We start from the raw sequence: 55071 nt of genomic DNA on the forward strand, positions 1-55071 counted from the left end.
ACTCCGCCGAGGCTGTCTAGGGCGCCGAACACGAGCGCAGGATTCATCGCGGTCATAGAACCTCACTTGTCTGCCCAACGCTAGAGTTCAGCTGCGTGGCCGACGCCCGCCGGCGTGATGGAGATTGCTCACCTCGATGCAGACGGCCGGGGCTGAACCATTATGCGTGACGGGCCACGTCAGCTGCAACGATTCGTTGGGCGGCGGCTCATTGCACCGCGTTGATGAGTTCAGGCAGCATCGCCGCGGCGACGCGCGCAGCGGCGCCCCCCACGCCGAGCAGCACCGCGAGCGTCACGACGCCGACGCGCCACCGGGCGTGCGTCGCCCAGCGGCGCGCGCCGGCCCGGGCCGCCCAGCCGGCGGCCAGCGGCGGCGCGCTGAGCGCCGCCAGGTACCCCGCGCCCGTCTGCCACCACGGTATCACGCCGCCGTACACGGCGGCGTGCGCTGCGGCGACCAGCCCGGCGCCGACACCCACCGTGAGCACGCCGTGCGCCACCCACACGCGCCGCGGTGCGCGCCGGTACGCCAGTGGGATCGCGGCGAGCCCCAGCAACAGGGCTCCCGCGGCGAGGCTCCACGCGAGCCAGACCAGAGTCTCCATGACAGATAGACGCGCGACGGCACCTCGGCGCCACGGCTGCCGCACCGGCGCGTGTGAGCCGCCCAACGCCAGAGTTAAGCTGCGTGGCCGACGCCGGCCGGCTTGATAGAGGTTGCTCCGCGCGATGGTACTGGTGGGCGCTCCAACATCATGCGTGACGGGCCACGTCAGCTTCAACGACTCGTTAGGTGTCCGCTCGAGCGTGGTCGGCGAACGCGCGCTCAGCCAAAGCGAGCGCGTCACGATAAAGTGCGCGGTGCGATGGCGCACGCTCGAGGCCCTCGGCAGCGAACACCGCGGCCGTGAAGCTCTCGGCGTCCGGCGGCGGGTCGTTCAGCAGCTTCCGCCGCGCCTCGGGCGGGAGACACAAGCCGAGCCGCTCACAGAGCGCCGCGAGAAGGAAGCCAGTTGCTCGAAGACTCAGCATTACGTCGATGCTCGTGGGACACCTAACGCTGGAGTTCAGCTGCGGAGGCGCGGGGCTGGAGCTGTGAATGCGCGCGGAGTGACGCGCGCCTCCGCCAGCTGCAACGATTCGTTAGACACCGGGCGGCGCAGAGGTTGGTGCCGCCGCTCGGGCGACCAGCTCCGTCACCAGCGTGTGCAGCACCCCGGCGCTGATGACGGCCGGCGCGATGAACAAGACGACCTGCGCCCATGGTGCCGCCGGCGCCGGCGAGGTGACCGCCAGCGCCCCGAGGGCGACGCCGGCGAGAGCCAGCCACTGGAAGCTTCCCCGCCGGACGGGAGGGAGCGCCAGCCACGCCAGCGCGAGCGGCAAGGCGAACAGCGCAAGCGCTCCGAGGGCGACGAGCGTCGGAAGCGCCAAAGCGAGTGCCTCCCCGAGGCCAGCGGCGAGCGTCAGCACGATACCACCGCCTGTGCCGGGGGGAACCGGCGATGCCGGGGTTGGACCCTGCACGGCACCCTGCCAGAAAGCCTCGACGCCGAACCACGCGAGCGGCACGAGCGCCGCCGTCAACGCCGCCCAGATGCCGGCGAGCACTACTACCGCCGAAGTGGAGGCCCGCTCGCGCGAAGAGCCGAGGGAAGGAAGCATGGCGACGATACTCGTCGGTGTCTAACGCCAGAGTTCAGCTGCGTGGGCGCACGGCTGGAGCTATCCCGTTCGCGGATCAAGGCGCGCCCACGTCAGCTGCAACGATTCGTTAGACGTCACGGGTCGCGATATCGGCGTGCGTGAAGGCGGCAGGCGTGGGCAGCAGGTTCGCCACCGCTCGCGCATCCTTCAGCCCGAAGAATCCCACGTCACGGTAGACCGTCCGGCCCTTGCTGCCCTTTGATACTACGCGCTCGAAGATCAGCTCCCCCCGCCCGAGCCAATCCTCGCGCCGGATCACGTCCGTGAGCCGCTCGCCGGAGAACCCCTGCACCGTCGTCCGACCGAGGGGCCGCTCGACGAGCAGCGCCCGGCGGTCCGTGACCGCGTACACGGTATGGCGCGCGACCCACCACGCCCACAGCGGGGAGAGCACCATCGCCGCGCCGAAGAACACGAACATGCCGCCCCACAGGTAGCCGAACCAGCCGAAGCTATCCGTGCCGTGCTTCTGAGCGTTGAAGCCGCGGGTCGCGCCCCACGTCCAGAAGAGCGCGAAGCCAAGGAACGGGATGCCGAACAGGAACGTGCCCGCTGACGCGAGCGCTCGGCTGCTCGGTGCGGGCTGGCCGTACCACACGACCCGCTCGCCGCGAGCGAGCTCGTACTGGAGCACCTGCTGAAGCGCCAGGGGAATGGACTCGGCCATGCAAGAATGCCTGGGTGACGTCTAACGCTAGAGTTCAGCTGCGGAGCCGCAGGGCTGGAGCTATGCCGCCGCGAGGGAAACTGCGCGGCTCCGTCAGCTGCAACGATTCGTTAGGCGGCGGGCGGGTCCGCCTCTAGCCGGGACTCCCACGGGAACCGAACGAAGGCCCCATACGCCGCCCCGTAGCCTACCAGGGCGCCGAGTAGCCCCGTCACCGTCGGCCCCCACGCCCGATCCAGTCCCGCCTTGAGCGCGCCGCCGAGCCCACCCACGAGCCAAAGCGCTCCGGCCGCGCCCAGGAGGAATCGGAGCAGGGAGAAGATCACTGTGTTGAGCTTCTTCATGGTCGATGTTGAGAGTTGGAGCCGCCTAACGCCAGAGTTCAGCTGCGGAGCCGCGAGGCTGGAGCTATGCTGCCGGCGTGGAGAGCATGCGCGGCTCCGTCAGCTGCAACGATTCGTTAGCCAGCCGTTCGACGGACGTAGGCTGCCGGATCGGGGAAGCGCAACAGCGTCCAGCGGAGCCGCTCGCCGAACGTACCCCAGTCATCAACCACGCCGCCGTCGGCCACCGCGCCTAAGACACGACCGATCCCCCACTCCTCCTCCACTTCGTCGTACCCAAGCACCACGGGTCCGTCGCGCGCCACGACCCACACCGGCGCGCCAACCTGTCGGCCATCGAACTCCCAGCGGTGCTCCATCCGCACCGGCGGCACCTGGCATCGCCGGTACGTGGGCAGTACCTCGGCGTCGAGGCTTGCGACCTCGTCGGCCAAGAGCGCCTGGAACTCCGCAGACGTCAAATCCGGGACTTGGTCGGAGAGCGCGGGCTCGCTTGGGGACACTTTCCGCTCCTACGAAATGTGTGGCTGGCTAACGCCAGAGTTAAGCTGCGAAGGCGCGAGCGTGAATTCCGCCGCCGCGAGGGGCGCTGCGCGCCTTCGTCAGCTTCAACGATTCGTTAGACGTCGGCTCGCAGGGCGCTAGCGTATCGGCTCGCCGGTCCGCGCGCGCCGCTCGACGGCACGGACGAGGTGCCGCTCACCCGACGCCGCGGCGGCCGCGAGGACGGACGCCGGGCACTCCGGCAGCTCCACGATGCGGTGCCGCATCGCGGCGCCCATCCCGTGCGCGTCGGGGTCACGCGCCCCGAGTTCGTAGAGCGCCGCGGCCAGCTCGGCGCTGAGCGGCCGCCGCTCGGCGAGGAACTCAACGAAGGCCTGCCACCGGTAGTGCTCCGGGCTCCGGTCCTCACCCGACGCCCACTCGGCCCGCAGGGCCGCCAGGCGCTCGGGCGTGACCAGACCGAGCGCGAACCAGGCGTCGCCGAACTGGAACGGCGTCTCCTCAGGTGTCATCGGATGCTCGTCGACGTCTAACGCTGGAGCTCAGCTGCGAAGCCGCAGGGTTGGAGCTATGCCGCCGGCGCGGAACGTGGCGCGGCTTCGTCAGCTGCAGCGATTCGTTATGTGGCTGGCTCGGAGACTTCAGCAGGGGGATCGTCGAGCGTGAGCTCCGACAGCGCGTTTAGCGCGGCGATCCATGCCTGCCGCTCAGCTGGGCCGTCGGGCGAGCCCAGGTCCAGCGAGACCTGCTCCGCCCCGTCGCCTTGCCGCACGAACTCGACGGCCCGCACGACAGCGGTGAACCCGCCCGCCGCCCGCGCAACCATCCCCGGCCGCACCTCGCCGTCGAGCACCTTCCCGCCGACCGCGACACGCCGGCCAGAGAAGAGCGCCCAGACATCGTCAACTCGGAATCGTGCCATTCGATGGTGTGTGTAGCCACATAACGCCCGAGCTAAGCTGCGGGCCGACTTCATAATTGCGCGCGAAGCGCGCTTCCGCAGCCGACCCGTCAGCTTCAGCGATTCGTTAGGTAGCCGCTCAAAGCGGTCGGTTCGGTCGCTCAAGTCGCCAGTTCGCGACGTGCACGGACTGCAGTCGCGCTAGGTGCTCGTCGAGCTCGGCCGGCCGGAGCACGCTCCAGACCAACCCGCACTCCGAGCAGCCGCGCGCACCTCCTGCGAGGTCGACACCGACCCGCAGACTCGGCAGCCGGGCGGCATTCGCCCGAAAGCGGACGCCGTCGCTCTCGCCCGTGAACTCGCCGTGCACGAGACGACGCGACTCGCAGCGGGGGCAGGCGCTCAGCGCCTCGCGATGGACAGTTCCCATTTCTGTGTGTGCGCGATGAGCCGTGTGGCTACCTAACGCCAGAGTTAAGCTGCGGAGCGGCAGGGTTGGAGCCAGGCTGCCTGGTTGGAGCGGTGCGCCGCTTCGTCAGCTTCAACGATTCGTTAGACAGCTGCGCGCGCCTGTTTGCCTCTGGGACGGGCACGATGGACAAGCGATGCCGCGGCCGGGGCGCAGAGCGCCAGCGTCGCACCCAGCGCGAGAAGGGAAAGGATCAGCACCATCCCGAGGAAGGGGGCGGCGCGGAATAGCGCGCCCCAATCAGGCCACAGGAGTCGCCACGTCGGATACGGGATCAGCCAGTAGAACTTGCCAAGTCGGTGGAGCTGCAGCCAGAGCAGGCCGACGTCCAGGGCTACCGTCACGACCCAGAGGGCGGCGAGTTGCTTCCACAGCGGCGCGGGCTGGAATGACATGATCTGTGAATAGCTGTCTAACGCCAGAGTTAAGCTGCGAAGGCGCAGACGTGATCGGTGCTGCCGGGAGGAGGCATGCGCGCCTTCGTCAGCTTCAACGCTTCGTTAGCTCGCAGGGACGTACGGAGGCCGCCGACTCACGTACACCGCGAGTTCGTCGCGGGCGACCGCCTCCGCTGCCTCAGTGTCCGAGATCCACGGGCGCTCGCCTGCGCGGACCGAGTGGAAGTGGATGATCGGATCGTCGAGCTTCGTCACATACACCCGGAACACGCGGTTGGGAAAGTCCTGGCCGAGCTTCGCCAGCCACATCTGCCCGATCCGCTTCGCCAGCTCCCAGGCAGCCGCGAACTCCGGGTGGGCCGCGTCCGGCCGGTCACTGTCCCACTCTGGGTCGTGGATCAGCGGTATCGCGTGGCGGAACTCGTCGAAGAGGTGCGTGTGGCCGAAGAACCGCTCGAACGCGGCGAGGTTCTCGAACTTCTCGGGCGGCGACGTGACCCGCGTGCCCGCCAGTAGCACCGCACCGTCGCGCTCCTCGAACGCGGGCCAGAACACGTCGGCGAGGCGGCGAGCGGTCGAGATCCGGATCACTGGGTTGGCGACGGAGTGTGTTGCGAGCTAACGCTGGAGTTCAGCTGCGAGGGCGCGAGCGTGAATTATGCGGCCGCGAGGAGCGCTGCGCGCCCTCGCCAGCTGCAACGATTCGTTAGCCGGCCCTCGAGGGTGCGTCGGGCTCCCGAAGCACAGCACCCCGGCGCACCTCCTCCAGCAATTGGCGTTGGGCGGTGGCGTTCGCGTCGAACGCCACCCTCTGCGCCTCGGTGGCGAGCAGCGCCCGGAGCTTGACGTTGCGCTCGACCATCGAACGGAGATCGCGCTCCCAACCATCTTCTCCCGGGGCCGGCGGCTCGCTCCGCGCGAGCACATCGGCGCGGATGACTGCCTCCGCGCCCTCCCGCTCGGCGTCGCTCAACGCCACGCCGCGGAAGAGCGCAGCGAGCGCGAAGTCGACCTGCTGGTCCGGCGTCGCCCGAATCTCGAGTATCGGGGACATGGCGTTTCCTCCCAGAGTCTCTGTGAGCTTGCGCGTCCGGCTAACGCGGATTAGACAGGTCTGCGTCCGCCCCGCACCCGCCCCCTCTCGCGCAATGCCTGCCGACTGACAGAATGACATGGCGGTACCAGAACCGCCAGCGACGCAATCGGTTGGACGATCCGCCGCGGGCCACGCTCCACGACAACGCTGCGAGGAAACGCTGCGGAGCAACACCACGGTCCCGTCGCCGGCCGGCCGCCCACGGGACCCACGGGGCCGAGACGCGTGCGGGACCGCGGTGAACACGGGTGGACCCTCACGATCGATCGATCGCTCAGTGCATGTCCAGCGGACTGCGCACGCCCGACGCGCTCCGGTTCAGCACGTGCGTGTAGATCATCGTCGTACTCACGTCGCGGTGGCCGAGCAGCTCCTGGATCGTGCGGATGTCGTACCCACCCTCCAGGAGATGCGTCGCGAACGAGTGCCGGAAGGTGTGGCAGGTCGCACGCTTCGTGAGTCCCGCCTGCAGCACCGCGACGCGGACCGCGCGCTGGACCGCGGACTCGTGGAGATGGTGGCGACGTCGAACGCCGGATGCCGCGTCGAGGTACGTGCGGGTCGCGGGAAAGATCCACTGCCAGGGCCACGCCGTCCCCAGCAATGGTGACTTCCGCAGCAGAGCGTTCGGCAGCACGACATACCCGCCACCAGCCGATCGGTCCGCGTCGTGCTGCGACCGAACGGCGTCGAGATGGTCGACCAGCGGTGCACACGCCGCGTCGGGCAGCATCGTGACGCGATCCTTGTCCCCCTTGCCGGCGCGCACGACGATCGAGCGCGACGCGACGTCGACGTCCTTGACCCGCAGGGTGAGCGCCTCGAGCAGTCGCAGCCCACTGCCGTAGAGGAGCATCGCCACGAGGCGCGAGGCGCCGTGCATGCACGAGAGGACGCGGTCGACCTCCTCGCGCGTGAGGACGACGGGGAGCCGCTTGGGACGCTTCGCGGGCGCGAGGCCCGGTACGACACCGAGCGGGTCGCCGAGGACGTCGCGATAGAGGAATTGCAGCGCCGCGAGCGCCTGGTTCTGCGTGGACGCAGTGACCTGCGCGTCGGTCGCGAGCGACGTCAGGAAGCGGCCGACGTCGTGTGACGTGAGCTCGCTGGGATGGCGCAGCCCCGACCAGCGGACGTAGCGGCGCACCCACGCCACGTACGCGTCCTCGGTGCGCCGGCTGTAGTGCCGCACGCGCAGCGACGATCGGACGTTGTCGAGGAGGCGGGATCGCATGGGACCGGGCGCGCGCCGGCGCGCTCACCACGTCACCGCCACCTCCCATCCGTCCAGCTCACCACCGTACTCCGCGGCGACCTCGCCGAGCTCCGTGCACGCGGCGTGGATCGCGCGCTCCGACGGGATCGCGTGCGTCGTCACGAGACAGAGCCACGAGGTCCCCATCGCCGCGCGCTCGATGCGCACCGCGAGCTTCGGCGCGTCGATCCGCAGCGCCGCCACCTGCGCGCTCGCGCTCTCCGCTGCACGCAGCGTGGGGAAGTGCAGGTAGTAGCTCACCTCCGTCGGCTGCGCGGCATCGACGCCGACCTCGCGCAGGGCGCGGAACACGTCGCGCTTGGGTCGCGCCGATCGCATCGCGCGCCGGCGCACGAGCAGCAGGACGAGCAGCAGATCGAGGGCGAGAAAGGCGCCGAGGATCGCGAGCACGGAGCGAGACATGGGACGCGGGGCACGGGGCGGCGAGAGGGTCCGGCACCCGCATGATGCCGCGCGGCCCTCGACCCACCGCACCGCGGCGACGCGCGGCGGTCTCGCACGACGCACGACGGCCCGCCGCGATGAGAGGGCGGGCCGTCGAGGTGCCTAACGAACCGGCGATCGGGCCGTCACGGCTCCGGTAGGCGCTTCCCCCACGTCGGCGGCGGCGGCTCCTTCGAGGCGCGCGCCACCGGGTGCTCGGCCAGCTGCTTCAGCGCCTCCTGCACGGCGCGCTCGAGCTGCGGGTCGTGCCCCGCGATGACCTCCTTCGGCCAGTTCTCGACGTCGACGTCGGGCGTCACGCCCTCGTTCTCCACCGCCCACTTCCCGTCGCGCGAGAAGAAGCCGAAGCGCGGGGCGATCATCGAGCCGCCGTCGACGAACGGCGGCGTGTCGGTCGTCGCGACGAGGCCGCCCCACGTGCGCTTGCCCACCAGCGTGCCGAGCTTCCGGCTCTTGAACATGTACGGCATCAGGTCGCCGCCGGAGCCGGCCATCTCGTTGACGACCATCACCTTCGGGCCCCAGATCCCCTCCGCGGGACTGGTGTACGGGTACCGGTCGCCGACGGGATTGTTGAAGTACCCGTCGAACGTGCGGCCTAACAGATCCACGATGTAGTCGGCCGCCGAGCCGCCGCCGTTGTACCGCTCGTCGATGATGGCGCCCTGCCGGTCCTGCTGCGCGAAGTAGTAGCGGTTGAAGCTCGTGTACCCGGGCTGCCCGGTGTTCGGCAGGTACACGTAGGCGAGCTTGCCCCCGGACAGCGAGTCGACGAGCCGGCGGTTCCCCTCCACCCACGCGCGCGTGCGCAGCCCCTGCTCGTTCGCGATCGGGAGCACGGTCACCTGCCGCGCGCCGACGAGCGTCGGCTGCGCGTTCACGGTGAGCACGGTCTGACGGTTCGCGGTGCCGTCGAGCAGGCGGTAGATGTTGTCGGGCGCGCGCAGCTCCACGCCGTTGATCGCGAGCACGTAGTCGCCGCGCTTCACGTTCACGCCGGGCATCGCCAGCGGCGCGCGCAGCTCGGGGTTCCACGACTCGGCGTCGTAGATCTTCGCGATGCGGTAGCGGCCGTTCTCCACGGTGAAGTCGGCGCCCAGCAGCCCGACGGCGGGCGGCGCGCCGGGACCGGTCTGCGGCGGGCCACCCATGTCGCCGCCGCGCACGTACGAGTGCCCGATCGCGATCTCGGCCCCCATCATGTCCATGAGGTAGTTGAGATCCGCGCGATTCACGACGTACGGCAGGAACGGCGCGTACATCTGCTTGTCCTTCGCCCAGTCCGTGCCGTGCATGTTCGGCACGTACAGGTTGTTGCGCTCGTTGCGCCACCCCTCGTCGAAGATCTGCTTGAACTCCGCCCTCGGGTCGACGTACGCGCGCAGCGACGCGGTGAGGCGGCCGGTGTTCGCCGCCGGCGGCGCCTTGTCGGCGTCGACGAGATAGAGACCGCCCTGCCCGCCCGGCGCGCGGTACAGCAGCTTCTTGCCGTCCGCGCTCACGACGTACTGCGCGACGCCCTGCACGAACGGCTGCGCGCGTCGCGTCGAGAGCTGGAAGCGGTGCACGGTGCCTAACGACCCGCCGCCGCCCTGGCCGCCGCCGGGCCGCTCGCTGGTCCCCGTCTCCGGCAGCGGCTCCAGGAAGAACACCGTCCCCGGCGCGCCGGCGTGGAGCTGCTCGTAGTCGCGCGCGGCGACGTTGTCCACGGCGACGATGCGCTGCTGGATGCCGTCGAAGTCGATGCGCACGGGGAGCGTGGAGCGTGGAGCGGAGAGCGTGGAGCGTGCGGTATCGGACCGCTCCGCGCTCCCCGCTCCACGCTCCGCGCTCGGCGTGCGCCGCGTCGAATCGGTGTTAGGCGCTTCTCGGCCGGGCTCACGAGGAGCTCTGCCCGCACGCGCCGCCTCCTCGTCGCTCTCCGGCAGCAGCGGCGACGAGTCGGCCTTCGACAGCACCATCAGGTAGAGCGACTTCGTCTCCGGTCGGTCGTACGCCGACATGTCGAGCAGGCCGGAATGCAGCGCGAGGTTCGTCGACGCGAGGAACCACAGGTACTTGCCGCCCGCGTCCCACGCCGGCGACGTGGCGTCGGCGAGGCCGTCGGTGATCTGCCGCTTCTCGCCCGTGTCGACGTCGTACAGATAGAGCGCGCGGTAGAGCGACTTCAGGTGCTTCGGGTACGCGATCCACTTCGAGTCGGGGCTCCACACCGGCACGAGCGTGCGCGCGGCGTGGAAGTACGGATCGTTGTCGGCGATCTTCGCGGCGCCCGTCGCCACGTCGACGACCCACAGCCGCAGATGCGTGTCCTGGAACGCGATCTTGCGTCCGTCGGGCGACCACGCCGGCGCGTACGGTCGGCTCGGCTCCGGCAGCACGATCTCGCGCGGCGGCGTGAGCCCGTCCTGCGCCTCGATGTAGAGACGATACTCGCCGCTCCTGTCGCTGAAGTACGACACGAACCGACCGTCGGGCGACCACTGCGGCAGGATCTCCGCCGACGCGCTCGCGTTCGTCAGGTTGCGCGGGTCGCCCTTCTCCGCCGGAATGGTGAAGATCTCGCCGCGTGCCTCGACCGCGGCGCGGCGCCCCGTCGGCGAGAGCGCGAGCGACGTGATGCGCGGCGTGACGTCCTTCCACTGCGGCATCATCCACGGGAAGTCGCCGGTGGCCGAGATGGGGACGACGTGCTCGCGGCCCGTCTTCGGATCGAGCTCGTGGATCTGGCCCGCCTGCTCGAACACCACCGCCGCGTTAGGCGCCCCGCCGGCGTCGAGCGCCTTCACGTCGAAGTCGCGGAAGTGCGTGAGTTCCGCGAGTGTCTTCGCGCGCGTGTCGTACGACCACACGTTCGCCACGCCGTCGCGGTCGGAGATGAAGTACACGACGTCGCCGATCCACGCGGGGTCCATCTCCTTCGAGTCCACCCACGGCGTCGTGGTGACGTCGTGCGTGGCGAGGTCCATGATCCAGATCGGCCGGTTCTGTCCACCGCGATAGTTGCGGCGCTCCTCGTCCCACGAGTTGTTCATGCGATACGCGACGCGCTTGCCGTCGGGGGCGATCTTCCCCTGGTAGGCGCGTGGCATCGCCATCGGCTCCTCGACGCCGCCCGCCGCGGGCACGGTCCAGAAGCGCGGCGCGGCGGTCGGCGCGGCGGTCGCGCGCGGCGACGCGAACACGATGCTCCGCCCGTCCGGCGTCCATCCCTGCACCATGTCGGCCGACGGGTGCCACGTCAGCCGCTTCGGCTCCCCGCCGGCGGCGGGCACGACGTAGACGTCGGTGTTGCCGCCGTAGTCGCCGCTGAACGCGACCCAGCGGCCGTCGGGGGAGAGCTTGGGGCTCGACTCGCCGCCGCCGCTCGTCAGCCGTCGCGCGGCACCGCCGGCACGGTCGACGATCCACACGTCGCCGCCATAGGCGAACGCGATCTGCGTCGCGCTCACCGACGGGGTCCGGAGCATCTTGGTCTGCGCGCCGGCGTTAGGCGCGGCGGCGAGGAGCGCGGCGCTCGACGCGAGCGCGGCGGCACGGGAGGCTGTGAGGCGCATCATGGGGCCGTGTGGGCTCGGGGCGCGCCGGACGTCGGCGCGCGCGTGGAGTCTACGCGGGGGGCGGCGGGGGCGCTGACGAGGAGCGGCGAGACGGCGGGACGCTGAAGCGCGGGACGATCGACGGCGGGACGCCTTACGGCGGGACGGCTTACGGCGGGACGGCTTACGGCGGGACGGCTTACGGCGGGACGGCTTACGGCGGGACGATCAACCCCGGGACCGGGCGCCGGATCGTAGTTACCCGGGAGGGCTCCCCCCCCTTCGCCCATAGTTCCACGACCGCCGCCGCGCCGCCGTACCAATCCGACGCCGACCGGCTCCCTCCGAACGCGCCGCGATCCCGCCGTTCGACGTCCCGCCGTTCGACGTCCCGCCGTAAGCCGTCCCGCCGTAGATCGTCCCGCCGTAGATCGTCCCGCCGTAGATCGTCCCGCCGTGAACCGTCCCGCCGTTCCTTCGCATGGCCGGATCCGTCCATCTATTGCCCCACCCCGCCCCTCCGCGAGAGCCCGATCCGTCCTATCCTCCGAGCACACCCGCACCCGGCCCCCGCCATGCTCACCACCGACGCCGTCCCGCTCGCCCAGTCGGCGCTCCTCGTCGTCGACGCCCAGGAGTCGTTCCGCGCCGCCCCGCGCTGGGCGCGCCGCAGCAACCTCGCGTTCGAGGCGAACGTCGCCGCGCTCGTCGACGCGTACCGCGCCGCCGGACGGCCGGTCGTCTACTTCCTCCACACCGACGGCGACCCGGGGTTCGAGCCGGACAGCCCGCTGCTGCGGCTCATGGACTTCCTCGCGCCGCGCGCCGACGAGCCGGTGCTCCTGAAGGACACGCGCAACTGCTTCACGAGCACCAACCTCGCCGCCCGCCTCCTCGCGTTGGGCGTTAGGCGGCTCGCGGTCGCCGGGATCCAGACGGAGCAGTGCTGCGAGACGACGGCGCGCGTCGCCGCGGACCTCGGCTACGCGGTCGACTTCGTGCTCGACGCGACGCTCACGTTCCCGATCCCCGACCCCGATGTGCCGGGCGCGGAGCTCGACGTCGGCGCGGTGACGGAGCGCACGCGCTACGCGCTCGCTCGCCGCTTCGCCCGCGTCGTCTCCACGACGACGCTCGTGCGCGAGCTCGCGCGCGAGCTCGCGGCGGCATGAGCGGACGGCCGCGGCGCGTCGTCTTCGCGCTCTTCCCTGGCTGCGAGATCCTCGACGTCGCGGGACCGCTGCAGGCGTTCCACGAGGCGGCGGCGTGCGGCGTGCCGTACGAGATCGGCTACGCCGCGGCGACGCCGGCGCTCGTCACGGCGCAGGGGCTCACGCTCGCCGCGCTGCCACCGTTCCCCGAGGTCGGGCCCGACGACCGCGTGTTCGTGCCCGGCTTCGCGTTAGGCACGGGGCGCCCGCCGGCGTCGCTCGCACGGTGGGTGCGCGACGCGTCGCGCGCCGGCGCGCAGGTGTGCTAGGTGTGCACGGGCACGTTCGTGCTCGGCGAGGCAGGGCTGCTCGACGGACGCCGCTGCACGACGCACTGGAAGCGCGTGCGCGAGCTGCAGGAGCGGTTCCCGCGCGCGATCGTGGTCGGCGAGCGGCTGTTCGTCGAGGACGGGCCGATCGCGAGCTCCGCGGGGATCGCCGCCGGCATCGACCTCGCGCTCGCGCTGCTCGAGCGCGACGGCGGCCCCGTGCTCGCGTCGCAGGTCGCGCGCGAGATGGTCGTCTACCTGCGCCGCGACGGCGCGCACGCGCAGGACAGCGTCTACCTCGACTACCAGACGCACCTGAGCCCCCGCGTGCACGTCGTGCAGCAGCACCTCGTCGCGCACCCCGACGCGCGCGACTCGCTCGCCGACCTCGCGCGCCTCGCCGGCATGAGCGAGCGCCATCTCACGCGCACGTTCCGCCGCGCGACGGGGCTCTCCGTGCACGCGTTCCGCGAGCGGCTCCGCGTCGAGCGCGCGCGCGACCTGATGCGCAACCCCACGCTCACCCTCGCTGCGATCGCGACGGCGTGCGGGTACGAGGACGCGCGGCAGCTCCGGCGCGTGTGGCGAGCGCACCATGGACGGTCGCCGCGCGGTATGCGCGGCTAGCGCGGCTCCTGGACTCCACGGACGAGTTTCTGTAGGACTGAAGAAGGACTGAAGGAGGACGGAAGAAGGACCAACAACTCTGTTGGTGTTCTCCTCCTTCAGTCCTCCTTCAGTCCTTCTTCAGTCCTCCAAGAACACGTCCGTGGAGTCCGGAACGACGCGCCTAACGCTGTCCGCCGCCGCGCCGCCCGCCCCCACCGGGCCCGCGCATCCACGGCGCGGGGATCGAGTCGAACGCCGCGCGGTGCGCGGGGTCGAGCGCGGCACGCACGTCGGCGTGCATCGAGTCCAGGATGGTGCGGAGCTGCTGCCCCGGGCCGCGCCAGAACGCCTCGACCTGCGGCTGGCGGCGCTTCACGGCGCTGTCGACGCGGGCCCGCTCGGCCGCCGAGACGCCGATGCGCGACAGCGGATCGCCGCCGCCGCCCGGGCCCCCGCCGCGGCGGCCGCACAGCCACGCGGGCGGATGGCTGTCGCCACGCCGCGGACGGCACACGCGCGGGCGCCCGCCCCACCCCGCACCCACTCCCGCCACGAAGACGAGCAGCAGCGCGGCCGCCGCCGCGAGCCGGGCGCGCGTGCGCGCGCCGGCGCGGTCGTCGGCCGGCAGCCGGTCGCCCGGCTCGGTCATTCCGGATCTCCGTCGAGCATGGAGCGCACGAGGTCGTCCGCGTCGGGCGCGCGCTGCTCGGCGATCCACGCGCCGTCCGCGCCGAGCAGCGCCTGCTGCACCGTCTCCTCGCTCAGCGACCCCGCGGTCGCGACGACGTCGCCCGTCGCGGCCATCGGCGCCTCGATCTGGCGCGCCGACAGGAGCGCGATGACGATCGCCGCCGCCGCGGCGACGAACGCCGGCACGGCGAAGCGGGCGACCGCCGCGACCACCCCGTCGACGACGCTGACGGCGGCGCTCCGGGTCAGCCGCCCGGCGCGGCGCGCGAGCTCCGGCGCGGCCGCGCTCTCGATGCGCGCGACGAGCGACGCCCACCGGTCCGGCGTGCCGCGGTCCGGCCAGAGAGGGGTGAGATCCACCGCGGTGGTCTCGTCGGGGTCATGCGTCGTCATCGTCTCTCCTCCACTCGGCGCTCAGCCGGCGCCGTAGGTCGCGACGGGCCCAGAACAGGTGTGCCCGGACCGTCCCTTCCGCCAATCCCAGATGCTCGCCGATCTCGCGGTGGCTCCATCCCTCGAGATCGTGCAGCAGCACCACCTCGCGCCGCACGTCGGTGAGCGTGGCGAGCGCCGCGGCGAGGTGCGCCCGCGCGTCCGCCCGCTCCGCCGCGCGCAGGGGGCCCTGCGCCGGCGAGGCCGCCACCGTCTCGCCCACCACGTCGAGCGAGTCGGCGCGGCGCACGCGCGAGCGGCGCCGGAGGTCGATCGCCCGGTTGCGCACGATGGTGAGCAGCCACGGCCGGAACTTCTCCTCCGGCCGGCAGTCCTCGAGGCGGCGCAGCGCCGAGACGAACGCGTCCTGCACGGCGTCGTCCGCCTCTTCCGCGTCGCCGAGGACGACGAGGGCGGCGGCGTGCGCGGCCCGGACGTGCTTCCGCACGAGCGCGCCGAACGCCCCCTCGTCGCCGGCGCGCGCGCGACGCACGAGCGCCGCGTCCTCCGCCGCCGCCTCGTCGTTCGTCGCCCCGGTGCGGGGACTCCGCCGGGGGGAGGCATCGCCCCCCCCGGCCGGATCATCCCGATCGTGCACCGACGCGACGACGCATCGCGCGGTCAGCGGCTCACCGCGTGGCCGGGGGACGGCCACCGCCGCGGTTGCGCATCGCCGCCATCAGCTCGTCGTACTTCGCCGACTGCTCGGGCGTGAGCACCGCCTTGATCGCGGTCGTACGCTCCTGCATCAGCTGCTGCCGCTTCGCGCGATCCTCGTCGCTCGGCGGGGTGCCCGGCGTGAACGCCGGCATCTTCGCCTGGAACGACGTGTTGATCGAATCGACCTTCGTGCGCTGCGCCGCGGTCAGGTTGAGGCTGTCCATCAGGGCAGCCATCATGCGCTGGCCCCCCATGCCCCGGCCCCCACCACCTCCCCCCCCTGCGGGCGGCTGATCCTTCGTCACCGGCTGCTGGGCCTGCGCGGCCGTCGCCAGCACGGCGACGAGGGACGTGGCGGTGGCGACCTGCGCGACGGCGCGGAAGGCGCGCCGGACGGACGGGTTGAACATCGGTGTGGCTCCTACGGTGTGATGGGTCTCGTGCGGATCCCACCCCTCGCGCACCGGACGGAACGGGAGGGGGCCGAGCAAGACACGCGCGGCGCGCCAAGATCGTTTAGGGGCCAATCCATGTCGAGGCGACCCCCCACCGGGGCGTGCCGCGCGTCACCGCGCGTCCCCCGCATCACGCGCGCCCCGACGGGCGATCGACGTCCGATTAAACGGTCGGCCCGGCGGCTGCGTCTCCGTCGCAGCGTCCTTTTCGTCGTCGGCCTCACCGCGTGGACTGAATTCCGTGTCTCGTCATCGTCTGCTCCGCGCCGCGCGCACCGCGCGCGCGCTTCTCTACATCGGCAGCCTCGCCGCGGCGAGCGCCGAGTTCGCGATCCCCGCCGTCGCGTCCGCGCAGGTGGGAGCCACCACCGACATCCTCAGCGGCACCGTCAAGAACGCGCAGGGGCAGCCGCTCGCCGGCGCCACGGTGACCGCGATCTCCGTCGAGACGCAGCTGACGCGCACGAAGACGACCGACGCGAAGGGACACTACGTCATCGTGTTCCCCGACGGCGGCGGACGCTATCAGCTCACCGTGCGCGCGATCGGCGTGCAGCCGCGCACGCTCCTCGTGCAGCGCTCCGTCGACGAGGACCAGCTCATCACGAACGTGACGATGGGCGGCTCGTCGGTGCAGCAGCTCAGCGCCGTCACCGTGCGCGACAACGCGCGCGACCGCGGCCTCGGCAACGCGAACGACCGCCCGACGCCGGGGTCGCAGGAGCGCACGTTCAACCCCGACCAGCTCTCGAAGCTCCCGCTGGCCGACGCGAGCGACCTCGCCGCGATCGCCGCGCTCACGCCGGGCGTCGTCGGCATCACGGGCAGCGACTCCACGTCGAACGCGTTCAGCGTCGCCGGCCAGCGGCTCACGGACAACAACGTCACGCTCGACGGCCTCTCGTTCGGCTCGGGCTCCGTGCCGCAGGACGCGGTGCGCAACACGCGCGTCATCACGAACACGTACGACGCCGCGCGCGGCCAGTTCAGCGGCGGGCAGATCGCGAGCACGACGCGCCGCGGCACGAACCTCGTCCAGGGCTCCTTCACCGACCAGTTCCGCGATCCGTCGCTCGCGTTCCAGTCGGCCGAGGCGGGCGCGTTCGGCCGCGCGTATCATCAGAACACGCTGTCCGGCGGATTGGGCGGGCCGATCATCAAGAACAAGCTGTTCGTCTTCGGCTCGTTCCAGGTGCGCGGCCGCACCGACCCGCTCCAGTCGCTGCTCTCGGCGAACGCCGCGACGCTGCAGCGCCTCGGCGTCAGCCCCGACTCGGTCGGGCAGTTCCTCGGCGCGCTCTCGCGCTACGGCATCGCGCCGACGACGTCGAGCATCCCCGGCGACCGGAGCAACGACCAGAACCAGCTCTTCCTCCGCTTCGACGGGCGCCTCACCGAGTCGCACACGCTGATGCTGCGCTTCGACGGCCAGTGGAACGACGCCGCCGCGCAGCGCATCGCGTCGTTGGGCCTGCCGTCGTCGGGCGGGAGCCAGACGCGGAACGGGTTCGGCGTGATGGCGTCGCTCACGTCGCAGCTCACGCTGTTCAACGGCGCCGTGATCAACGAGATCCGCGCCTACCGCTCGACGGCGGACCAGCAGAGCGACCCGTACCTCTCGCTCCCCGCGGGGCGCGTGCAGATCCTGTCGGCGCTCTCCGACAACGCGCTCAGCACGTCGACGCTGCAGTTCGGCGGCAACGCGGGGCTGCCGCAGGCGAGCGACAACGTGACGTTCGAGAGCTCCGACGAGCTGTCGTTCATCCCGGCGGGGAGCGGGCACCGCTTCAAGCTCGGCGCGCTGCTGAACCACGTGCAGAACGACCAGGACTTCACGGCCAATCGGTTAGGCACGTTCACGTACAACTCGCTCGCCGACTTCCTCGCGAACCGGCCGTCGCAGTACACGCGCACGCTCACGCCGCAGCAGCGCAACGGGCAGTCGACGAACGCCGCGCTGTACGCGGGCGACACGTGGCGCTGGAAGCCGACCGTGCAGCTCACGTACGGCGTGCGGCTCGAGGGCTCGGAGTACGGCGGCGCGCCGGCGCTGAACCCGCAGGTGGAGCAGTTCTTCGGCTATCGCACCGACCGCTTCCCGACCGAGGTGCACCTGTCGCCGCGCATCGGCTTCTCGTGGTCGCCGCGGTGGAACACGACGAGCGGCACGCCCGAGCAGCAGGGACGTGTTGCCGGGAACAACGGCGGCGGGAGCGGTGGGCGCGGGAACGGCGGCGGTGGTGGCGGTCGGTTCGGCGGCGGCTTCGGCGGCGCGGGCGGCGGGCCGGCGACGACGTTCCGCGGCGGCGTGGGCGAGTTCCGCGCGCTCGCGCCGACGCAGGTGTTCTCGAGCGCGCAGAGCGCCACGGGGCTGTCGAACACCGAGTCGCAGCTCGTGTGCATCGGCGCCGCGGTGCCGACGCCCGACTTCTCGGCCTACGCGTTAGGCACCGCGGCGCTCCCCACGCAGTGCGCGGGCGGGCTCGCGTCGAGCCCCATCAACACGGCGCGCCCGAACGTCACCGTGATCGACCCGGGCTTCCAGGCGCCGCGGTCGTGGCGCGGCTCGCTCGGCGTCACGCAGCGGGTCAAGGAGCGGCTGTCGCTGTCGCTCGACCTGAACTACGCGCGCGGCGTGGCGCAGTACGGCTTCCGCGACGCGAACCTCGACGCGACGCCGGAGTTCACGCTGCGCGCCGAGGGCGGGCGGCCGGTGTTCGTCCCCGCGGCCACGATCGTGCCGACGACCGGCGCGGTGTCGCTGTTCGCGTCGCGCGTGCACCCCGAGTTCGGGCGCGTGCTCGTCGCCACGTCGAACCTCGCGAGCGACACGAAGCAGGCGACGCTCGGGCTGAACGCGTTCACGCGGCGCGGCATCCAGGCGAACCTGTCGTACACGTTCATGCGGTCGCGCGACCAGACGTCGTTCCCGGGCGGCTTCGGCGGCTTCGGCGTCGCGAACACGACGGCGGGCGACCCGAACGTGTCGGCGTGGGGACGCAGCGATCTCGAACGGCGACACCAGATCCAGGCGATCGTGTCGTGGCCCGCGGTGTCGTGGCTCGAGGTGAGCGCGGTCGGCCGGCTCAGCTCCGGCTCGCCGTACACGCCGGTCGTCGGCGGCGACATCAACGGCGACGGCTCGCGCAACGACCAGGCGTTCGTGTTCGACCCCGCGAGCGCGCCCGACACCGCCGTCGCGAACGGCATGCGCCGCCTGCTCGCCGCGGCGCCGAGCGCCGTGAGCGACTGCCTCACGCGGTCGTTAGGCAAGGTGGCCGGCCGCGCGTCGTGCACCGGTCCGTGGCAGCCGTCGCTCGACCTGTCGGCGAACTTCCGTCCGACGTTCCTCAACCTCGACCGGCGCCTCACGCTCACCGTGTCGACGCAGAACCTGCTCGGTGGCCTCGACCAGCTCGTGCACGGCGTCGACAACCTGCACGGGTGGGGCTCGCAGGTGCGCCCCGACGCGACGCTGCTCACGGTGCGCGGCTTCGACCCGCAGGCGCAGGCGTTCCGGTACACGGTGAACGAGCGGTTCGGCCAGACGCGCGGCTCGGCGAACGCGTTCCGCGTGCCGTTCCAGCTCTCGCTGCAGGCGCGGCTCGCGGTCGGCCCGGACCCGGTGCGCGACCGGCTGCGCGGCGTGTTCGGCGGCGCGACGGCGGCGAACGGCCGCTCCGCGCTCGACCGCCTCGCGTCGGCGATGCCGAGCGTCGTCGACTCCGTGCTCGCGCGCAAGGACTCGCTCGCGCTCACCGACTCACAGGTCGTGAAGCTGCGCGCGCTCGGCGACAGCGTGAAGCAGGTGAACGGCCCGCTCGCCGACTCGCTCAGCGCGATGCTGCAGAAGGCCGGCAGCAACCCCGATCCGCGCACGCTGATGGGCACCGCGGGCCCGCTGCTGCAGCGGCTGCGTCAGAGCTCGACCCAGGCGACGCGCGCGGTGCAGGCGATCCTCACGCCCGAGCAGTGGGCGCTGCTCCCCGAGTCGGTGCGCAACGCGAACCGCGGCCGCGGAGGATTCGGCGGCCCGGGTGGTCCGGGTGGGGAGGGGCGGCGTCCGATCCCGTAGTCGTTAGGCGGCTCGGACCGGGGGAGGCGCCCGTCGGCGAACGATTCGTCGGCGGGCGCTTCGTCCGCCGGGCCTTCACTCGCGCCATCGAGGAGAACACCGTACGATGCAAGCGGAGCCGCTGATCCACTGGCCCGAGCCGATCGTCGAGTACGTCGGCTTCGTGGCGCAGTTCCTCGCCCTCGGAGCCGTGGGGTTCCGCTATGCCGCGCTGCGCGACCGACTGTCCGCCGCGGGCGTCCACGCCGACGCGGCGCGCCGCGCGGCGCGGATCGGTCTGATCGGGCTCGCCGTCCACACCGTGCTGTTCGTCATCGGCCTGCCGGAGGCCGCCGCGCGCGCGCACACGACCGCGTCGGCACTGCTCGCGACGAACCCGCCGACCGCCGCGCAGGCCGTGCTGCTCGCGATCGGGCTGATCGGGCTCGCGCTCGCCTCTGCGGGACGCCCCGCGGGCTGGCCGGCGGCGCTCGTCGGCGTGGTGCTCAACACGCTCACGGGCGTGCTGACCGGCGCCTGGACGCGGCTCGTGAACCCCGTGCACCGCGTGGTCGCCGGGCTGTGGATCGGGACGCTGTTCGTGCTCCTCGTCGCCGGCATCGCGAGCGCGTTCCGCGACGAGGATTCGCGCGCGCGGCGCGGCGCGATCGTCGCCGACATGGTGAACGGCTTCTCGCCGCTCGCGCTCGTGTGCGGGATGCTCGTCGTGGCGTCGGGGCTCACCACGGCGTGGCGGCACCTCAACCCGCTGTCGTCGCTGTGGACGACGCCGTACGGCTACGCGCTCATCGTGAAGCTGCTCCTCGCCGCCGTGGTGTTCGCGCTCGGCGCGTGGAACTGGCGGCGCGTGCGCCCTACGTTAGGCGGCGACGACGCGGCGACGACGATCCGGCGTTCGGCGCGGGCCGAGCTCACCGCCGCCGCGCTCGTCCTCGCGGCGACGGCGATCGTCGTGAGCCTTCCCTCGCCGCGGCCGCCGCGGCCGCCCGGGTCGGTGCCGCCGGCCGGTCCGCCGTGACAGTGCGGCCCGGGCCACGCAGCTCTCTGGCGTTAGCTTACCAGACAATGCACGATTGCGCCGTTGTACATCCGCCTCGCCCGTCCGTAACGTGACGGTGCGAAGCGCCTGCTGGTTGCCCAGCTCTCCATTCGACTAGCAGCTGCCCGAGTGGGTCAAGGGAGCAACTGAGATGTCGCGCGAAACCATTGATCGCTCGACCAACGCCGCCGGCCACTTCGATAAGAACCCGGAAATCATCCGACAGCTGTTCGCGCCCGTCTCGGAGGCGCTCATCGACGATGCGGAAATCGCTCCGGGACACTCCGTATTGGATGTCGCAACCGGAGCGGGAGAGCCGGCGCTTCGCATCGCGGGATTCGTGGGACCCAAGGGAGAGGTTGTCGGCATCGATCCCGTTGTGGGCTCGATCGAGGCGTCACGTCGCGCGGCGGAGCGGCTCTCGTTAGACAACGCCCGTTTCGAGACGGCCAGAGCCGACAACCTGCCTTTTCCCGACAATCGCTTCGACGCCGTCGTCAGCCGGTTCGGAGTCATGTTCTTTCCCTCTCCGATTGCCGGAGTACGCGAGATGTTGCGCGTGCTCAAGCCGGGAAAGAAGATGGCGTTCGCCGTTTGGCACTTTCGGGACGACAACCCCTTTCATAACGTCCTCGCCCGAATCGTCGACCCCATTCTACCGCCGCCTGAATTGCCGCCGGATGCGCCGGACCCGTTCCGGTTTGCCGCACCGGGAAAGCTACAAGCCATCGTTGCAGACGCGGGCGCTGCAGATCCTATGGAGCGTCTGTTCCGCTTCTCCATCGACGTACCGCTCTCTCCTGAGGATTTCTGGGATCTCCGCATGGAGATGTCCGATAAGCTCCGGGAACGTCTCGCCACGCTGCAACCGGGTAGTTTCCAGGACGTGAAGCGCCGGTCGATAGCCGCCTTTCAGGGGTATTCGAGTGCGAATGGGCTGAGTTTTCCGGCCGAGGTACGTTTAGTATCGGCACGAAAATAACGCGCCGAGTCTCCACAATTCCGACCCCTTCGGCATCGCATTCATCGTCGCCGCGCTCCCGGTCACGGCAGGTGGGCAGCCTGGGAGACAGGCGGCGAACCACGCGCTCCGCGTGGCGAACGACATCATGTCGCCGACGGCATCGGAACCGCGAGACGCTAGGGATCCTCGACTCCGCGGAGGCGGCCGGCACCGCGGGCGCGATGACGCACCTCGCGCCCTCCGCCGCGATGAGCTACGTCGTGGAGCGAGCACCGCGCGACGCGCGGGCGCTCGCGCGAGCCGACGAGACTACGTTCCGTTAGGCGGCGCCGGCACCGGACACGCCGGCACCTCCAGCGCGCCGACGGAGAGGAGCAGCTCCACCAGCTCGGCGACGTTCGCCACCGTCACGTCGTTCCCGACCGCGCCCGCCCGGCGCAGGGCGGCGTGCAGCGCGGGCACGTCGCGCGCACCGTCGCACAGCTCGAGAAGCTTGGGCGCCGCGGGAGGCAGGTCGACCGCCGCGGCCACCGGGTAATCGGTGACGACCGTCGCACCCACCGCGAGCCAGTGGCGGCGCTCGTCGGCGCGCCGGCTCGTGCGGAGCTGGGTGCCCGGCACGACACGCGGCCGCTGTCCCGTTAGGCGGGCCTCGGCCGTGCCCCCGGCCGCGACGTGCCGCGCCCACCGGTACGCGAAGTCCACCGCCGCCGCGTCGACCCGCGCGCCCGCGCGGCGCCTAACGGTGACCGGCCGCCGCCCGACCGCGTCGCGCCGCAGCTCGAACGAGCAGTGCACGAACCGCTCGATGCGGAGCGCGTGGAAGTGCTCGAGCCACGCCTCCACGCCGGCGTAGCCCTCCTTCCGGCGCGTGACGCTGCGGAACGCGTGCAGCGCGTCCCAGTCGCGCCGCTGGAGCAGCACCAGATCGAACTCCGGAGCCGCGTCGCCGAGCCACCCCCGGATGCGCTGCTCCACCGGGGCGTCGGTGCGGTCGGTGAGCGCGCAGGTCATCGCGCAGCGTCCGCCGGGACGCAGGTGCTCCGGCAGCCCCTGCACGATGCGCCGCGACACGTGCTCGCCGTCCTCCCCCGCGTCGCGGTAGTCGTAGACGTGGGTCAGCGCCGGTACGTACGGCGGGTGGGCGTACACGCGATCGAACGTCTCGCCGGCGAGCCCGTCCCACGCGTCGCTGCGCACCGCGCGCACGTGGGTGAAGCCGTTCAGCGCCGCGTTCCACCGCTCGAAGTGCACGCTCCGCTCGGTGATGTCGGTGGCCCACGCCTCCGCCGCGCCACGCCGCGCGGCGATCAGCGCGGCGACGCCCGTGCCGGCGCACAGCTCGAGCACCCGCGCGCCGGCCGCGAACTCCAGCGTGCCGAGGAACTGGCCCGTGAGCTCGGTGAACGCGGGGAACACGACGTCGCGCGCCATGGAAACCGTGGACCCGACCTCGACGCCCGCGCGGCGCGGCGGCGTGTCCTGCGCGATCCACACGCCGTGCGTCGGCGCGAGCAGCACCGTCGCCACGAGACGCGACGGGTCGTCGCCATCGGGAACGAGCACGCCGAGGTCACGCAGCGCCGCGATGCCCGCCGCCCCGCACAGCGCCTCGGCGCGCGCCGCCGGCAGCGGCTCGCCGTCGATCAGGAGACGGACGAGCGCCGCATTCGCGTCCTCCACCGGTCCGGCGAGCGTCGTCCGGCCTTCCGCCAGCCGCGGGAAGTCGATCAACGTCTCCCTGCCGAGCCGGCGCGCCACGACGCGCTCCTCGAACTGGCCGCGCTCGAGACAGTCGCGTGCCGCGGCGAACGCGTCCGCCGGCCCGAGCCGAATGGGATAGACGTCGACGGGCGTCACGGGCGTCTCCAGGAGCTGAGGACATCGCTCGGACGGGCGAAGGTAATGCGGCGCGCGGCGGGCCGCACTCGTCGATCGCGCCGGCGGTGCGACCCTTGAACCTTGGCGACGCGCAGGCGAACGTGGCATCCATGATCACTCTGCGCGTTCATTCGTCGTCGCGCGACACGGCCGTCGCCGCCGCGCTCGCGGCGCTTCTCCTCGCCGGCTGCGCGCTCCTCCAGCCGCCTCCCGTGCCTTCGGTGCCGCGCCTGGGCCAGCGCGCTTTCGGCGATGCGGCGTGCGGGGCCGAGATCGGCCGGGCGCACTCGGCGCTCGCGGCGGTGGGAGCTGCCGGCGGCGATCCTGCGGCCACCGCGGCGGCGCACGCGGCCCACGCCGCGGCCATGCACGAGTACCACACGTGCCTCGCGCGCCGCGGCCAGCCGTGATCGCGCCCGGCGTGGCGGCCTAACGAATCCGGCGCTCCGACGCTCGCCGCCGTGGCTACTCGTCGCGCAGGGTGATGATGGGGTCGACGCGGCGGGCTCGCAGCGCCGGGACCGTGCCCGCGAGCAGCGAGGCCAGCGCCAGGAGGCACGCCACGCTGCCGAGCACGAGAGGATCGTGAGCGCTCGTCTCGAAGAGCAGCGGCTCCGCGAGCGTGCCGCCGGCGAGCGCCAGCCCCGCGCCGAGCGCGACGCCGCAGCCCACCGCGCCCAGCACGCCCCGCAGGATCGGCCCCACGATCTGGCCGGCGCGCGCGCCTAACGCGATGCGCACCCCGAGCTCGTGCCGCCGCTGCTCCACGAGGTAGGCGACCACCGAGAACGTGCCGGCCGCCGCCACGAGCAGAGCGAGCGCGGCGAACACGGAGAACATGATCGCACCGATCCGCCAGCTCCGCGTCTGCGGATCGACGCGCACCTGCAGCGGCTCGGCGTCGATGAACAGGACGGTCGGGTCGATCGCGCGCAGACGCGCGCGCAGCGCCGGGACGACGGCCGCCGGCTCGCCGCGTGGGCGCACGAGCAGGTCCGGGCCACGCAGCGCGGACTGCTGGCCGAGTGGGACGTAGTAGTGCATGAGCGGATCCTCGCGGATCTTGCTCCGCCTGACGTCCTGCACCACGCCGACCACGCGCGTGCACGTGCGCGCGTCGCCGATCAGCAGACACTGGCCGAGCGCGTCGGCGCCGGGCCACAGCACGCGCGCCATCGTCGCGCTCACGACCGCCACCGGCTCGCTGCCGGCGCGATCGGCCATCGAGAACACGCGGCCGCGCAGGAGTCGCGTGCCCACCGTCGCGAAGTAGTCCGGCGAGACCGCGCTCACATCGGGGTCGCCGAAGCCGCCGCTGAGGCGCGGCAGCGAGTCGCGGCCGGGCACCCGCAGCGAGATCGCGTAGGCGTTGTTGAACGGCACGCCGACGGCGGCCGCCGCGTGCTCCACCTCCGGCATCGCCGCCACCTCGTCGACGACCTGCCGCGCGAACTCCTCGCGCCGCTGTTCCTCGCGCGCCTGCTCCGCATCGCTCGCGGCAACGGGCACGCGCGGCCATCGCACGTCGACGATGAGGACGCGATCGGGCTGGACGCCGAGATCGAGGCGCCGCACGCGATCGAGACTGCGCACGAACAGCCCCGCGCCGACGAGCAGGACCATCGCCAGCGCGCCCTGCGCGATCATCAGCGTGGTCCGCACACCCGAGCGGCGCCCGCCGCCGTCCCGCGCGCCCGCCTTGAGCGCCGCGACGACGTCGGCGCGTCCGGCGCGGAGCGCGGGAAGCAGACCGATGGCGACCCCCGTGGCGACCGCGGCGCCGAGCGAGAACAGCAGCACCCGCGCGTTCACCGGCCCCGCGGTCCAGTCGACGTCGGGGAGGAGCACCCGACGGACGATCGTCGCCGAGAGGAACGCGACGAGGAGGCCGGCCACGCCGCCGAGCCCCGCCAGCAGGAGACTGTTCGCGAGGAGCAGGCGAACCAATCGCGCGCGGCCGACGCCGATGGCCAGACGCACCGCGACCTCGCGCCGCTGCCTAACGCCGCGCGCGAGCAGCAGGTTCACGACGTTGGCGCACGCCACGAGCAGGACGATGGCCGATACGCCGGCGAGCCACCGCGCGACGCTCGCCTCCGTCGCCTCGGTGCCGTCGGGACCGTAGTGCAGCGGCCCGACGCCGATGCTCGCCTCGGCGAACGCGCGCTCGCCGCCGTCGTAGCTGCGGCGGTACGCGTCGGTCGCGTCGCGCGCCGCGTCGTCGCGCATGACGCCGGGTCGGAGTCGCGCGACGATCGCGGGCCCCGCGGAATGCCCGCGTCCCCAGTGTCGCGCGCTGGGTCCGGTCTTCACCGGCAGCACTCGCCAGACGTCGACGCGGTCCAGCGCGGCGCCGGTGAAGCCGCGCGGCGCGACGCCGACGACGACGTAGGGCGTACCGCCGAGGGTGACCGTCCGGCCGACGATCGTGCGCTCGCCCGCGAAGTCGCGCTGCCAGATGCCGTAGCCGAGCACCGCGACGGGCGGCGGCACGTCCGCCTCCTGCTCGTCGCGCGTGAAGAATCGGCCGAGCGCGGGCTGCGCGCCGAGCACCGACATCAGGTTCGCCGTCGCCATCGCGGACGTCACGAGCCGCGCGTCGACGGCGTCGCCGAGCAGCGCGGATCGGCTCGCGGGGGTCTGCATGGCGATCCCCGCGAACGCGCGCGACTCGGCGAGGAGGTTCGCGTAGACGCGCGCGTCGAACGCGGCCATGGTGCCGAGCTCCCCGTTCGGTCGCCGCATCGTCCAGTACAGCCGCACCACGCGCTGCGGATCGCGCACGTGCGCCGGCCCGCGCAGGAGCAGCGTGTCGACGACGCCGAACATCGCCGCGTTCGCCCCGATGCCGAGAGCGAGCGTGAGCACGGCGAACGACGAGAACAGCGGCTCACGCACGAGCCCACGCGCGGCGTAGCGCAGGTCGCCGACGAGCCCCGCGATCCACTCGACGATGCCCAACGTCCGCTCGCGTCGTGCGGCGGAGCGGCGCACCCGATCGCGCGCGTCCTCGACCGATCCGCCCATGCGGCGAACGGCTTCCGCGCGCGCATCCTCGGGCGTCATGCCGCGCGCGACGAACTGCGCGATGCGTTCCTCGAGCACCGAGGCCAGCTCGTCGTCGGCGTCGCGGCGGATCGCGGCGGGTCGGCGGGCGATGAGGCCGACGGCCTGTCGAACGTCCTTGCGCCAGCGTGGCAGCATGACGCGGTGCCTCAGATGGAGGTGGCGGTGAGGATCGCCTGCAGCGTGTCGACGTACGCCGCGAGCTTCGCGGTCTCCGCGTCGAGGTGCGCGCGGCCCTTCGCCGTCATGCGGTAGTAGCGCGCGCGGCGATTGTTCGGCGTGTAGCCCCACGCCGAGGTGACGAGGCCGCGCTCCTCCATGCGGTGGAACGCCTGCAGGAGCGCGCTGTCGTCGATGTTGAGGCGGCCGCCCGAGCGCTGCTCGAGCCAGCCGATGATCTCGAACGAGTGCATCGGCCCCCAGGAGAGTGTCTTCAGCACGAGGACGTCGAGCGTCCCGCGGACGAGCGGCATGGGCTCCGGCATGGTTCCCCCGAGGTTCTACCCCGAGAACCTATGGTGAGCGCACGGCACGTCAAGCGCGAGCGGCCCGGCCCGCCGCCGCCGCCATCCCGATGCGGCGGGCGGGCGTTAGACTGCGATCGGTGGCCGTCGTTGCCGCGCCAGCGTTCACTGTCACCGAGCATCCGCGATGGACAGCCTCGAACGTGTCGAGTTCGTGATGGAGCTCGAGCGCGAGTTCGGCCTCGACCTCGGCGATCGCGACGTCGAGGCGCTCGGCAGCGCTCCCATGCTCGCGGACGTGTGGCGGACGCTGCGCCGCCTCCAGGGCGCCCCGGTCGGCGAGGACGACATGCCGCTCGCGGCGGATCCGACGTGGCGCCGGCTCGCGCGCGTGGTGGCCCGCTGCATGGCGATGCCGCTGGACGACGTGCGCTGGACCGACCGGCCGTTCGGCGATCGGCCACAGGGTGGCGCCGGCACCGCCTAACGAATCCCGAACGATGCAGCGACGCATCTCGTTCCTCTCCGTCGCCCTCGCGCTCCACGCGGCGACCACCGCGGCCCACGCGCAGCGCGCCGCCGCCCCGACCCGATTCGGTGTGCTCGGCGGCGCGAGCGCCGCCACCTTCCACGATGCCGAAGCGGAGATGCGCCATCGTGTCGCGGCGCTGCTCGGCGCCTACGCGGTGATCGCCGTGTCGCGGCACGTCGCGATCCGGCCGGAGCTGCTCTACTCCATGAAAGGCGCGCAGGCCCGTGAGATCGTGAACTCGCCGGCCGGCCCGATCCCATCGACGTTCACGACGAACGTCGACTACGTCGAGGTGCCGGTGCTCGCGCGCGTGGAGGTCGCGTCGACGGGTCGCGTCGCGCCGTATCTGATCGGCGGGCCGGCGGTCGCGCTGCGCGGAGTCTGCGACACGGAGGAGCGCGGCGTCGTGGAGATCGGACGTTCCACCGACTGCGGCGACACGGTGCGCCGCTTCGACGCCGGCATGGTGCTCGGCGCGGGTGTCGCCATCGGCCGGATCGGCGCCGGCGCGCTCGACGTCGGAGCGCGGTACGACGTGGGCCTCGTGCGAATCGTTCCCGGCACCTCTGAGCGCAACCGCGCCCTGTCGCTCACCGCGGGGTTCGAGGCGCCGCTTCCCTGGTGACGGGCACGTTGCGTCGGCGGCGACGATGCGTCGGGCCGGCTCACTTCACCCTGGTGTACGTCAGCTCCAGGTCCTGCTCCCACGTGACGTCGTCCCTCGACAGCTCGCTCACGCCACGGAGCGTATCGCCCTCCGGAGCCGGGGTCAGCGTGTAGCGCTGCGAGAACCCGGGCGCCGTACGCCACCACCGCACGACCGCGCCGTCCATCGCGACCTCGAACCGCCGCGAGACGCCCCGCTCGTCGAAGTACAGCATGGTGAAGGCGTCGCTCGCGTCGTCGCTGCCGACGAGGGCGATCGCGGTCGGGATGCGAGGCTCGGCGATCTCCGAGCGCACGCGGAGGAAGGCGCCCCCTTCGTGCCAGTCGAAGAGCGTCCGGCCGTGCAGCACGACACCGGGCATCATCGAGTGGCGCCCCACCGTCGTCCACTCGCCGACGAGTGGCGCGAGCGCGGCGAGGCGGGCATTCGGGATCATGGCGGCGCTACCGAATTGCGACACGGATCCTCCGGTGGACGAGGAGCGCTGCGCTGACGTCGTGGTCCGCATGGTCAGCTGCAACGAATCGTTAGGCGACAGCCGGACGTCACCTCGGGGGTGCCGGTAGGCCGCCGGGCGGCTCCGGCGGCCCGACCATTCCGAAGACGCGTGCGGCTTCCTCCCGGGAGAACAGCGGCGCCATGCGCGCCTCCAGCGCCCCGCCGCGAGCGCGGGCCGCCGCGAGGTCGTCCGCCATGAGGACCGGCAACTCGGCCATCGCCTCGCGGACGAACGCCTGCTGCGCCGGCGACAGCGGTGAGCCGGGCGCGAGGAACTCGCCGAAGTGCTCGCGCCAGATCGCCTCGCGCGCCGGCGGCGGCAGGGCCCGCACGATCGCGCCGCGGTACGGCACCGGGAAGGTGCCGAGCTCCCCCAGCGTCCGCGGCAACGCGTCGCGGTGCGCCGCGATCCAGGCCTGGATCTCGTTCGGGTCGAACGGGTCGCGCATCGGCGCTGGGCTCCGTCTGTATGGCGCTCTGGTGGACGACGAGGTGCCTCAGGATCGCGGGTCGAACCCGAAGACGCGGAGCTCTTGATCGCACCGGCAGGCCTTCGCGATGCGGGCGGCCCACGCGACGGCCTCCTCGCGCGAGGGCAGCTCGAGTACGGTGAAGCCGCCGTCGAGCGGGGGCGCCCACGGGTAGCCGCCCTCGGCCACCGAGCCGTCGGCCGAGACGAGCACGGGCGGCACGTTCTCGTCGATGCCGCCACCGAAGACGTAGACGCCGGCGGCCTTCGCTTCATCGATCACGGCGTGCGCGTCGCGGCCCACCACCTCCCACTCGCCGTCGGGCACGACCATCGCCGCGCTGGGGAAGGAGATCAGATACTTGGCCATGGCAGAGATTCGTTAGCCAGCAGGCTCGTTGATCGATGCTTGCTCGGGCGCCGGCTCGTCAACTCCCTTTAGGTCGACGCGCACCACGAGATCGGAGGAGAATCGATCAGTGGCGTCACCCATCTCCTCTGCTAGCCTCCGCTCCAACTCGGCCCCCACGTGATCGGCGAGGCGAAGTGCATCGCTTAGGTTTGCCTCCTCCTCAAACGCTCGGAGAACGACGTGGTCGACTTCCCCGCGAATCGGCCGACCAAGCGTCTTCGGTAGCGGATGCAATCCAGTCCGTAGCGCGCCCAGTACGATCATCATCTGCGCGACCAAATTCTGATCAGCGTCGACGACTGCAGTCCAGGCGATCGTTCCCCAGAACGGAAGCTCAGCCTCCAACGCTTGGCTCGCGCGATCCTCGAGGTGTTGCGCCGAGTCTCTGAGGGTTTCAAGAGCTCCAGTTGACCGATAGAACTGCTGACAACCGGGCGCGTTCTGTTTCACACCAGGCGTGTGCTGAAGCAGGCGGCGGAATCGCCGCAGCGAGTCGACGACGCACCACGCATCAACGCCGGCGGCTATCAACGTGTTGTGCTCATGGGCGCCCTTTGTGGACGCAACGGTTATCGCGAGAAGTCCCTCGTGCAGACGGTGATACGCCAGTGCCGCGGACTCCAGGCTGAGACGGAGACCATCGACGAAGACGAGCTGACTCGGCGGCAGCGCCAGTGGCAAGCGCCGGAGGGGCGACTCCTCGCGGATCATGTCCCGAAGCATACCGACCGTTGACACGTGTATTGCCGGCTAACGCTTGAGTTCAACTGCGAAGCCGCAGGGCTGGAGCTCGGCGGCGAGAGACGCTGCGCAGTCTCGTCAGGTCCAACGACTCGTTAGCCGGCACCATTTCTCTCACTCGATCATCGACGGACGGGCGTCCCCCGAGGGAAGACATTGTGATCGAGGCAGTAAAACTCATCGGCACGTTCCTTCAACGCGGTACTGAGTCCCTCGGAAAAGGCAGCGAGGTAGAGCTGCTTTCCACTCCGCTGGACCTCATCAACCAGCGGCAAATAGTCGCCGTCGCCGGAGAGGAGATACACCGTATCGACGTGGTTGAAGTGAACGTGATTGAGCACGTCAACCGCTAGCTGGATGTCGACGCCCTTCGAGCGATTCGTATTCTTGTCGCGATGGAAGACCCTGCCGGTCAGGCGGTTAATCACCCGATCGTCCGGGTTCTTGGAAAATGTTAGCCCTTGGATCTGCTCCCTAAGAGCGTTCTGCTCATCGAGGCCGCCAGTCGTCGATGTGTAGTAGGTGGCACGCAGTACCTCGTGATTGCCCGTGAGCGCGAGTTGGGTGTTGCCAGGGTGCCAAAGCAACGCGTTCCTGCGATGAATCATATCGTGGCGCGGTTCCCAGCCGATCGTGACCATCGCCTGGTAGCGCATCGTCAGGTTCTCGCCGTCAACGAACACCATCATTCGTCGAAATGAGGGGAACGGGCGCGTCATACTCGCGGACTCCGCCGGGGCCTAACAGCGCGCACAGTCAGCCGAGGAACATGATTGGAGTGAAAGCCGGCTAACGCGGGAGTTCAGCTGCGAGGGCGCGAGCGTGATCTATGCCCCCGCGAGGGACTCCGCGCGCCCTCGTCAGTCTGCAACGATTCGTTAGGCTGGCGGCTCGCGATCCCGGCCAGTTCGCTGGCGGGCGCGGAGCCAGAGGAGCGTCAAGATCGCCGGCGGCCCGACAAGGAGGGCGCCGAGCGCGGGAGCGGCCGACCCGCTGACGAGCACTACGAAGTCGTGCGGCTCTGGCGGAAGATAGGCGATGCGGTCACCCGTGGCGGCCGCCCGGGCCGCGGCATGTTCGGCGGCCTGCCTGCGCACGGCGCGAAGTGCAAGGGACGCCACGCCGGCGGTGAAAAGCAAGAGCGCGGCGGGCCACGCGAGGGCCGTCAGAGCCACACGCCGCCCCGACCAGACGCCGAGGGGCCTCACTCGCGGGCTCCGGTTGCCGCATCGTCTTCCAAAGTACCCTCCCATTCTTGAATGGTCGTGCAAGCCTAACGCCCATTGTGCTGCCTGCACGCTCCCGACGCCAGGTACCCGCCGCCCCCGAGTCGTTGCCGTCGGCGTGCCCTCGCACGCATGATGGTGGAGCACCCGTCGTACCCACCATCGTCCGATGCATCGATGAATCGCCGTGAGCTCCTCGCCGCCCTGGCGTCCGCCGCCACGCTGCCGCTGCTGCCCGGGTGCGCCCGCGGCCGCGTCACACCACCGACATCGCCCGCTCCCCGCGGCGGCGCCGCGCTCGCCGTGCTGAACGACGTGGGCGAGAATCTTCTGCGCCTCTTCCCCGAGAGCGCGACCCAGCTCGGCATCGACACCGGTGCGCGCGCCGAGCTGCGCTCCCGGCTCACCGACCGTTCGGCGGAGGGGCGGCGGCGGATCGCCGCGCAGGTGCGCGCCGACCTGGATCGCGTCGACGCGATCGACACCGCTGGTCTCTCGCACGCCACGCGCACCAGCGTCGAGGTGGTGCGGAGCGCGTACGCCACGGCGCTCGAGGGGCTCGCACTGCCTTACGGCGACACGACGGTCGGTAGTTGGCGCAACACGCCGTACACGGTCATCCAGAACGTCGGTGCGTATCTCGACATCCCGCGCTCGCTCGACGCCGATCATCCGATCGAGAATGCCGCCGACGCCGAGGCGTATCTCGCGCGGCTGGAGTCGTACGCGAAGCAGCTCGACGGAGAGACCGGCCGGATGCAGGCCGCGCGCGGACTCGGCCTCGTGCCGCCGGCGTTCCTGCTCGACAAGGCGCTCGGGCAGATCCGCCTCTCGGCGAGGAGCGCGCGGGAAGGCGGGTCGCTCGTCGAGTCCATCGAGCGGCGCACGAAGACGATCCCCGGCGATTGGGCGCGGCGCGCGCGCACGATCGCGATGCAGGCCGTCGCGCCCGCGCTCGACCGGCAGATCGCGGAGCTGGAGGCGGAGCGCGCCGTCGCCACCGGCGACGCGGGCATCTGGGCGCGGCCGCGCGGCGAGGAGTTCTATCGTTGGGCGCTGCACGCGTCCACGACCACGACCCGATCGCCGGACGACATTCACGAGACGGGGAAGCGCGAGCTCGAGCAGCTGCACGCGCGGATGGACGAGATCCTGAAGGGCCTGGGCTACACGAACGGCACGGTCGGCGAACGCATGAAGGCGCTCGCCGCCGACCCGCGCTATCAGTTCCCCGAGGGCGACGCGGGACGGGCCGAGATCCTCGCGTTCGTGCAGCAGCGGCTCGACTGGGTGCGCGCGCAGATGCCGCGCATGTTCCACACGCTCGTGCATCCGAACATGGAGGTGAAGCGCCTGCCGCCCGAGGAGGAGCCGGGCGCGCCGGCCGCGTACGGCGGCGCGGGATCGATCGACGGCAAGATCCCCGGGCGCTTCTGGATCAACCTGCGCACGACGAGCCTCCACAGTCGCTACAGCCTCGGCGACCTCGCGTTCCACGAGGCGATCCCCGGGCACATCTGGCAAGGCGAGTACACGCACGAGATGCCGCTCGTCCGACAGCTGCTCGCGTTCAACGCGTACTCCGAGGGCTGGGCGCTGTACGCCGAGCAGCTCGCCGACGAGTTCGGGGCGTACGAGAACGATCCGGTGGGGCGGCTCGGCTACCTGCAGTCGCTCGCGTTCCGCGCGTGCCGCCTCGTGGTCGACACCGGCATCCACGCGAAGCGCTGGACGCGCGAGCAGGGCGTGCAGTTCTTCGTCGACGTGAACGGGTCCAACCCGCTCGAGGTGGCGAGCGAGGTCGATCGCTACTGCTCGTGGCCCGGACAGGCGTGCGGCTACAAGGTGGGCCACAGCGAGATCGTCCGTCAGCGCCAGAAGGCGATGACCGCGCTCGGCCCAACGTTCGACGTGCGGGCGTTCAACGACACGGTGGTGCTCGGCGGCAACGTCCCGCTCGACGTTCTCGCGAAGAACGTCGGCGAATATGTTCACTCGGCTACGAAATGACCTCATCCCACATCCGGCCACGGCTCGTCGAGCTCACGAGCCCGCGCGACGTCACCGGCGTGTCCGTGCGCACGTCGAACGCGCGCGAGGGCGACCCGGCGACCGCGGCGCTGCCGGCGCTGTGGGGCCGCTTCATGGCGGCGGGCGGGCTGCCGACGACGGTATTCAGCGTGTACACCGACTACGAGTCCGACGTGCACGGCGCGTACACCGTGGTGCTTGGCCGCGAGGCCGGACCGTCCACGTCGGGCGAGCGCACGGTGCGTGTGGTGCCCGGCCGCTACGCCGTGTTCACGAGCACCGGCGACATGCCGGCCGCGGTGATCGCGGGGTGGCAGGCGGTGTGGGCGTACTTCGCCGAGCCTGATGCGCCGGCACGCGCGTACACGACGGACTTCGAGCAGTACGAGCCCGAGGATCCGTCCACGGTGCACATCCACGTCGCGGTGCGCGCGGAAGCCTCTCGGGAGCGGCCGGTCCGTGCCTAACGATCGGCGGCGGTCCGCGACGCTGGCGTTCTGGCTCGTCACTGCGGCACCGTGCGTCGCGACAGCGCAGGACACTGCGAGCACGCGCATGCACCCGATCTATCCATTCTTCACGGCCCTCTTCGGCGCCGCGAATGGGCAGGGCGACTGTCCGGCAGAGGCGGCGGCGTCCGACGTGCCCAAACCGTTCCGGCCGCGCCTCCTCATCTTCGGCGTCGGCGCCGACTTCTGACTGGCGGCCGCGGGCCTAACGAGCACCGTGCGCACGCGATGCGGGTGACCGTCCTTCACCGCGGCGTCCCGATCGGCGCCGGCGACCTGGCCCTCGACGATCCGATGGGCCTCGGCGACCTCGACCCCTTCCCCGCGTACGACGCGATGCGCGCGACGGTGCGCGCCGCCGACCGGACACGGCGCAACCGCGGCTTCCTGCCTGCAGGCGATGCCGAGGTCGCGGAGCGCACGCGCATCGAGGCCGAGGCGGGGCAGCGGGCGCTCGTACTGCTCACGGCGCTGGAGCTGGAGCTCGAGCTGCACGACGCGCACGGTGCGCTGCTCGCGACGGAGTGGATCCACATCTGGGACGGCGACGGGGTGCGCTTCGCCGTGATCGTGGCGTTCCGCACCGCGTCCGCCGCCGTCCCCGCCCTGCGCCACGCACCCCCGCAGGGCGGAGACGCGCGCGAGCCGCGCGCCGCGAGGGCTCTTGCGGCCCTCCGTTCGCGACGTTCTGATGGAGGCGCACGCGTCATCCTCCCGCCTCGCCATGACGCTCCCGCTCGAGCCCCGCACCGACGTGGCCGGCTCCGTGAGCACGCCGAGCCGCACCCGGTTCGACATCACCGTCGAGCGCGCGCCCGTCGGCATCGCGCACTTCGACGCCACCGGCCACTTCCTTTTCGCGAACCCGCAGCTCTGCACGATCTTCGGCCTCACGCACGACGAGCTGCTCGCGACGACGTTCCAGGAGGTGTCGTTCGCCGACGACCTGCCGCGCTGCCTCGCCATGACCGGGCAGCTCGCCGCGGGCACCATCCCGCGCTACACGCTCGAGAAGCGCTTCGTGCGCCCCGACGGGTCGCTCGTCTACGCGCGCGTCATCGTCACCGTGGTGCGCGCCGACGACGCCGATCCGTCGTCGCCGCCCGCGTCCTTCCTCGGCATCGTCGAGGATCTGTCGGAGCAGTGGGAGGCCGAGCAGGCGCGGCGCGCCGCGGAGGAGCGGCTACGCGTCGCGCTCGACGCGTCGGGCACGGGCATCTACCACTACGACTTCGAGCGACAGGCGCTCGACTGGTCGAACGGGCTCGCGCGCGTGCTCGGCTTCCCCGAGGGCGATCGGCTGCAGTCGCTCGACCGCCTGCTCGGCGCCGTGCACCCCGACGATCTGCCGCGCGTGCTGAGTGCGTTCGAGCGCAGCGCGACGCGCGGCGCGCACTTCGACGAGGAGTTCCGCATCGTGCTGCCCGACGGATCGGTGCGCTGGATCGCCGACCGTGCGCGCACGACGCTCGACGCGACGGGCCGCCCGAGGTATCTCACCGGCGCGTGCACCGACGTCACGACGCGGTGCGAGGCCGAGGCCGCGCGCGGCGCGATGCTGGAGCGCGAGCGCGCCGCACGCACCGACGCCGAGCGCGCGATCAAGCTCCGCGACGAGGTGCTCGCCATCGTCGCGCACGACCTGCGCAATCCGGTGCACACGATCCTCATGAGCGTCGGCGCGGCGATCGAGCTGCCGCTGTCCGCGGAGGATCACGCGCGGCAGCTCGCGCTCATCCGCCGCTCCGCGCGCGGCATGGACACGCTGATCCGCGATCTGCTCGACGTCACGCAGATCGAGATGGGCCACCTCGCGATCGCGCCCGCGCCCACGCCGGTCGACGCGCTCGTCGACGACGCCATCGCGACGGCGGCGGGGCGCGCGGCCGACCGCGGGCTGCGGCTCGAGGCGGAGCTGCCGCCCGGGCTGCCGGAGGTGCACGCCGACCGGGGTCGCGTCGTGCAGGCGCTCGGCAACCTCGTGAGCAACGCGCTGAAGTTCACGCCGAGCGCGGGGCGCATCACGATTCGCGCGCGCGCGCGCTCGGCGGGTTCGTCGAGACGTCCGTCGAGGACACCGGACGCGGCATCGCGCCCGACGATCTGCCACACGTGTTCGACCGCTACTGGCAGGCCGAGCGCGGCACGCATCACGGCGTCGGCCTCGGGCTCACGATCGTGCGCGGCATCGTCGAGGCGCACGGCGGCTCGGTCGACGTGGAGAGCCGTCCCGGCGCGGGCACGACGTTCCGATTCACGCTCCCTGCGTGCGCGCCGGAGCGGCGCGCGACCGCGTGATCGCGCGCGCCGTCGTCGCCGCGGGAGTCGTCGCGCTCGCGCCGCTCGCCGTGCACGCGCAGCAGCCGCGAATCGCGACCGCGGTCGCGTTCACCGAGGGCCCGACCGTCGACCGCGACGGCAACGTGTACTTCTCCGAGATGGTGTGGGACCGGATCATGAAGCTCACGCCCCAGGGCGAGCTGACCGTGTTCCGCGAGCACAGCAACGGCGCGAACGGGCTGCTCGTCGACCCGCAGGGGCGGCTCGTCGCGTGCGAGGGCGCCGAGTCGACGCGCCGCGGCATGACCGAGCGCTTCCGGCCACGCGTCACGCGCACCGACCTGCGCACGGGCGCCGTGGAGATCCTCGTCGACAGCGGCGCCGCGGCACCGCTCGTGGCGCCTAACGACGTCACCATCGACGGCAAGGGGCGGCTGTACGTCACCGATCTGATCGGCGGCGCAGTGTATCGCATCGACGGGCCCGGGCGCGTCACGCGGCTCCTCGCGCGGCCCGACGTGCAGCGGCCCAACGGCATCCAGATCTCGCCCGACGATCGCACGCTCTATCTCGTCGAGGCGAACGGCACCGCCGGCGGCGCGCGCCTCATCCGCGCGTACGACCTCGCGGACGACGGCACAGTGTCGAACATGCGCGTGCACTACGACTTCTCGCCGGGCCGCAGCGCCGACGGCATGAGCATCGACGCGGACGGGAACCTGATCGCGTCGGCGGGGATGAACCAGCTCCGCGGCTCGGCCGAGACGCTCGACAACCACACGGGGATCTACGTCATCTCGCCGCGCGGGAAGCTGCTGAAGTTCATCCCGATCCCCGAGGACTACATCACGAACAACGCGTTCGGCGGACCGGACATGCGCACGCTCTACGTCACCGCCGGCAAGACGCTCTACACGCTGCGCATGGACGTCCCCGGCCTCCCGCGCTGAGCCCTCGGCCCCGTCACTCGCGCGGCGGCGTGCGGCCGCGCGTCACGCCGCTGGCGTCGTACGCGTCGACGACGAACCAGGACGTCGCGTCGCGGTTCAGCCCGTGCATCGTGAGCGTGGTGTCGCGCCCCGTCTGCCACGACGCGTCGAGCTTGTGCGGCCGGTCGTCGTGGCCCGTGCGGCGGTCGATGAGCGGGCGGCACGTGCGCGGGTCGTCGGAGACCTACTGGAACTCGTGCTTCGCCGACCCGGCATGAAGCGGTAGTCGAGACCGAGCGGGTTGACGAACGTGCCATTCGGAGCGATGGGTTGCGCGTCGGACGCAGCGGCGACCGACAGGGCGATCGCTGGCGCGACGACGAACGACGACATCCGGGAGCGAGCCATGTACCTCATCCGAGACATCATGTACTGCAAGCCCGGCAAGGTGCGCCCGATGGTCGAGAAGTTCATCGCGTTGTCGAAGCTGAGCGAGCGGGTCGGCATGCCGCGCATGAAGGTCATGACCGACTTCTGCGCCGAGCAGTACTGGACCGTCGTGTCGGAGATGGAGGTCGAGGATCTGCAGCAGTTCGCGCAGATGATGTCGTCGCCGCCCCAGGGGTCCGCGGAGGACATGAAGCAGTTCGACGAGGTCATGAAGGGGTACCACGACCTCGTCGATCACGGGAAGCGGGAGATCTACAAGGTCGAGGGCTGATGAACGGCTTCGTCCGCAGATTCCGCAGAGCCCGCAGAGTTCTTCGAGAAGCCTCTGCGGGATCTGCGGAACCTGCGGATCGTCGTGGTCAGTCCACGTAGGCCCACAGCAGCCGCCGACTGTGCGCGTCCAGCTCGGCCGGCGCGGGCAGGTGGTAGAGATCCCCGGCCACGTCGCGCACGAGCAGCCCGCCCGACGGCAGCGCCTGCGGCCACTCGTCGAGGTGCGTCTGGAACGTGCGCGGCCCCTGCGCGGTGTCGACCGACCAGTGGCGGATCTCCACCTCCTCGTCGATCGACCGCACGCGCGTGACCCGCAGCACGAACCCCGACTCGGCGAGCGCGCGCTCGAGCGCGGCACGCGATGCCGCGGGGAGCGCCGCCGGATCCTCGACGAGCGCCACCTCGCGGTCGTCGCCGTCGCGCAGCGAGAGATGTCGGCGCGGCTCCGACCAGGGGAAGCACTGCCGCAGCCGCACCGGGATCGTCTCCCCGTCCACGATCGCCGCGAGATGCCCGTCGCCGGCGCTGCAGAGTACGATGTGCTCGGTCATGTTCTCTCCTGTGTGTGTCTCACGCGGAGCCGCGGAGGACGCGGAGAACACCTGAGGATTTCTCGAATTCTAGAGATTCGCTGAATCGAGCCCCACGTCGTGGAGTCGTCCCGGGCGCGGTTCAGTGTCGCCGAGCAGGTCTTCGCGTCCTCCGCGGCTCCGCGTGAGCATGCAGAGCTCACTGGAGCTGCAGCTGCAGCTCGTACAGCCGCTTGTAGATCCCGTCCGGCAGCTCGAGCAGCTCGCGGTGCGTGCCGCACTCCGCGAGGCGCCCGTTCTCGATCACGAACAGCCGCGACGCGCGGCGCAGCGTGGAGAGCCGGTGGGCGATGGCGAGCACCGTGCGGCCGGCGACGAGCCGGTCGAGCGCTTCCTGGATCTCGCGCTCGGTCTCCGTGTCCACCGCGCTCGTCGCCTCGTCGAGGATGAGGATGCGCGGATCGTGCAGCACCGCCCGCGCGATGGAGATGCGCTGGCGTTCGCCGCCGGAGAGCGTGTGCCCCCGCTCGCCGACGATCGTGTCGTAGCCCTGCGCGAGCTTGCAGACGAAGTCGTGCGCGTTCGCCGCCTTCGCCGCCGCCACCACGGCGCCTAACGAGGCGTCGGGCAGCCCGTAGCGGATGTTGTCGAGGATCGTGCCGTGGAACAGGTACGGGTCCTGGAGCACCATGCCGATCTGCTCGCGGTAGTGTCCCGTGTCGAGCGCGCGCACGTCCACGCCGTCCACGCGCACCGCACCGCCGGTGGCGTCGTAGAAGCGCGCCACGAGGCTGGCGATCGTCGACTTGCCGCCGCCCGACGGGCCCACGAGGCCGATCAGCTCACCCGGCCGCACGTCGAACGACACGCCGCGCAGCACCTGCCGCACGCCGTCGTACGCGAACGTCACGTTCTCGAACGTCACGCGCCCCTCCACCGGCGCGAGCCGCACCGGCTCCGGCGCGTCGCGCACCTCGGGCTCCGAGTCGAGCACCTCGAACACGCGGTGCGCCGACGACGTCGCACGGTTCACCGTGCGCGCCATCTGGCCGAGCACCTCCACCGGCGCGACGAACATCGTCGCGTAGAGCAGGAACGAGACGAACGTCCCCGGCGAGAGGTCGGGCGCGCCCGTGCCGACGAGCCGCGGCACCGCCGACACCCACACCAGCACCGTCATCGCGTGCACGGCGAGCATGAGCAGCGGCCAGAACGTCGTCCACAGCTCGTGGATCTCGTTGAACTCCACCGTCACGTCGTCGTTGCGCCCGTCGAACCGCGCCACCTCCCGCGTCTCCTGGTTGAACGCCTTCACCACGCGCACGCCGGGGATCGTGTCCGACAGCACGTCGGTCACCCGCGACCACTTCCGCCACGCGCGCACGAAGCGCGTGTTGAGCGACTCGCCGTGCCGGTACACGAGCCAGCAGAGCAGCGGCACGGGCACGGTCATCACGAGGCCGAGCCGCCAGTCGAGCGAGAGCAGCACCACGCCGAGTCCGAGCAGCTGCACGAGCGACAGCGAGCCGTCGACGACGCCGAACGCGATGAACTCCCACAGCCGGTCGGTATCGGCCGTGACGCGCGTGATGAGCCCGCCCGTCTTCTTGCGCGAGAAGAACGACAGGCTGAGCGACTGCAGGTGCTCGTACAGCTCCGAGCGCAGGTCGCGCGCGACCCACTCGCCGACGACCGACATGTAGCGGAGCCGCACGTGCGCCGCGCCCTGGCGGATGACGTAGAGCGCCGCCATCACCGCCACCGCGAGCCACGCGCGCGTCGACGCCACGGCGGGCGGCAGCGTGCCGTCGCGCGCGCGTCGCACGACGTCGTCGAGCACGAAGCCGGCGAGATACGGCGGCACGAGCCCCGCCACCGTCACGACGACGGCCGCGCCGAGCCCGAACGCCAGGTCGCGCCGGTAGCGCGCGAGGTAGCCGAGCAGCCGCAGCACGACGGTGGAGCGGCGCGCGGCGACGAGCGCCTGCGCGTCGCGCACCGGCCGCGCGACGGCGTCGGCGTAGAGCGCGTCGCCGTCCGCGACGAGCGGCGTACAGCGGCCGGCGATCGCCTCGTCGAGCACGAAGCGCAGGTTCTCCACCGCGGCGCGCTGCCGGTGCGTGTAGCGCACGACGGCGAGCGGCGGCTCGTCGGGGGCGCCCAACAGCAGCAGCGTGTTCGCGCTCAGGCCCGGCGACTCGCGCACGGCGCGGATGTCCGCACGCGGCACGGAGCGCACGTGCCACGCGCCGTCGTCGCCGCGGCGCGCGAGCGCGACGTGCTCCGGCCCGAGGGCGAGCCACGACTCGGCGAGCCGCAGCGTCGGGTCGAGGTCGACGAGCGCGTAGAGCTGCACGGGGCGGTCGGCCCACTCGCGCTCGATCGTCGCGCGGAGGTCCGCGGGGAGGCGCGACGGCTGCCGGATGTACCGGCTGATGATCTCGTGATTCATCGTCGTGATCGGCTGAGAGTGGCACACAGCACAACGGCCTTCCGGGGGCTGACAGCACCCCGGAAGGCCGGATCACGACATCGAATCCGTGAGGCCTAGGGTGCTCGTCGTCGCACGGCGAAATCGCCGCGGATCATCCACCCGCCGGGGCGCACGGCCCCTGCACGCCCGAGGTCGGTGAACCCCAGGTGCAGGCGAGTGGAGACGAGCACGTACTTCTGCATCATGGCCGGATTCTGGTGAGACTGCTCCCGTTCAACATAGACGACCCCTCGACCGAACGGCAAGTCACCGGAGAGCGTCGACGGCGCCGGTCTGATGCGCGGGCGGTACGGCGCGGCCGATACGGCGCGATGATGCGCGAACGACGTCTCACAGCGCGGCACTGCGCCGTGCTGCGCGGTCGAGCGGTGTGAGCGTCGCTAGCGCATCATCGCGCCGTATCGCCAGCGCCGTATCGCCCGCGCCGCCGACGCAGTCCGCCAAGTCCTTTAACGGCTCGCCGCCTTGCTCGGCGTGTGCTCCCACACGTACCGGTGCAGGAAGTCGCCCATCTTGTTCCACGTCTCGATCCAGCGCGCGTGGATCAGCGACTCGTGCACGTCGTCGGGGATGACCGTGAGCTCGAACGGGATGTTGCGCGCCCGCAGGAGCTGCACGAGGCCGACCATCTGCGCGAAGTCGACGTTGCGGTCGTCATCACCCTGCACGAGGAACACCGGCGACTTCCACGTGTCGATGGCCGAGATCGCCGACGACTTGTACGACAGCGCCGCCGTGTCGAGCGAGTTGCCGTAGAGGTGCACGCCGGCCAGGTCGGCGCCCGCGACGAAGATGTCGGAGTTGCGCGCGAGCGCCTGCGACGTGAGCAGCCCGCCGTACGACAGCCCCCAGATCCCGACGCGCGACGGGTCGACGTCGGCGCGCGACTGCAGGTACTTCGCGCCGGCGACGACGTCCTGGTACTCGGAGTTGCCGCGCGCGTTCGTGTTCTGCGCGTTGCGGAACGAGCGGCCGTAGCCGATGCCGCTGCGGTAGTTGATCGACAGGACGACGTAGCCCTGGTTCGCGAGCCACTGGTTCACCGCGTACGCCCAGTGGTAGAACTGCATGTAGTGGTACCCCGGCATCATCTGCCGCGACGGCCCGCCGTGCACGAACACGAGCGCCGGCCGCCGCTCGCCCGGCTTGAGGTCCGCCGGCAGGAAGAGCTGGTTGTGGATCTCCAGCCCGTCCGCCGCCTTCGTCGTCACGATCTGCGGCACGACGTGCGCCGCCTGCGGGAAGTCCTTCGGCAGCGTGGGGAAGATGAGCTTCGCGGCGCTGTTGGGCGCGTTCGGCACGAGGCCCACGCTCGCCGGCTGCTTCGCGCCGAAGTAGAGCACCGCGACCTGGCGGCCGCTCGCGAGCGGCTGCGGGTACGTCTCGATCCCCTCGCCCGACGTGATCGCGGTCGGCGTGCCCCCGGCCACCGGCACCGCCCACACATGGCGACGCTCGATGTCGTTCGCGTTCGTCGAGTAGAACAGCGTCTTCCCGTCGCGCGACAGCGCGGCCGACGTCGCGTCCTCGATCAGGCCGTCGGTCGTCGTGAGCAGCGTCGGCTGCGGGCCCGGGTTCGTGAGCGGGATCGCGTAGTAGCGGTCCCACTCGTCGCCCTGGATGTTCGTGAGCCCGAAGACGATCGCGCCGTCGCCCCACATGAGGCTGCGGATCGCGGCGAACGTGCGGTCGCCGCGCGCGTTGTGCCACAGCTCCATCGCCGGGTAGCCGCCGACGGCGTTAGGCCTCGCCGTGAGGTCGGCGACCATCACCGACGTCGTGTAGCCGCCGGGGAACGTCGCCGTGTACAGCCCCGGCGTCCGGCGCGGCGTGGTGTCCGCCGCCTGCTGCGCGCCGCGCCCGCCGCCACCGAAGCCGCCGACGCCGCATCCCGACGCGCCCGGCCGCCCCGACGCGGGGCCCGGCGGGTTGCCGATGCCGCCGGTGCCGCTCTGCGTCTGCGCGCCGAACGGCACGCCCGGCCGCCGCACGAACGCGAGCCGCTTCCCGTCGGGCGACCACACCGGGCTGCCGTCGCAGTCGACGCTCGGCGCGACGAACTCCACGGTCCGCGTGCGCGTGTCGTAGACGCCGATGAGGGCGTGGTTCTCGCGGTCGCTCACGAAGGCGATGCGCGTGCCGTCCGGGGACCACTTCGGGCTCGACTGACGTCCCCACTGCGTGAGGAACGCGACCCCGCCGGTGTCGGCCGCGGTGCGCGGACCGTTAGGCGCGACGCGGGCGCGGTAGATCTGCGCGTCCTTCACGTACAGCACCCACCGGCCGTCCGGCGACAGCTCCGGCGCGGCGCCCTGCGCGACGCGCCACGCCGGCCCGCCGGCCGTGCGCGCCGCCCAGATCGCGCGCTCCGCGCCCTCCGGTGCGTGCGACGGGTTCGCGATCCAGCCCACACGGTTCGGGGCCGAGCCGCGGACGAAGACGACGGTCGAGCCGTCGTCGGAGAGCACGACGTCGCTCACCTCGGTGCCGTCGTCCTTCAGGAACGACGTCACGCGCACGGGTCGGAAGTCGGGCGCGGCCGCCGTGTAGACGTTGCGCATGCCGCGCTCGTACGCGACCCACGCGACGCGGTCGGCCTTGTGGGCGGCGGTGAGCTCGAGCGGCGAGGCGGGGCTCAGGAACTCCGCGATCGTCGGCTTCGGCTGGGCGCCGAGCGCGGAGGCGCCGAGTACGAGGACGAGCGGCGCGCGAGAGAGCAGGCGGGACATGGGCACCTGGGGTGGAGTGACCTCCGGATTACGCACCCCGCCCGCCGGGTGCTGGACCGGCTGGACCGGCCCCGGTGGGTCGGATGACCCTGGGGCGCGCCGCTCCCCGCGGAGAGACTGCGGTCGCCGCGCGCCCGGTGGGCCGCGCGCGCGATCACGCTCCCCCGCTCCACCCGGAGAACCGACATGTTCCGTCCCGACACGACCGCTCGCGCCGCGCGCGGCGTCGCGCTCGCCCTGCTGCTGGTGCCCGCCGCCGCGCACGCGCAGCTCGGCAAGTTGATCAAGAAGGCCGCGCAGAGCGCCGCGCAGGGTGCCGCGCAGGGAGCGGCCCAGGGCGCCGCACAGAACGCCGTCGGTGGCAGCGCCCCGCGCAGCGGCCGCGAGGAGAGCGTCGTCGCGATCACCGCGCAGAACATCGACGCGCTGCTCGCCGCCCTCGCCCCCTCGGCTCGCGCGGCAAGCGACTACCAGACGGCGCGCACGCGGTTCGACGCGGCGAACGAGAAGTTCGAGGCGCACCGCAAGTGCCGCGACGGCGTGAAGAAGGAGCTCCAGAAGACGATGGTCGCGCCGCCGCAGGCGTCGATCGCCGCGTCGCAGGCGTACGGCGAGAAGCTCGGACCGCTCATGGAGCGCATGGCCGCCGCCCAGCAGGCCGGCAACCACGAGAAGGCGCGCGCGATCATGGACACCATCGGCGTCGCCGGCGAGCAGCTCGAGAACGAGATGATGCCCGCGCTGAAGACGTGCGGCGCGTACGTGATGTCGCCGCCCGCGCCGCCCACCGCGCCGGGGCTCGCGCCGCCGAAGGTGCCCGCCGGCATGACGGCGACGCAGTTCGGCCGCCTGCGCGAGCGCGTCGCCGCGTGGCTGCTCACCGACGGCGCGTACAAGGTGAGCGCCGACGAGCAGTCCGCGCTCGACGCCCGCAAGCAGGACCTCGCCGCGCTCACGCCGCTCTTCCGCGGCAACGTGCTGCTGTGGTCGAGCTGGGGCGACCTGCAGTGACGCCGCTCCGCCTCGCGCTCGCCGCCGCGCTCCTGGCCGCGTCGGCGGCGCCGCGCGAGGTGCCTAACGATCGGCTCCGCGTGCGCGGCGCGGACGGCGCGTGGCGCACGTGGTGGACGCGCGGCGCGGCACCGTCGCGGTGGGCGGGGCCCGACGCGGCGCTCGCCGCCGCGGTGCGATGGCGCGCCGCGCGCCCGGGGCTCGACTGGGGCGAGCTCGTGCTCGCCGCCGACGTGGGTGCCGCGCTCCCCGCGCTCCGCGTGCGCGTGATCGTCGCGCGCGTCGACCCGTCGCGCGTCGCGCTCGCGCTCCACGCCGCGGCGCGCCCCAGCGGCGGCGCGGGGCCGTGGGATCTCGACGCGGCACCGGCCGACGCCGCGCTCGCGCTGAACGCGGGTCAGTTCACCGACGCCGGCCCGTGGGGCTGGGTCGTGCACCGCGGGCGCGAGATCCAGGCGCCGGGCGCGGGCCCGCTCTCGGCCGCGCTCGTGATCGACGACCGCGGCCGCGCGCGCGTCGTGCCCGCGGATTCGATCGCCGAGCTGCGCGCCTCGGGCAGCGCGGCGGAGGCGGTGCAATCGTACCCCGCGCTGCTCGACGGCGACGGCACGCTGCCCGCCGCGCTGCGCGCGCCCGGCCGCGGCGTGGACCTCGCGCACCGCGATGCACGCCTCGCCGCGTGCGAGCTGCGCGACGGTCGGCTGCTCGTCGCCCTCACGCGCTTCGATGCCGGCGTCGGCGACGCGCTCGGCGGCGTGCCGTTAGGCCTCACGGTGCCCGAGACGGCGGCGCTCGTGGGCGCCCTCGGCTGCCGCCGCGCGGTGATGCTCGACGGCGGGCTCTCGGCGCAGCTGCTCGTGCGCGATGCCGAGGGGCGCACGCATCGGTGGGAGGGGCTGCGCCGGGTGCCGCTCGGGCTGGTGGGGGCGTCGCGTTAGGCCGACGCCTTCTGCTTCATCGCCATCACGTGCGCCACGAGCTGATCGACGGCGATCTGGGTACCCTCGTAGAAGCCCGACGTCTTGTTGTTCTCGAGATCCGCCTCGTTCCGGTGCAGCGCCGTGAAGACGTAGCGCGTGCCGGTGCCGACGCTCTCCATCGTCATGATGGCGGTGATCGGAATGTCGTCGAAGACGGCCGGGCGGTAGCCGGGGAACAGCATCGCGGTCCAGACGAGCCGCTGCATCGGCACGACCTCGAGGACGCAGCCGACGTTGGGCACCTCCTGACCGTCTCCCACCACGATGTCGATGCTGAAGATGCCGCCCGGTCGCGCGTCCAGCTCGGTGCGCGCCACACGCCCCCACGCCCTCGGCATGTACCACTCCTTGATGTGCTCCGGCTTCGTCAGCGCGTCCCAGACGAGCCGCGTGGGCGCGTCGATGAACCGTTCGATGGCGAAATCGAGCTTCGGGTCGATCGTGAGTTGCGTGCTCATGATTCGGATTCCTTGGCCTTGAGTTGCTTGACGTATTGGTCGAACCGGTCCAGTCGAGCCTCCCACAGCTGGCGACGCGCGGCCAGCCAGTCTTCCGCGACCTTGAACCGCTCGGGCGCGATCTCGTACGTCCGCACGCGCCCGCGCTTCTTCGACTTGATCAGCCGGCTGCGCTCGAGCACCGAGAGGTGCTGCACGAACGACGGGAGCTGCATGTCGAACGGTGCCGCCAGCTCGCTGACGGAGGCCGGTCCGACCGACAGTCGCTCCAGGACTCTCCGCCGAGTGGGGTTGGCCAGCGCGTGAAAGACTTCGTCAGCGACTGCGGATTGAGCCATGCCGACACCATCCGGATGCGCGGGTTGCCCGATCTGACGGACGGATTCTACGGCCGTGGAATACTTTTGTAAATACCTAAGTATCTGACGCGCCGGCCGAAGCGCACGAGCGGCCCGTCGCGAAGCAGGTCGCGCTCGCCGCGGCGGCAGGCTACTTCTACGACATCACGGGCGCCGCGTCCGCGCGCAGGATCCGGCGCTGTGGCGCGCGCACGGGATCGAGCTACTCGGGGCGCCGATCGCGCTGCCGTGAGCGCTTCCTCGCCGTAGTCCCCGCGCTGCTCACGCACCCGTCCATCTTCCACGGGAACGTCCCCATGAACATCGCGGATGCTCGGCAGGTACCGTCCGGCGTCTTCCTCTACACGCTGCGCCCCGCGCGTCTCGCGATGCTCACCGACGGCCCGACGGCGGAGGAGCAGGCGATGGCCGCGCGGCACTGGACGTACTCGCAGGAGCTGCTCGCGCGCGGCGTGCTGGTGTTCGCCGGGCGCACGCTGGCACGCGATGCGTCCAGCTTCGCGTTCGCCGTGATCCGCGCGCCGTCGGCCGACGCGGCGCGGGCCGTCGCCGAGGGCGATCCGGCCGTCGCGGGCGGCGTCTTCGCGGCCGAGGTCCATGCGTTCCAGCCGATGCTGATGGGAGACTGGCCGCTGGAGGCGGCGACCGTTCCACCCGCGGCCTGACGATGCGCCCCCTGCGGTACTCCATCAACGTCACGCTGGACGGGTGCTGCGATCATCGCGTGATGATCCCGGACGAGGAGCTGCATCGTCACGCCGTCGAGAACCTCGCGCGAGCCGATGCGCTGCTGTTCGGCCGGGTGACCTACGAGATGATGGAGGCGGCGTGGCGGCCGTCGACGGCGACGGGCACGCGGCCCGACTGGATGGAGCCGTTCGCGCGCACGATCGATGCGGCGAAGAAGTACGTCGTGTCGAGCACACTGGACCGCGTCGACTGGCACGCGGAGCTCGTGCGCGGCGATCTCCGGACAGCCGTCGCCCAGCTGAAGCGTGAGCCGGGCAACGGTCTGTTCGTGGGGGGCGTCACGCTCCCGCGCGCCCTGGCGGAGCTGGGGTTGATCGACGAGTACGAGTTCGTGGTGCATCCCAGGATCGTGGGCCACGGGCCGACGTTGTTCGCCGGACTCTCGAGGTACGTCGACCTGAAGCTCGTGGGTCGCCAGGAATTCGCGTCGGGAGTGGTGGTGATGCAGTACGTGCCGACTCGTTAGGCGGCGACTCGTTGCAGCCGAGGACGTCCAGACGGTCCGCCCCGAGAGGAGCCCGCGTGACGGCACGCCTAACGCGCCGGCGCCGCACGTGCCGCCTGACGAATCGCGCGCGGACATGATTCTCGTGACGGGCGCCACGGGCCGCGTCGGGCGCCTCGTGGTCGACGAGCTGCGGCGCGCCGGCGCGGCGGTGCGCGCGCTCTCGCGCCGGCCGGGCCGCGCGGCGCTTCCGGAGACCCCGCACCCGTTCTTTCAGCAGCCCAATGCGATGCGCGGTCTGCACGCCGCGATCGAGCGCCTGCTCGCGGCGACGCGCCTCCGCGTGACGGTCCTCCGACCCGGGATGTTCGCCTCGAACGCGCGCCACTGGTGGGGGCCGCAGATCCGCGCAGGCGACGTGGTGCGCTGCCCTACGCGTCCGCCGAGACGGCGCCGATCGACGAGCGCGACATCGCCGCCGTGGCCGCGCGCACGCTGCTCGACGATCGGTACGCGGGCGGCGACCACGTGCTCACGGGCCCCGAGTCGCTGAGCCAGGCCGCGCAGGTCCACGCGATCGGCGACGCCATCGGCCGGCCGCTCCGGTTCGAGGAGCTGTCGCCCGACGAGTTCCGGCGCGCGACCGCGGATGCGTGGCCGCCCGGAGTCGCCGAGATGCTGCTCGGTGCATGGGGCGCGGGGCTCGGACGCCCGGCGTTCGTGACGTCGGCGGTCGAGGAGATGGTGGGCACGCCGGCGCGAACGTTCCACCAGTGGGCCGTCGAGCATGCGTCCGCGTTCGTGACGCCCGCTGCCTAACGGATCGCGGCGAGTGACGGACGGCCCTCGCACCCGGCCGCCCTCCGGCGCATTGTACGGTGTCCCTCGCGCGACGGAGAGCCCCGATGCCGCTCCCGAAGACGCTGCGCCGCCTGGCGACCGCCGCCACGCCGTACCTGCTCCCCGCGCTCCTCGCCGCGCAGGACTCGGTGGTCGTGCGCGGCCGGGTGATCGACGCGCGCACGCAGGCCCCCGTCGCCGGCGCCGCGGTCGCGCTCACCGCGGGACGCGACACCGTCGCCGGCGCGCGGGCCGACGAGGCGGGGTACTTCGCCGCGTCGGTCCGCGCGGGCGCCGGCGCGCGCGTCGTCGCGCACTTCCTGCGTGTGGGCTACCGCACCGACTCGCTCGCGCTCGACAGCCTGACGCCGGTGTTCGTGGCCATGGCGCCGTTAGGCACCGCGGCCGTCGCGCTGCGGGCCACGCGGGTGACGGCGCCCGCCGGCACCGCGGTGGCCGAGCGCGCGCGACGCGCGGGCGGCGCGTACGTCGGGGAGGCGGAGATCGCGCGGCGCGGGCCGGCGCGCACCGCGGACCTGTTCCGCGGGGTGGTCGGCATCACGGTGCAGGACGACGGCGGCCGTACGCGCATCGCCTCCTCGCGCCGCGTCGAGCCGCGTCGCGCCGGGCCGACGCGAGCGCCGTCCGCCGCCAGCGCCGACACCGCGGGCGACCCGCTCGAGGGACTGAAGCTCCCGGGCGGCGGCACGGCGTGCGCGCTCCGCGTCTCGCTCGACGGACAGCTCATGCCGGACGACTTCTCGGTCGACGACGTGCCCGTGTCCGACGTCGCGGAGATCGAGATCTACCGCGGCGCCGCGACGGTGCCCGTCGAGCTGTCGGCCGTGCGCACCGCGGCGAAGTGCGGCGCGATCGTGATCTGGACGAAGCGCGGAGGCAGGCGTGCGCGTTGAGCGCCTCGCCGCGTCGTGCCTGATGCTCGCCGCGTGCAGCAACCTCGGCGCGCAGACGGTGCGCGGCATCGTGACGGCGGCGGGGGTGCGGGTGCCCGGCGCGATCGTGCTGCTCGTCGACTCCGGTGGACGCACCGTGGCGCGCGTCGCCACCCGCGACGACGGCGCGTACGCCGCCGTGGCGCCGGCGACGGGGCCGTTCACGCTCCGCGTGCTGCGCATCGGCTACGCGCCTACCACGGTGGGTCCGCTCCCGCTGCGCGCCGGCACGACGACGCGCGACGTCGCGCTCACGAGCGTCGCGGTGCGGCTGTCCGAGGTGCGCGTGAGCGACCGCCCGACGTGCCGCGTGCAGGTCGACTCCGCCGCCGCTGCGTTCCGCGTGTGGGACGAGGCGCGCAAGGCGCTGCTCGGCGAGTCGCTCACGCGTCGCGAGGCGCTCGTCATGCGTGTCACGACGTCGGAGCGCACGCTCGATGCCGACGGCGCGCGCGTGGTGCACGACACGAGCGTGACGCGGATGGCGCCGAGCGTGCGGCCGTTCGCGAGCCTGCCGCCCGAGTCGCTCGCCGTCGTCGGCTACGTCGCGCACGGCGCCTCGTCGGACGGCGAGTGGACGTACTGGGCGCCCGACGCCGAGGTGCTGCTGAGCGACGCGTTCGCGACGGCGCACTGCTTCCGCGCCGCGGCGCCGAGCGCGGACAGCGTGCGGCTCGCGCGATGGGTCGGCGTCGCGTTCTCGCCCGCGCGCCCGCGCGCCGACGTCGCCGACGTGGAGGGCGTGCTGTGGCTCGACCGCGCGACGGCGGAGCTGCGCGAGTTCTCCTATCGCTACGTGAACGTGCCGGGCGACGCGCGCCTCGCCGCGCGCGCGAACGCCGGCGGCCGCGTCGAGTTCCTGCGGCTGCCTGACGGCGGGTGGATCGTGCAGCGGTGGGTGATCCGCGTGCCGATCGTCGTCGCCCATCCCGCCGCGGCGCGGAACGCGGCCGTGGTGCCCGGCGTGCGGAACGTCGCGCCGCCGGCCGCGGAGCTCGCGGGCGTGCGGCTCGCCGGCGGCGACGTGAGCGAGGTGCGGCGCGGCGCCGCGGTGCTGTGGGAGCGCGGACGCGTCGCGGTGCGCGTGCGCGTGGTGGAGGCCGACGGCGGCGCGCCGGTGCGCGACGCGATCGTGGAGCTCGACTCGCTCGCCGCCGTCACGGCCGACGACGGCGTCGCGACGCTGCTCCGCGTGTCGCCGGGTGCGCACCTGCTGCGCGCGCGCACGCCGGCGCTCGCGCTCCTGCGCGCCGCGCCGCCCGCGCGCACCGTGCGCATCGCGGACGAGGCCGAGGAGCCGCTCGTGCTCGCGGTGCCGTCGGAAGCGGCCGCGCTCGTGCAGGCGTGCGGCGCGCGCGCGGCGGCGTGGGACGAGGCGATGGTGCGCGGCAGCGTCGACGGCGCGGTGCCTAACGACGGCGCGCGCGCCGAGGCGACGTGGCAGGTGGCCTACGCGCGGCTCGGCGGCGGCCCACCGGTGGTGGTGACGGAGCGCCGCGAGGCGACCGTGGAGGGCGGCGAGTTCGCGCTCTGCGGCGTGCCGCGCGGCGTCGACGTCACCGTGCGCGCGCGGCGGGGCGCGGCCGCGGGGGCGCCGGTGATGGTGCGCGTGCCCCCGCGCGCCGTCGGTCAGGCGGTGCGGCTTCCGTCCCCCTCGTAGGCGCGCTCGGGGCTCACGCGGCCTTGCGCAGCACGACGAGCATGAGGCACCCCTCGTCCGTCGTCGTGTCCTCGTGCTCGGAGCCGTGCGCGGCGCGGTGGTAGTCGCCGGCGCGGATGGAGCGGCCCTGCGCGCGACACGAGCCGCGGAGCAGGAAGATCTCCTCGAGCCCACCGTGCTCGTGCTCCGGCAGCACCGAGCCCGCGTCCATCTCCAGCAGCATGACGTCGACCGATTCGGCCGGGCCGCCGGCGAGCGGGCGCACGCGCGTGCCGGGCGCCATCGTGCGCCAGCCGCTGGCGCCGGCCGGGATCATCGCGGCGCGCCGCGCGGCGGCCGGCGCGACGCCGCGCTCGACGACGAGCACGGTGGCCGGCGTCGCGGCGCGCCACGACTGCGCCCCGTCGTTAGGCACGCTCTGCGCGAAGTCGCCGGGCGCGCAGCGCACGTCCCCGCGCCACAGCTCGCCCGCGACGACGAGCAGCGCGGGATCGTGCAGGTCGGCGAGCGCGTCGCCGGTGTCGCCGGCCGGCAGGCGGAGGAGACGCGTGCGCTCGCCCGGGCGGCCGCCGTCGTAGAGCAGCTTCGCGTGGCCGCCCCCGGTCGGGAGCGCGGTCCACTGCCCCTCGTCGGCGTGCACGAACTGGAACCGCTGCTCGCGCCGGATGCGGTCGAGCAGCCGCGCGCGCAGCCCGGCCGGCGGGGCCACCGGCACGATGGTCTCCGGCGTCGGCGTGTCGGCGAGCGCCACGCCCGCGGTCGCCAGCGCGACGAGCTCGCGGGCCGCATCGTTAGGCACGCCGTCGCCGAGTCCGAGCACGGCGAGCGCGGCGTCCACCTCGTCGGGCGGCGGGGAGGGCACGGTAGGATCGGGAGGCACGCGGTCGGCCATGAGGGAAAGCTAGTCGAGGAGCGACGCGCCGAGCGCGCCGCGCAGCAGCTGCAGGCCGCTGCGCATGCGCGTCTTCACGGTGCCCAGCGGGATGTCGAGACGCTCGGCCAGCTCGGTGTGCGTGAGCGATTCGGTGAGGACGAGCTCCACCACCTGCCGGATCGACGGCGGCAGCGCGTGCACCGCGGCGGCGAGCCGGCCGTAGCGGTCGCGCCGGTCGAGATCCGCCGCGGGGTCGGGATGCCACGCGGCGAGCGCCGGCGGAGCGTCTTCGCTCGTCGTCGCGCGCTCGAGGGCGCGCGCGCTGCGGGTGCGGCCGCGCAGGAGGTCGAGCGCGCGCGTGCGGCAGATCGTCACGAGCCACGCGAACACGGAGCCCCGGGCGCCGTCGTAGCTCGCGGCGCGCTGCCACGCCTGCGTGAACGTCTCGAGCACGACCTCCTCGGCGTCGGCCTCGGCGCGCACGATGCGCAGCGCGACCGTGTACAGCATCGGCGCGTAGGCGTCGTAGAGCGCGGAGAGGGCGCCCTCGTCGCCCGCCGCGACGCGCGCCACCAGTCCGGCGGCGGCGCGCCAGTCGGGTGCGTCGGCGCGGGGCGTGGGCGCGAGAGCGAGGGGGGTCGCTCCCGGGACGCGCTCGACGGTCTGCTGGATTCCGCGTTGCATCCCGTGGGGAACGTCGAGGGATGGAAGACGCACGACGACGAAGCGCCGCCGGCCGGGGATGGCCGGACGCCCAACATGAAACATGGGTTCCCTCCCGTCCAGAGGCGGATCGGCAGGGCGGCTCGGCGCGGCGGGCGACGACACGGGGCGGATGTGGGCACGGGGTTCGCCTGGAGTACGCCGGCCGCCCGCCGGTCGGATGCGGCGCGGCGTGCGCTGCGTCACCGTGCGGTTCATCGCGTGCGGTTCGTCGCGCCGGGCCCTCGCCCCGTCGCACCGCGGTGGAACCGGCGTCGACCGCGCCCTACGTTCGGCGCGGCCTCACACCAGGACCTCTCGATGTCCCCTCGCCGATGCCTCCTCGCCTCCTTCGTCGCCGGCGCGCTGCTCTCGCCGCCGCGCGCGCACGCGCAGCCGCCCGATCGGGAGGGCGTGCGCCGGGCGGTGCTCGACTACGTGGAGGGCTTCTACGACGGCGACTCGACGCGGCTGCTGCGCAGCGTCGCGCCGTTCGTGCGGAAGATCGGCTACTACCGCGCGAGCCCCGATTCCGCGTACCGGCCGAGCGCGATGTCGTTCCCCGACGGGTTCATGTCGTACGCGCGGGGCGTGCGCGAGGGGCGCAACCACACGCCGGCGGGGGCGGCGAAGGAGATCGCGCTGCTCGACGTACAGGACCAGACGGCGAGCGCGAAGCTCACCGCGTGGTGGGGCACGGACTACCTGCTGCTCGCGCGCCACGACGGGCGGTGGATGATCACGCACGTGCTCTGGCAGTCGCCGCCGGCACGATGAACACCATCTCGTTCGTCCGCAGATCACGCGGATTCCGCAGACTATCATGCCTAACGGGCCGAGCGGTCGGCGTGATCGGCGTGATCTGCGGCTCACGAGCCGCCGCGGGCCAGCCCGGCCCCATGGCCGGCTGGTGGGCTGGTGCGTTCGTGCGCGCGGGCTCGGTGGAGCAGGTCGCGGCCGAGGTGGTGCCTGACGGCGACTCGTTGGCGCTCGTGCTGTCGTTCCCCGACCGGCCGCTGGTGCCGCCGGCGCGGCTCCCGCTGCGCACCGACGGCGCGGGACGGTTCCGCTTCGGCACGCCGTACGGCGCCGCGCGCGTGGCGCTCGACTCCGCGGTGCAGGAGCTCGTCGGCGTCGTGGGGCCGGACAGCGCGGGCGTGCGCGTGCACCTGCGCCGCATGCTCCCGCCGGCGACGCACGAGGTCGTGCGCGAGGCGGTGCGCGTGGCGAGCGGGCGCGTCACGCTGCCCGGCACGCTGTTCCGCCCGGTCGGCGTGCGGCGCCCCGCGGTCGCGATCCTCGTGCAGGGGCGCGGCTGCGGTCCCATCACCGGCTTCGAGGCGCAGGGGGAGATGCTCGCGCGCCACGGCGTCGCCGCGCTCGCGTACGACAAGCGCGGCGTCGACTCCACGCGGCGGTGCGATACGGCGACGATCGCGGATCTCGCGGAGGACGTCGTCACCATCGCGCGATTCCTCGCCCGACGCGGCGACGTGGATCCCGCGCGCATCGGCACGGTGTCGCGGAGCGCCGGCGGGTGGGTGAGCGCGCTCGCGTCGTCGCGCGCACCGATCGCGTTCCTCGCGATGCTCGTCGGCCCATCGACGAGCGTCGCGCGACAGCAGCTCGGCAGCATGGAGGTCGTCGCGCACCGGCTGCGCCTCGCGCCTAACGATTCCGTCGACGCGGTACGTTACGTGGAGGTCAGCGTCGGGCCGAGCGACCGCGCGCGGCGCTACGCCGAGCTCACTCGCCTGCTCGCCGCCGGCCGGCGCGCCGGCTGGGCGCAGGAGTTTTTGGAGCCCGACGACGTCGCGAACGGGGAGGCCGCCGCCGACAGCCTGTGGGCGCGGCGCAACGCGTACGACCCGGCGTCGGACCTCCGCCGCTTCCGCGGACCGATCCTCGCGATCTACGGTGGGGCCGACGAGGTGGTGCCCGCCGAGGAGAACGTCGCGCTGCTGCGCCGCCTCGCCGCGGATGCGGGAAACTCGCGCGTGCGCACGCTCGTCGTGCCGGAGGCGGGGCACGGCCTCGATCAGCCCGAAGCGATGCGCACGATCGACCTCGACACCGGCGCGCCGCTCACGTACTGGAAGGCGCGTCG

General features: G+C 72.3%; 58 protein-coding genes and 2 pseudogenes (2 of these 60 cut by a window edge). 26 read left to right on the forward strand and 34 right to left on the reverse strand.

Going from position 1 to position 55071, the window contains the following annotated elements; translation table 11 throughout:
- The 14 genes from J421_RS26875 to J421_RS26945 all read right to left on the reverse strand — a co-directional run.
- Positions 1-56: the beginning of a hypothetical protein gene (locus J421_RS26875; protein WP_025414210.1), read on the reverse strand. It extends 241 nt beyond the left edge of the window; the window shows 56 of its 297 coding nt (coding positions 1-56); it begins with the start codon at positions 54-56; its stop codon lies beyond the left edge, outside the window.
- A 152-nt stretch (positions 57-208) separates the two neighbouring features.
- Positions 209-607 (reverse strand): hypothetical protein, encoded by a 399-nt coding sequence (locus J421_RS26880; RefSeq protein ID WP_025414211.1) that lies wholly within the window; start codon positions 605-607, stop codon positions 209-211.
- Positions 608-1145: 538 nt separating this feature from the next.
- Positions 1146-1667 carry a hypothetical protein gene (locus J421_RS26890; RefSeq protein WP_025414213.1) on the reverse strand — a complete coding sequence of 174 codons (522 nt, stop codon included), beginning with the start codon at positions 1665-1667 and terminating at the stop codon, positions 1146-1148.
- 109 nt (positions 1668-1776) lie between these two features.
- The gene (locus J421_RS26895; RefSeq protein ID WP_025414214.1) at positions 1777-2376 is read right to left on the reverse strand and encodes a PH domain-containing protein; all 600 of its coding nucleotides are present in this window, start codon (positions 2374-2376) and stop codon (positions 1777-1779) included.
- Positions 2377-2486: 110 nt separating this feature from the next.
- Positions 2487-2720: a hypothetical protein gene (locus J421_RS26900; protein WP_025414215.1), complete on the reverse strand. Its 234-nt coding sequence runs from the start codon at positions 2718-2720 to the stop codon at positions 2487-2489.
- 116 nt (positions 2721-2836) lie between these two features.
- Positions 2837-3223: a hypothetical protein gene (locus tag J421_RS26905; protein ID WP_025414216.1), complete on the reverse strand. Its 387-nt coding sequence runs from the start codon at positions 3221-3223 to the stop codon at positions 2837-2839.
- Between the two features lie 138 nt (positions 3224-3361).
- Positions 3362-3736, reverse strand: coding sequence for a hypothetical protein (locus tag J421_RS26910; RefSeq protein WP_025414217.1), 375 nt, complete (start codon positions 3734-3736; stop codon positions 3362-3364).
- Positions 3737-3843: 107 nt separating this feature from the next.
- Entirely contained in the window at positions 3844-4146 is a 303-nt protein-coding gene (locus tag J421_RS26915) for a hypothetical protein (RefSeq protein WP_025414218.1), read from the reverse strand.
- A 531-nt stretch (positions 4147-4677) separates the two neighbouring features.
- Positions 4678-4989, reverse strand: a complete 312-nt coding sequence (locus tag J421_RS26920) for a hypothetical protein (RefSeq protein ID WP_025414219.1) — start codon at positions 4987-4989, stop codon at positions 4678-4680.
- Positions 4990-5094: 105 nt separating this feature from the next.
- Positions 5095-5547: a hypothetical protein gene (locus tag J421_RS26925; protein WP_148306568.1), complete on the reverse strand. Its 453-nt coding sequence runs from the start codon at positions 5545-5547 to the stop codon at positions 5095-5097.
- A 151-nt stretch (positions 5548-5698) separates the two neighbouring features.
- On the reverse strand, positions 5699-6046 hold the full coding sequence (locus J421_RS26930) for a hypothetical protein (protein ID WP_025414201.1): 348 nt from the start codon (positions 6044-6046) through the stop codon (positions 5699-5701).
- Positions 6047-6362: 316 nt separating this feature from the next.
- Positions 6363-7322 (reverse strand): integron integrase, encoded by a 960-nt coding sequence (locus J421_RS26935; RefSeq protein ID WP_025414221.1) that lies wholly within the window; start codon positions 7320-7322, stop codon positions 6363-6365.
- Positions 7323-7346: 24 nt separating this feature from the next.
- Entirely contained in the window at positions 7347-7766 is a 420-nt protein-coding gene (locus tag J421_RS26940) for a ribonuclease E inhibitor RraB (protein ID WP_025414222.1), read from the reverse strand.
- 167 nt (positions 7767-7933) lie between these two features.
- A complete protein-coding gene (locus tag J421_RS26945; RefSeq protein WP_236646346.1) occupies positions 7934-11365 on the reverse strand; it encodes a S41 family peptidase in 3432 nt (1143 codons plus the stop codon).
- 557 nt (positions 11366-11922) lie between these two features.
- On the opposite strand from J421_RS26945, the gene J421_RS26950 reads away from it, so the two are divergent.
- From J421_RS26950 to J421_RS26955, 3 genes are read left to right on the forward strand one after another with little or no spacing between them, the layout of a single operon-like run.
- Complete coding sequence (locus tag J421_RS26950) at positions 11923-12519, forward strand: isochorismatase family protein (RefSeq protein WP_025414224.1); 597 nt, start codon at positions 11923-11925, stop codon at positions 12517-12519.
- Positions 12516-12827 carry a helix-turn-helix domain-containing protein gene (locus tag J421_RS34185; RefSeq protein ID WP_236646347.1) on the forward strand — a complete coding sequence of 104 codons (312 nt, stop codon included), beginning with the start codon at positions 12516-12518 and terminating at the stop codon, positions 12825-12827. The genes J421_RS26950 and J421_RS34185 overlap by 4 nt, the downstream gene beginning before the upstream one ends.
- Entirely contained in the window at positions 12828-13454 is a 627-nt protein-coding gene (locus J421_RS26955; protein ID WP_236646348.1) for a GlxA family transcriptional regulator, read from the forward strand.
- 163 nt (positions 13455-13617) lie between these two features.
- Here the strand turns inward: J421_RS26955 and J421_RS26960 are convergent, their stop codons facing one another.
- The 4 genes from J421_RS26960 to J421_RS26975 all read right to left on the reverse strand — a co-directional run bounded on the left by J421_RS26960 (position 13618) and on the right by J421_RS26975 (position 15628).
- Positions 13618-14085 carry a hypothetical protein gene (locus tag J421_RS26960; protein ID WP_025414225.1) on the reverse strand — a complete coding sequence of 156 codons (468 nt, stop codon included), beginning with the start codon at positions 14083-14085 and terminating at the stop codon, positions 13618-13620.
- Positions 14082-14519, reverse strand: coding sequence for a hypothetical protein (locus tag J421_RS26965; protein ID WP_025414226.1), 438 nt, complete (start codon positions 14517-14519; stop codon positions 14082-14084). The genes J421_RS26960 and J421_RS26965 overlap by 4 nt, the downstream gene beginning before the upstream one ends.
- Positions 14506-15051: an RNA polymerase sigma factor gene (locus tag J421_RS26970; RefSeq protein WP_158508918.1), complete on the reverse strand. Its 546-nt coding sequence runs from the start codon at positions 15049-15051 to the stop codon at positions 14506-14508. Before J421_RS26970 ends, J421_RS26965 begins: the two co-directional genes overlap by 14 nt.
- Before the next feature lie 136 nt (positions 15052-15187).
- Complete coding sequence (locus tag J421_RS26975) at positions 15188-15628, reverse strand: hypothetical protein (protein ID WP_025414228.1); 441 nt, start codon at positions 15626-15628, stop codon at positions 15188-15190.
- 286 nt (positions 15629-15914) lie between these two features.
- Between J421_RS26975 and J421_RS26980 the strand changes: the two genes are divergently transcribed.
- The 3 genes from J421_RS26980 (at position 15915) to J421_RS26990 (ending at position 21769) form a co-directional block, all read left to right on the forward strand.
- Entirely contained in the window at positions 15915-19748 is a 3834-nt protein-coding gene (locus tag J421_RS26980; protein WP_025414229.1) for an outer membrane beta-barrel protein, read from the forward strand.
- Between the two features lie 106 nt (positions 19749-19854).
- Entirely contained in the window at positions 19855-20766 is a 912-nt protein-coding gene (locus tag J421_RS26985) for a CopD family protein (protein WP_025414230.1), read from the forward strand.
- Between the two features lie 172 nt (positions 20767-20938).
- Complete coding sequence (locus J421_RS26990) at positions 20939-21769, forward strand: class I SAM-dependent methyltransferase (protein WP_025414231.1); 831 nt, start codon at positions 20939-20941, stop codon at positions 21767-21769.
- A 291-nt stretch (positions 21770-22060) separates the two neighbouring features.
- Here the strand turns inward: J421_RS26990 and J421_RS26995 are convergent, their stop codons facing one another.
- Positions 22061-23611 (reverse strand): methyltransferase, encoded by a 1551-nt coding sequence (locus tag J421_RS26995; RefSeq protein ID WP_025414232.1) that lies wholly within the window; start codon positions 23609-23611, stop codon positions 22061-22063.
- A gap of 131 nt (positions 23612-23742) precedes the next feature.
- Between J421_RS26995 and J421_RS27000 the strand changes: the two genes are divergently transcribed.
- Complete coding sequence (locus J421_RS27000; protein WP_104023328.1) at positions 23743-24042, forward strand: hypothetical protein; 300 nt, start codon at positions 23743-23745, stop codon at positions 24040-24042.
- 55 nt (positions 24043-24097) lie between these two features.
- Here J421_RS27000 and J421_RS27005 read toward each other — a convergent pair whose 3' ends face one another.
- Both J421_RS27005 and J421_RS27010 read right to left on the reverse strand, forming a co-directional pair.
- Positions 24098-26836 (reverse strand): ADOP family duplicated permease, encoded by a 2739-nt coding sequence (locus J421_RS27005; RefSeq protein ID WP_025414234.1) that lies wholly within the window; start codon positions 26834-26836, stop codon positions 24098-24100.
- A gap of 11 nt (positions 26837-26847) precedes the next feature.
- On the reverse strand, positions 26848-27171 hold the full coding sequence (locus tag J421_RS27010; protein WP_104023415.1) for a PadR family transcriptional regulator: 324 nt from the start codon (positions 27169-27171) through the stop codon (positions 26848-26850).
- Between the two features lie 178 nt (positions 27172-27349).
- On the opposite strand from J421_RS27010, the gene J421_RS27015 reads away from it, so the two are divergent.
- Together J421_RS27015 and J421_RS27020 are read left to right on the forward strand one after the other, a co-directional pair.
- A complete protein-coding gene (locus tag J421_RS27015) occupies positions 27350-27649 on the forward strand; it encodes a phosphopantetheine-binding protein (RefSeq protein WP_025414236.1) in 300 nt (99 codons plus the stop codon).
- 13 nt (positions 27650-27662) lie between these two features.
- Positions 27663-28319: a porin family protein gene (locus tag J421_RS27020; protein WP_025414237.1), complete on the forward strand. Its 657-nt coding sequence runs from the start codon at positions 27663-27665 to the stop codon at positions 28317-28319.
- Positions 28320-28359: 40 nt separating this feature from the next.
- Here J421_RS27020 and J421_RS27025 read toward each other — a convergent pair whose 3' ends face one another.
- From J421_RS27025 to J421_RS27045, 5 genes are all read right to left on the reverse strand, one after another.
- The gene (locus J421_RS27025) at positions 28360-28797 is read right to left on the reverse strand and encodes a hypothetical protein (protein WP_025414238.1); all 438 of its coding nucleotides are present in this window, start codon (positions 28795-28797) and stop codon (positions 28360-28362) included.
- Between the two features lie 109 nt (positions 28798-28906).
- The gene (locus J421_RS27030) at positions 28907-29308 is read right to left on the reverse strand and encodes a hypothetical protein (RefSeq protein ID WP_025414239.1); all 402 of its coding nucleotides are present in this window, start codon (positions 29306-29308) and stop codon (positions 28907-28909) included.
- 48 nt (positions 29309-29356) lie between these two features.
- Positions 29357-29698, reverse strand: a complete 342-nt coding sequence (locus J421_RS27035; protein ID WP_025414240.1) for a YciI family protein — start codon at positions 29696-29698, stop codon at positions 29357-29359.
- A gap of 12 nt (positions 29699-29710) precedes the next feature.
- Positions 29711-30451, reverse strand: a complete 741-nt coding sequence (locus J421_RS27040; RefSeq protein ID WP_148306569.1) for a hypothetical protein — start codon at positions 30449-30451, stop codon at positions 29711-29713.
- Positions 30452-30603: 152 nt separating this feature from the next.
- The gene (locus J421_RS27045; RefSeq protein ID WP_104023329.1) at positions 30604-31200 is read right to left on the reverse strand and encodes an NYN domain-containing protein; all 597 of its coding nucleotides are present in this window, start codon (positions 31198-31200) and stop codon (positions 30604-30606) included.
- 684 nt (positions 31201-31884) lie between these two features.
- On the opposite strand from J421_RS27045, the gene J421_RS27055 reads away from it, so the two are divergent.
- Both J421_RS27055 and J421_RS27060 read left to right on the forward strand, forming a co-directional pair.
- Positions 31885-33717: a DUF885 domain-containing protein gene (locus tag J421_RS27055; RefSeq protein WP_025414244.1), complete on the forward strand. Its 1833-nt coding sequence runs from the start codon at positions 31885-31887 to the stop codon at positions 33715-33717.
- Positions 33714-34205, forward strand: coding sequence for a GyrI-like domain-containing protein (locus J421_RS27060; RefSeq protein ID WP_025414245.1), 492 nt, complete (start codon positions 33714-33716; stop codon positions 34203-34205). The genes J421_RS27055 and J421_RS27060 overlap by 4 nt, the downstream gene beginning before the upstream one ends.
- Before the next feature lie 99 nt (positions 34206-34304).
- Here J421_RS27060 and J421_RS32340 read toward each other — a convergent pair whose 3' ends face one another.
- Entirely contained in the window at positions 34305-34742 is a 438-nt protein-coding gene (locus tag J421_RS32340) for a hypothetical protein (protein WP_148306570.1), read from the reverse strand.
- 229 nt (positions 34743-34971) lie between these two features.
- Here J421_RS32340 and J421_RS34190 point away from each other — a divergent pair.
- The 5 genes and pseudogenes from J421_RS34190 to J421_RS27090 form a co-directional block, all read left to right on the forward strand.
- Positions 34972-36039, forward strand: a pseudogene (locus tag J421_RS34190) (PAS domain-containing protein); the annotation flags it as partial.
- Between the two features lie 311 nt (positions 36040-36350).
- Positions 36351-36545, forward strand: a complete 195-nt coding sequence (locus J421_RS34850) for a sensor histidine kinase (protein WP_425485858.1) — start codon at positions 36351-36353, stop codon at positions 36543-36545.
- Between the two features lie 140 nt (positions 36546-36685).
- Positions 36686-37477 (forward strand): SMP-30/gluconolactonase/LRE family protein, encoded by a 792-nt coding sequence (locus tag J421_RS27080; RefSeq protein WP_236646349.1) that lies wholly within the window; start codon positions 36686-36688, stop codon positions 37475-37477.
- Between the two features lie 29 nt (positions 37478-37506).
- A complete protein-coding gene (locus tag J421_RS27085; protein WP_025414249.1) occupies positions 37507-37734 on the forward strand; it encodes a hypothetical protein in 228 nt (75 codons plus the stop codon).
- 128 nt (positions 37735-37862) lie between these two features.
- The gene (locus J421_RS27090; RefSeq protein ID WP_148306572.1) at positions 37863-38177 is read left to right on the forward strand and encodes a hypothetical protein; all 315 of its coding nucleotides are present in this window, start codon (positions 37863-37865) and stop codon (positions 38175-38177) included.
- 88 nt (positions 38178-38265) lie between these two features.
- Here J421_RS27090 and J421_RS27095 read toward each other — a convergent pair whose 3' ends face one another.
- The 3 genes from J421_RS27095 to J421_RS27105 form a co-directional block, all read right to left on the reverse strand.
- On the reverse strand, positions 38266-38730 hold the full coding sequence (locus J421_RS27095) for a DUF1854 domain-containing protein (RefSeq protein ID WP_025414251.1): 465 nt from the start codon (positions 38728-38730) through the stop codon (positions 38266-38268).
- A 178-nt stretch (positions 38731-38908) separates the two neighbouring features.
- The gene (locus tag J421_RS27100; RefSeq protein WP_025414252.1) at positions 38909-41161 is read right to left on the reverse strand and encodes an ABC transporter ATP-binding protein; all 2253 of its coding nucleotides are present in this window, start codon (positions 41159-41161) and stop codon (positions 38909-38911) included.
- Between the two features lie 491 nt (positions 41162-41652).
- Entirely contained in the window at positions 41653-43932 is a 2280-nt protein-coding gene (locus J421_RS27105) for a S9 family peptidase (protein ID WP_025414253.1), read from the reverse strand.
- Positions 43933-44118: 186 nt separating this feature from the next.
- On the opposite strand from J421_RS27105, the gene J421_RS33170 reads away from it, so the two are divergent.
- Positions 44119-44943: a hypothetical protein gene (locus J421_RS33170; RefSeq protein ID WP_025414254.1), complete on the forward strand. Its 825-nt coding sequence runs from the start codon at positions 44119-44121 to the stop codon at positions 44941-44943.
- The gene (locus J421_RS27110) at positions 44940-45881 is read left to right on the forward strand and encodes a phosphodiester glycosidase family protein (RefSeq protein ID WP_025414255.1); all 942 of its coding nucleotides are present in this window, start codon (positions 44940-44942) and stop codon (positions 45879-45881) included. The genes J421_RS33170 and J421_RS27110 overlap by 4 nt, the downstream gene beginning before the upstream one ends.
- Here the strand turns inward: J421_RS27110 and J421_RS27115 are convergent.
- Both J421_RS27115 and J421_RS27120 read right to left on the reverse strand, forming a co-directional pair.
- Positions 45878-46381 (reverse strand): SRPBCC family protein, encoded by a 504-nt coding sequence (locus tag J421_RS27115; protein WP_025414256.1) that lies wholly within the window; start codon positions 46379-46381, stop codon positions 45878-45880. The genes J421_RS27110 and J421_RS27115 overlap by 4 nt on opposite strands.
- Complete coding sequence (locus J421_RS27120) at positions 46378-46719, reverse strand: ArsR/SmtB family transcription factor (RefSeq protein WP_025414257.1); 342 nt, start codon at positions 46717-46719, stop codon at positions 46378-46380. The genes J421_RS27115 and J421_RS27120 overlap by 4 nt, the downstream gene beginning before the upstream one ends.
- A gap of 317 nt (positions 46720-47036) precedes the next feature.
- Between J421_RS27120 and J421_RS27125 the strand changes: the two genes are divergently transcribed.
- The 6 genes and pseudogenes from J421_RS27125 to J421_RS27145 all read left to right on the forward strand — a co-directional run bounded on the left by J421_RS27125 (position 47037) and on the right by J421_RS27145 (position 51388).
- Positions 47037-47405: a YciI family protein gene (locus J421_RS27125; protein WP_025414258.1), complete on the forward strand. Its 369-nt coding sequence runs from the start codon at positions 47037-47039 to the stop codon at positions 47403-47405.
- A gap of 2 nt (positions 47406-47407) precedes the next feature.
- The gene (locus J421_RS27130) at positions 47408-47956 is read left to right on the forward strand and encodes a dihydrofolate reductase family protein (protein ID WP_025414259.1); all 549 of its coding nucleotides are present in this window, start codon (positions 47408-47410) and stop codon (positions 47954-47956) included.
- A gap of 115 nt (positions 47957-48071) precedes the next feature.
- Positions 48072-48140: pseudogene (locus J421_RS34725) on the forward strand (hypothetical protein); the annotation flags it as partial.
- Between the two features lie 185 nt (positions 48141-48325).
- Complete coding sequence (locus J421_RS34560) at positions 48326-48754, forward strand: Rossmann-fold NAD(P)-binding domain-containing protein (protein WP_312845246.1); 429 nt, start codon at positions 48326-48328, stop codon at positions 48752-48754.
- Positions 48755-48840: 86 nt separating this feature from the next.
- A complete protein-coding gene (locus J421_RS27140) occupies positions 48841-49689 on the forward strand; it encodes a peptidase associated/transthyretin-like domain-containing protein (RefSeq protein WP_025414260.1) in 849 nt (282 codons plus the stop codon).
- Entirely contained in the window at positions 49679-51388 is a 1710-nt protein-coding gene (locus J421_RS27145; protein ID WP_025414261.1) for a carboxypeptidase-like regulatory domain-containing protein, read from the forward strand. Before J421_RS27140 ends, J421_RS27145 begins: the two co-directional genes overlap by 11 nt.
- A gap of 13 nt (positions 51389-51401) precedes the next feature.
- Here the strand turns inward: J421_RS27145 and J421_RS27150 are convergent, their stop codons facing one another.
- Positions 51402-52250, reverse strand: a complete 849-nt coding sequence (locus J421_RS27150) for a cupin domain-containing protein (protein WP_148306573.1) — start codon at positions 52248-52250, stop codon at positions 51402-51404.
- 39 nt (positions 52251-52289) lie between these two features.
- Positions 52290-52946, reverse strand: a complete 657-nt coding sequence (locus J421_RS27155) for an RNA polymerase sigma factor (RefSeq protein WP_025414263.1) — start codon at positions 52944-52946, stop codon at positions 52290-52292.
- Between the two features lie 339 nt (positions 52947-53285).
- Between J421_RS27155 and J421_RS33175 the strand changes: the two genes are divergently transcribed.
- Positions 53286-53741, forward strand: a complete 456-nt coding sequence (locus J421_RS33175; protein ID WP_025414264.1) for a nuclear transport factor 2 family protein — start codon at positions 53286-53288, stop codon at positions 53739-53741.
- Positions 53738-55071 carry the 5' portion of an alpha/beta hydrolase family protein gene (locus J421_RS27165; protein ID WP_148306574.1) on the forward strand. It continues 73 nt past the right edge of the window, so 1334 of the gene's 1407 nt are visible here — the first part of the coding sequence; the start codon lies at positions 53738-53740; its stop codon lies off the right edge, out of view. The genes J421_RS33175 and J421_RS27165 overlap by 4 nt, the downstream gene beginning before the upstream one ends.

The sequence above is a fragment of the Gemmatirosa kalamazoonensis genome (genome assembly GCF_000522985.1).
In the GTDB taxonomy this organism is placed as follows: Bacteria; Gemmatimonadota; Gemmatimonadetes; order Gemmatimonadales; family Gemmatimonadaceae; genus Gemmatirosa; species Gemmatirosa kalamazoonensis.

Coding starts and splice junctions, on each gene's coding strand:
- J421_RS27000 (WP_104023328.1), top strand. CDS start 23,743: ATGATCACTCTGCGCGTTCATTCGTCGTCGCGCGACACGGCCGTCGCC.
- J421_RS27030 (WP_025414239.1), bottom strand. CDS start 29,308: ATGCGCGACCCGTTCGACCCGAACGAGATCCAGGCCTGGATCGCGGCG.
- J421_RS27080 (WP_236646349.1), top strand. CDS start 36,686: ATGGTGTGGGACCGGATCATGAAGCTCACGCCCCAGGGCGAGCTGACC.
- J421_RS27115 (WP_025414256.1), bottom strand. CDS start 46,381: ATGAGCACGCAACTCACGATCGACCCGAAGCTCGATTTCGCCATCGAA.
- J421_RS27045 (WP_104023329.1), bottom strand. CDS start 31,200: ATGACGCGCCCGTTCCCCTCATTTCGACGAATGATGGTGTTCGTTGAC.
- J421_RS27125 (WP_025414258.1), top strand. CDS start 47,037: ATGAACATCGCGGATGCTCGGCAGGTACCGTCCGGCGTCTTCCTCTAC.
- J421_RS27015 (WP_025414236.1), top strand. CDS start 27,350: ATGGACAGCCTCGAACGTGTCGAGTTCGTGATGGAGCTCGAGCGCGAG.
- J421_RS26960 (WP_025414225.1), bottom strand. CDS start 14,085: ATGACCGAGCCGGGCGACCGGCTGCCGGCCGACGACCGCGCCGGCGCG.
- J421_RS26880 (WP_025414211.1), bottom strand. CDS start 607: ATGGAGACTCTGGTCTGGCTCGCGTGGAGCCTCGCCGCGGGAGCCCTG.
- J421_RS27120 (WP_025414257.1), bottom strand. CDS start 46,719: ATGGCTCAATCCGCAGTCGCTGACGAAGTCTTTCACGCGCTGGCCAAC.
- J421_RS26895 (WP_025414214.1), bottom strand. CDS start 2,376: ATGGCCGAGTCCATTCCCCTGGCGCTTCAGCAGGTGCTCCAGTACGAG.
- J421_RS26940 (WP_025414222.1), bottom strand. CDS start 7,766: ATGTCTCGCTCCGTGCTCGCGATCCTCGGCGCCTTTCTCGCCCTCGAT.
- J421_RS26975 (WP_025414228.1), bottom strand. CDS start 15,628: ATGTTCAACCCGTCCGTCCGGCGCGCCTTCCGCGCCGTCGCGCAGGTC.
- J421_RS27095 (WP_025414251.1), bottom strand. CDS start 38,730: ATGACCGAGCACATCGTACTCTGCAGCGCCGGCGACGGGCATCTCGCG.
- J421_RS33175 (WP_025414264.1), top strand. CDS start 53,286: ATGTCCCCTCGCCGATGCCTCCTCGCCTCCTTCGTCGCCGGCGCGCTG.
- J421_RS27040 (WP_148306569.1), bottom strand. CDS start 30,451: ATGATCCGCGAGGAGTCGCCCCTCCGGCGCTTGCCACTGGCGCTGCCG.
- J421_RS26985 (WP_025414230.1), top strand. CDS start 19,855: ATGCAAGCGGAGCCGCTGATCCACTGGCCCGAGCCGATCGTCGAGTAC.
- J421_RS26990 (WP_025414231.1), top strand. CDS start 20,939: ATGTCGCGCGAAACCATTGATCGCTCGACCAACGCCGCCGGCCACTTC.
- J421_RS27025 (WP_025414238.1), bottom strand. CDS start 28,797: ATGATCCCGAATGCCCGCCTCGCCGCGCTCGCGCCACTCGTCGGCGAG.
- J421_RS27060 (WP_025414245.1), top strand. CDS start 33,714: ATGACCTCATCCCACATCCGGCCACGGCTCGTCGAGCTCACGAGCCCG.
- J421_RS26935 (WP_025414221.1), bottom strand. CDS start 7,322: ATGCGATCCCGCCTCCTCGACAACGTCCGATCGTCGCTGCGCGTGCGG.
- J421_RS27090 (WP_148306572.1), top strand. CDS start 37,863: ATGTACCTCATCCGAGACATCATGTACTGCAAGCCCGGCAAGGTGCGC.
- J421_RS26930 (WP_025414201.1), bottom strand. CDS start 6,046: ATGTCCCCGATACTCGAGATTCGGGCGACGCCGGACCAGCAGGTCGAC.
- J421_RS26965 (WP_025414226.1), bottom strand. CDS start 14,519: ATGACGACGCATGACCCCGACGAGACCACCGCGGTGGATCTCACCCCT.
- J421_RS27140 (WP_025414260.1), top strand. CDS start 48,841: ATGCCGCTCCCGAAGACGCTGCGCCGCCTGGCGACCGCCGCCACGCCG.
- J421_RS27010 (WP_104023415.1), bottom strand. CDS start 27,171: ATGCCGCTCGTCCGCGGGACGCTCGACGTCCTCGTGCTGAAGACACTC.
- J421_RS26890 (WP_025414213.1), bottom strand. CDS start 1,667: ATGCTTCCTTCCCTCGGCTCTTCGCGCGAGCGGGCCTCCACTTCGGCG.
- J421_RS26950 (WP_025414224.1), top strand. CDS start 11,923: ATGCTCACCACCGACGCCGTCCCGCTCGCCCAGTCGGCGCTCCTCGTC.
- J421_RS26915 (WP_025414218.1), bottom strand. CDS start 4,146: ATGGCACGATTCCGAGTTGACGATGTCTGGGCGCTCTTCTCTGGCCGG.
- J421_RS26910 (WP_025414217.1), bottom strand. CDS start 3,736: ATGACACCTGAGGAGACGCCGTTCCAGTTCGGCGACGCCTGGTTCGCG.
- J421_RS27130 (WP_025414259.1), top strand. CDS start 47,408: ATGCGCCCCCTGCGGTACTCCATCAACGTCACGCTGGACGGGTGCTGC.
- J421_RS27035 (WP_025414240.1), bottom strand. CDS start 29,698: ATGGCCAAGTATCTGATCTCCTTCCCCAGCGCGGCGATGGTCGTGCCC.
- J421_RS26945 (WP_236646346.1), bottom strand. CDS start 11,365: ATGCGCCTCACAGCCTCCCGTGCCGCCGCGCTCGCGTCGAGCGCCGCG.
- J421_RS27020 (WP_025414237.1), top strand. CDS start 27,663: ATGCAGCGACGCATCTCGTTCCTCTCCGTCGCCCTCGCGCTCCACGCG.
- J421_RS26900 (WP_025414215.1), bottom strand. CDS start 2,720: ATGAAGAAGCTCAACACAGTGATCTTCTCCCTGCTCCGATTCCTCCTG.
- J421_RS27100 (WP_025414252.1), bottom strand. CDS start 41,161: ATGAATCACGAGATCATCAGCCGGTACATCCGGCAGCCGTCGCGCCTC.
- J421_RS27055 (WP_025414244.1), top strand. CDS start 31,885: ATGAATCGCCGTGAGCTCCTCGCCGCCCTGGCGTCCGCCGCCACGCTG.
- J421_RS27155 (WP_025414263.1), bottom strand. CDS start 52,946: ATGCAACGCGGAATCCAGCAGACCGTCGAGCGCGTCCCGGGAGCGACC.
- J421_RS34185 (WP_236646347.1), top strand. CDS start 12,516: ATGAGCGGACGGCCGCGGCGCGTCGTCTTCGCGCTCTTCCCTGGCTGC.
- J421_RS27105 (WP_025414253.1), bottom strand. CDS start 43,932: ATGTCCCGCCTGCTCTCTCGCGCGCCGCTCGTCCTCGTACTCGGCGCC.
- J421_RS26920 (WP_025414219.1), bottom strand. CDS start 4,989: ATGTCATTCCAGCCCGCGCCGCTGTGGAAGCAACTCGCCGCCCTCTGG.
- J421_RS27005 (WP_025414234.1), bottom strand. CDS start 26,836: ATGCTGCCACGCTGGCGCAAGGACGTTCGACAGGCCGTCGGCCTCATC.
- J421_RS33170 (WP_025414254.1), top strand. CDS start 44,119: ATGTTCCGTCCCGACACGACCGCTCGCGCCGCGCGCGGCGTCGCGCTC.